The organism is Microbacterium sp. TPU 3598, assembly GCF_002356155.1.
In the GTDB taxonomy this organism is placed as follows: Bacteria; Actinomycetota; Actinomycetes; order Actinomycetales; family Microbacteriaceae; genus Microbacterium; species Microbacterium maritypicum_A.
The window spans coordinates 685141-742811 of the sequence record NZ_AP017975.1; the positions used below are offsets into that span (position 1 = coordinate 685141).

At 68.0% G+C, this 57671-nt stretch carries 50 protein-coding genes and 4 tRNA genes (2 of these 54 only partly in view); 38 read left to right on the forward strand and 16 right to left on the reverse strand.

Translation table 11 applies throughout. The annotated features are described in order from the left end of the window. Positions 1–190: the 5' end (the start) of a glycosyltransferase gene (locus MST3598_RS18630; RefSeq protein ID WP_231924908.1), read on the reverse strand. Its footprint begins 1781 nt before the window's first position; only the first 190 of its 1971 coding nucleotides appear in the window; it begins with the start codon at positions 188–190; its stop codon lies beyond the left edge, outside the window. Positions 191–411: 221 nt separating this feature from the next. Between MST3598_RS18630 and MST3598_RS03090 the strand changes: the two genes are divergently transcribed. The 9 genes from MST3598_RS03090 (at position 412) to MST3598_RS03135 (ending at position 15236) form a co-directional block, all read left to right on the forward strand. Further along, entirely contained in the window at positions 412–1365 is a 954-nt protein-coding gene (locus tag MST3598_RS03090; RefSeq protein ID WP_231494423.1) for a glycosyltransferase family 2 protein, read from the forward strand. Next, positions 1356–2075 carry a CDP-alcohol phosphatidyltransferase family protein gene (locus tag MST3598_RS03095; protein ID WP_021198748.1) on the forward strand — a complete coding sequence of 240 codons (720 nt, stop codon included), beginning with the start codon at positions 1356–1358 and terminating at the stop codon, positions 2073–2075. Before MST3598_RS03090 ends, MST3598_RS03095 begins: the two co-directional genes overlap by 10 nt. After that, a complete protein-coding gene (locus tag MST3598_RS03100; protein ID WP_051670956.1) occupies positions 2072–2689 on the forward strand; it encodes an arsenate reductase/protein-tyrosine-phosphatase family protein in 618 nt (205 codons plus the stop codon). Before MST3598_RS03095 ends, MST3598_RS03100 begins: the two co-directional genes overlap by 4 nt. 181 nt (positions 2690–2870) lie before the next feature. After that, positions 2871–3422 (forward strand): DUF4352 domain-containing protein, encoded by a 552-nt coding sequence (locus MST3598_RS03105; protein WP_021198746.1) that lies wholly within the window; start codon positions 2871–2873, stop codon positions 3420–3422. Positions 3423–3508: 86 nt separating this feature from the next. Continuing rightward, complete coding sequence (locus MST3598_RS03110; RefSeq protein ID WP_051670955.1) at positions 3509–8215, forward strand: PKD domain-containing protein; 4707 nt, start codon at positions 3509–3511, stop codon at positions 8213–8215. A gap of 11 nt (positions 8216–8226) precedes the next feature. Next, positions 8227–9537 carry a hypothetical protein gene (locus MST3598_RS03115; protein WP_051670954.1) on the forward strand — a complete coding sequence of 437 codons (1311 nt, stop codon included), beginning with the start codon at positions 8227–8229 and terminating at the stop codon, positions 9535–9537. Positions 9538–9592: 55 nt separating this feature from the next. Further along, entirely contained in the window at positions 9593–10945 is a 1353-nt protein-coding gene (locus tag MST3598_RS03120; RefSeq protein ID WP_029258764.1) for a polysaccharide biosynthesis tyrosine autokinase, read from the forward strand. A 192-nt stretch (positions 10946–11137) separates the two neighbouring features. Beyond that, on the forward strand, positions 11138–13915 hold the full coding sequence (locus MST3598_RS18350; RefSeq protein WP_157749850.1) for a NosD domain-containing protein: 2778 nt from the start codon (positions 11138–11140) through the stop codon (positions 13913–13915). Positions 13916–13925: 10 nt separating this feature from the next. Beyond that, positions 13926–15236, forward strand: coding sequence for a hypothetical protein (locus tag MST3598_RS03135; protein ID WP_021198741.1), 1311 nt, complete (start codon positions 13926–13928; stop codon positions 15234–15236). Between the two features lie 45 nt (positions 15237–15281). Here the strand turns inward: MST3598_RS03135 and MST3598_RS03140 are convergent, their stop codons facing one another. From MST3598_RS03140 to MST3598_RS03150, 3 genes are read right to left on the reverse strand one after another with little or no spacing between them, the layout of a single operon-like run. After that, positions 15282–16418, reverse strand: a complete 1137-nt coding sequence (locus MST3598_RS03140; protein ID WP_029259644.1) for a glycosyltransferase — start codon at positions 16416–16418, stop codon at positions 15282–15284. Next, positions 16415–17635 (reverse strand): glycosyltransferase, encoded by a 1221-nt coding sequence (locus MST3598_RS03145; protein WP_029259645.1) that lies wholly within the window; start codon positions 17633–17635, stop codon positions 16415–16417. Before MST3598_RS03145 ends, MST3598_RS03140 begins: the two co-directional genes overlap by 4 nt. A gap of 4 nt (positions 17636–17639) precedes the next feature. Then, positions 17640–19166 (reverse strand): sugar transferase, encoded by a 1527-nt coding sequence (locus MST3598_RS03150; protein ID WP_029259646.1) that lies wholly within the window; start codon positions 19164–19166, stop codon positions 17640–17642. A gap of 351 nt (positions 19167–19517) precedes the next feature. On the opposite strand from MST3598_RS03150, the gene MST3598_RS03155 reads away from it, so the two are divergent. From MST3598_RS03155 to MST3598_RS03170, 4 genes are all read left to right on the forward strand, one after another. After that, positions 19518–20675, forward strand: coding sequence for a low temperature requirement protein A (locus MST3598_RS03155; protein WP_036271679.1), 1158 nt, complete (start codon positions 19518–19520; stop codon positions 20673–20675). Positions 20676–20754: 79 nt separating this feature from the next. Next, complete coding sequence (locus MST3598_RS03160) at positions 20755–21714, forward strand: intradiol ring-cleavage dioxygenase (RefSeq protein WP_029259648.1); 960 nt, start codon at positions 20755–20757, stop codon at positions 21712–21714. Between the two features lie 202 nt (positions 21715–21916). Further along, positions 21917–22201: a hypothetical protein gene (locus MST3598_RS03165; RefSeq protein WP_136053555.1), complete on the forward strand. Its 285-nt coding sequence runs from the start codon at positions 21917–21919 to the stop codon at positions 22199–22201. A 158-nt stretch (positions 22202–22359) separates the two neighbouring features. Beyond that, on the forward strand, positions 22360–23478 hold the full coding sequence (locus MST3598_RS03170; RefSeq protein ID WP_331280348.1) for a fatty acid desaturase family protein: 1119 nt from the start codon (positions 22360–22362) through the stop codon (positions 23476–23478). 86 nt (positions 23479–23564) lie between these two features. On the opposite strand, the gene MST3598_RS03175 is transcribed toward MST3598_RS03170, so the two are convergent. The 3 genes from MST3598_RS03175 to MST3598_RS03185 form a co-directional block, all read right to left on the reverse strand. Beyond that, complete coding sequence (locus tag MST3598_RS03175; RefSeq protein ID WP_029259651.1) at positions 23565–24968, reverse strand: DivIVA domain-containing protein; 1404 nt, start codon at positions 24966–24968, stop codon at positions 23565–23567. A 220-nt stretch (positions 24969–25188) separates the two neighbouring features. Continuing rightward, positions 25189–25713 carry a hypothetical protein gene (locus MST3598_RS03180; RefSeq protein WP_231494462.1) on the reverse strand — a complete coding sequence of 175 codons (525 nt, stop codon included), beginning with the start codon at positions 25711–25713 and terminating at the stop codon, positions 25189–25191. A gap of 52 nt (positions 25714–25765) precedes the next feature. Next, on the reverse strand, positions 25766–26071 hold the full coding sequence (locus MST3598_RS03185) for a DUF7882 family protein (RefSeq protein ID WP_021198731.1): 306 nt from the start codon (positions 26069–26071) through the stop codon (positions 25766–25768). Positions 26072–26207: 136 nt separating this feature from the next. Between MST3598_RS03185 and MST3598_RS03190 the strand changes: the two genes are divergently transcribed. The 3 genes from MST3598_RS03190 (at position 26208) to MST3598_RS03200 (ending at position 28794) form a co-directional block, all read left to right on the forward strand. Next, positions 26208–26471: a hypothetical protein gene (locus tag MST3598_RS03190; RefSeq protein WP_208323594.1), complete on the forward strand. Its 264-nt coding sequence runs from the start codon at positions 26208–26210 to the stop codon at positions 26469–26471. Between the two features lie 132 nt (positions 26472–26603). Next, the gene (locus MST3598_RS03195) at positions 26604–27932 is read left to right on the forward strand and encodes an FG-GAP-like repeat-containing protein (RefSeq protein WP_051667941.1); all 1329 of its coding nucleotides are present in this window, start codon (positions 26604–26606) and stop codon (positions 27930–27932) included. 19 nt (positions 27933–27951) lie between these two features. Beyond that, positions 27952–28794, forward strand: a complete 843-nt coding sequence (locus MST3598_RS03200; RefSeq protein ID WP_029259655.1) for a hypothetical protein — start codon at positions 27952–27954, stop codon at positions 28792–28794. Positions 28795–28967: 173 nt separating this feature from the next. On the opposite strand, the gene MST3598_RS03205 is transcribed toward MST3598_RS03200, so the two are convergent. The 3 genes from MST3598_RS03205 to MST3598_RS03215 all read right to left on the reverse strand — a co-directional run bounded on the left by MST3598_RS03205 (position 28968) and on the right by MST3598_RS03215 (position 29285). Next, positions 28968–29040 (reverse strand) — tRNA-Phe (locus MST3598_RS03205). Between the two features lie 69 nt (positions 29041–29109). Then, a tRNA-Asp gene (locus tag MST3598_RS03210) sits at positions 29110–29183 on the reverse strand. A 29-nt stretch (positions 29184–29212) separates the two neighbouring features. Beyond that, positions 29213–29285: transfer RNA gene (locus MST3598_RS03215), tRNA-Glu, on the reverse strand. Positions 29286–29495: 210 nt separating this feature from the next. Between MST3598_RS03215 and MST3598_RS03220 the strand changes: the two genes are divergently transcribed. Further along, on the forward strand, positions 29496–30869 hold the full coding sequence (locus tag MST3598_RS03220) for a M23 family metallopeptidase (RefSeq protein WP_029259656.1): 1374 nt from the start codon (positions 29496–29498) through the stop codon (positions 30867–30869). A gap of 76 nt (positions 30870–30945) precedes the next feature. Here the strand turns inward: MST3598_RS03220 and MST3598_RS03225 are convergent, their stop codons facing one another. Next, positions 30946–31437, reverse strand: a complete 492-nt coding sequence (locus tag MST3598_RS03225) for an inorganic diphosphatase (RefSeq protein WP_021198726.1) — start codon at positions 31435–31437, stop codon at positions 30946–30948. 98 nt (positions 31438–31535) lie between these two features. Continuing rightward, a complete protein-coding gene (locus MST3598_RS03230) occupies positions 31536–32201 on the reverse strand; it encodes a TMEM175 family protein (RefSeq protein WP_021198725.1) in 666 nt (221 codons plus the stop codon). Positions 32202–32291: 90 nt separating this feature from the next. Here MST3598_RS03230 and tilS point away from each other — a divergent pair, with 90 nt between their 5' ends. Then, positions 32292–33284, forward strand: coding sequence for a tRNA lysidine(34) synthetase TilS (gene tilS / locus MST3598_RS03235; protein ID WP_021198724.1), 993 nt, complete (start codon positions 32292–32294; stop codon positions 33282–33284). A 63-nt stretch (positions 33285–33347) separates the two neighbouring features. Here the strand turns inward: tilS and MST3598_RS18750 are convergent, their stop codons facing one another. After that, positions 33348–33947: a DUF937 domain-containing protein gene (locus tag MST3598_RS18750; protein ID WP_029259658.1), complete on the reverse strand. Its 600-nt coding sequence runs from the start codon at positions 33945–33947 to the stop codon at positions 33348–33350. 131 nt (positions 33948–34078) lie between these two features. On the opposite strand from MST3598_RS18750, the gene hpt reads away from it, so the two are divergent. The 10 genes from hpt to MST3598_RS03290 all read left to right on the forward strand — a co-directional run bounded on the left by hpt (position 34079) and on the right by MST3598_RS03290 (position 42811). Then, positions 34079–34630, forward strand: coding sequence for a hypoxanthine phosphoribosyltransferase (gene hpt / locus MST3598_RS03245; RefSeq protein WP_021198722.1), 552 nt, complete (start codon positions 34079–34081; stop codon positions 34628–34630). A gap of 73 nt (positions 34631–34703) precedes the next feature. Further along, positions 34704–36704 (forward strand): ATP-dependent zinc metalloprotease FtsH, encoded by a 2001-nt coding sequence (gene ftsH, locus MST3598_RS03250; protein ID WP_029259659.1) that lies wholly within the window; start codon positions 34704–34706, stop codon positions 36702–36704. Between the two features lies 1 nt (position 36705). Continuing rightward, positions 36706–37314, forward strand: a complete 609-nt coding sequence (folE, locus tag MST3598_RS03255; protein ID WP_029259660.1) for a GTP cyclohydrolase I — start codon at positions 36706–36708, stop codon at positions 37312–37314. Then, the gene (gene folP / locus MST3598_RS03260; RefSeq protein ID WP_029259661.1) at positions 37314–38123 is read left to right on the forward strand and encodes a dihydropteroate synthase; all 810 of its coding nucleotides are present in this window, start codon (positions 37314–37316) and stop codon (positions 38121–38123) included. The genes folE and folP overlap by 1 nt, the downstream gene beginning before the upstream one ends. Before the next feature lie 33 nt (positions 38124–38156). Continuing rightward, a complete protein-coding gene (folB, locus tag MST3598_RS03265; RefSeq protein WP_029259662.1) occupies positions 38157–38552 on the forward strand; it encodes a dihydroneopterin aldolase in 396 nt (131 codons plus the stop codon). Further along, entirely contained in the window at positions 38549–39088 is a 540-nt protein-coding gene (gene folK / locus MST3598_RS03270; RefSeq protein ID WP_029259663.1) for a 2-amino-4-hydroxy-6-hydroxymethyldihydropteridine diphosphokinase, read from the forward strand. The genes folB and folK overlap by 4 nt, the downstream gene beginning before the upstream one ends. Then, positions 39085–39567, forward strand: a complete 483-nt coding sequence (locus tag MST3598_RS03275) for a DUF3180 domain-containing protein (protein ID WP_029259664.1) — start codon at positions 39085–39087, stop codon at positions 39565–39567. The genes folK and MST3598_RS03275 overlap by 4 nt, the downstream gene beginning before the upstream one ends. Then, positions 39518–40099 carry a PH domain-containing protein gene (locus tag MST3598_RS03280; protein WP_029259665.1) on the forward strand — a complete coding sequence of 194 codons (582 nt, stop codon included), beginning with the start codon at positions 39518–39520 and terminating at the stop codon, positions 40097–40099. Before MST3598_RS03275 ends, MST3598_RS03280 begins: the two co-directional genes overlap by 50 nt. Next, positions 40096–42135 carry a PH domain-containing protein gene (locus MST3598_RS03285; RefSeq protein WP_029259666.1) on the forward strand — a complete coding sequence of 680 codons (2040 nt, stop codon included), beginning with the start codon at positions 40096–40098 and terminating at the stop codon, positions 42133–42135. The genes MST3598_RS03280 and MST3598_RS03285 overlap by 4 nt, the downstream gene beginning before the upstream one ends. After that, on the forward strand, positions 42125–42811 hold the full coding sequence (locus tag MST3598_RS03290; RefSeq protein ID WP_029259667.1) for a DUF2520 domain-containing protein: 687 nt from the start codon (positions 42125–42127) through the stop codon (positions 42809–42811). The genes MST3598_RS03285 and MST3598_RS03290 overlap by 11 nt, the downstream gene beginning before the upstream one ends. A 46-nt stretch (positions 42812–42857) precedes the next feature. On the opposite strand, the gene MST3598_RS03295 is transcribed toward MST3598_RS03290, so the two are convergent. Then, complete coding sequence (locus MST3598_RS03295) at positions 42858–44735, reverse strand: DUF2207 domain-containing protein (protein ID WP_029259668.1); 1878 nt, start codon at positions 44733–44735, stop codon at positions 42858–42860. Between the two features lie 80 nt (positions 44736–44815). On the opposite strand from MST3598_RS03295, the gene lysS reads away from it, so the two are divergent. Then, positions 44816–46348, forward strand: a complete 1533-nt coding sequence (lysS, locus tag MST3598_RS03300; protein WP_029259669.1) for a lysine--tRNA ligase — start codon at positions 44816–44818, stop codon at positions 46346–46348. 15 nt (positions 46349–46363) lie between these two features. Here the strand turns inward: lysS and MST3598_RS03305 are convergent, their stop codons facing one another. Then, entirely contained in the window at positions 46364–47482 is a 1119-nt protein-coding gene (locus MST3598_RS03305) for a DUF4192 family protein (RefSeq protein WP_029259670.1), read from the reverse strand. 112 nt (positions 47483–47594) lie between these two features. On the opposite strand from MST3598_RS03305, the gene MST3598_RS18510 reads away from it, so the two are divergent. The 3 genes from MST3598_RS18510 (at position 47595) to MST3598_RS03315 (ending at position 50091) form a co-directional block, all read left to right on the forward strand. Continuing rightward, positions 47595–47768 (forward strand): hypothetical protein, encoded by a 174-nt coding sequence (locus MST3598_RS18510; protein ID WP_021198192.1) that lies wholly within the window; start codon positions 47595–47597, stop codon positions 47766–47768. 86 nt (positions 47769–47854) lie between these two features. Further along, positions 47855–49315: a cardiolipin synthase gene (gene cls / locus MST3598_RS03310; RefSeq protein WP_021198191.1), complete on the forward strand. Its 1461-nt coding sequence runs from the start codon at positions 47855–47857 to the stop codon at positions 49313–49315. A gap of 47 nt (positions 49316–49362) precedes the next feature. Beyond that, positions 49363–50091: a hypothetical protein gene (locus MST3598_RS03315; RefSeq protein WP_096359401.1), complete on the forward strand. Its 729-nt coding sequence runs from the start codon at positions 49363–49365 to the stop codon at positions 50089–50091. 19 nt (positions 50092–50110) lie between these two features. Here the strand turns inward: MST3598_RS03315 and MST3598_RS03320 are convergent, their stop codons facing one another. Next, a complete protein-coding gene (locus tag MST3598_RS03320) occupies positions 50111–51109 on the reverse strand; it encodes a diacylglycerol/lipid kinase family protein (RefSeq protein WP_029259672.1) in 999 nt (332 codons plus the stop codon). A gap of 105 nt (positions 51110–51214) precedes the next feature. Here MST3598_RS03320 and serS point away from each other — a divergent pair, with 105 nt between their 5' ends. The 6 genes from serS to MST3598_RS03350 all read left to right on the forward strand — a co-directional run. Continuing rightward, a complete protein-coding gene (gene serS / locus MST3598_RS03325) occupies positions 51215–52531 on the forward strand; it encodes a serine--tRNA ligase (protein ID WP_021198188.1) in 1317 nt (438 codons plus the stop codon). Beyond that, positions 52528–53349 carry an HAD family hydrolase gene (locus tag MST3598_RS03330; RefSeq protein WP_021198187.1) on the forward strand — a complete coding sequence of 274 codons (822 nt, stop codon included), beginning with the start codon at positions 52528–52530 and terminating at the stop codon, positions 53347–53349. The genes serS and MST3598_RS03330 overlap by 4 nt, the downstream gene beginning before the upstream one ends. 42 nt (positions 53350–53391) lie before the next feature. Further along, positions 53392–53476: transfer RNA gene (locus tag MST3598_RS03335), tRNA-Ser, on the forward strand. 49 nt (positions 53477–53525) lie between these two features. Then, positions 53526–54779, forward strand: coding sequence for an LCP family protein (locus MST3598_RS03340; protein ID WP_029259673.1), 1254 nt, complete (start codon positions 53526–53528; stop codon positions 54777–54779). 63 nt (positions 54780–54842) lie between these two features. Beyond that, positions 54843–55847 carry a LacI family DNA-binding transcriptional regulator gene (locus MST3598_RS03345; RefSeq protein ID WP_029259674.1) on the forward strand — a complete coding sequence of 335 codons (1005 nt, stop codon included), beginning with the start codon at positions 54843–54845 and terminating at the stop codon, positions 55845–55847. Positions 55848–56033: 186 nt separating this feature from the next. After that, positions 56034–57671, forward strand: the 5' portion of a protein-coding gene (locus MST3598_RS03350; protein ID WP_036271684.1) for a glycoside hydrolase family 13 protein. 6 nt of this gene lie beyond the right edge of the window; the window shows 1638 of its 1644 coding nt (coding positions 1–1638); the start codon lies at positions 56034–56036; its stop codon lies off the right edge, out of view.

The window sequence follows — 57671 nt, forward strand, 5'->3', positions numbered from 1 at the left end:
AGCGCACAGGGAGATCCGCGTCCGCGGCGATGCTCCGCGCAGAACCCGCGGGGTCGTTGTCGACGACCAGCACATCCACCGCGACTCCGAGGTCGGCGCATTCGGCGATGCGTGCGGGGAGCGTCCGGAGCAGGGCCGCCAGAAGCTCGGGCCTCCGGTACGTGGGTACGCCGATCGTCACAGTGATCATGTCGTTCGATTCCGGTCCCCTGCTCATCCGCCCCATCCCCATGGCAGTATCGCGCCTCGACTCCGACGCCGGCTCATCGTATCGTGAACCCCCTGATACCGATCTGCGGGGGCTGCTCTCGCGTATAGTCGTTGTCCTGGGAGTCGACGTCGGTCGCGACTCTGGGGAATTCGACCGACGACCCGAGGCGATCCGTGACCCGGATCCGGGGGGAGGATCGCGTGTCAATCGAGCACGGACGGCTTGCCGTCGTCGTCGTCAACTACGCCTCGGCGTGGCTTCTGCAACGCAATCTGGTGACCGTGGAGCGCGAAGCGCAGGCGATCGATCCCGACGTGCTCGTCCTCGTCGTCGACAACTGGTCGAACGCCGACGAACGGCGTGCCGCCGGCGAAGTCGCCGACGCGCACGGCTGGCTGCTGATCGAATCGGAATCGAACTCGGGTTTCGGCGGCGGCGTCAACATCGGTGTCACGCGCGCGCTCGCCGAGGGGGCGACCGACGTGCTCGTCATCAATCCCGATGCGCACATCGACCGCGACTCCCTGCGTCGACTCGCTTCCGTCACCGCAGCCTCACGCACCACGCTCGCTTCGCCGGTCATCACGGATTCCGATGGAAGAACCTGGTTCGCCGGCATCGACCTCCTGCTCGACGACGGCACCATGCGCGCACGTCGCAAGCGCGTCGACGGCGATGCGCAGCCGTTCGAACCTTGGCTGAGCGGGGCCTGCCTGTGGATCACGCGCGAAGTGTGGGAGCTCGCCGGCGGTTTCGACGACGACTACTTCCTGTACTGGGAAGACGTCGACTTCTCTCGCCGCGTGGTGTCCGCCGGCGGCTCGCTGATGCTCGTCGAAGACGCCAATGCGGTGCATGATGAGGGCGGCACGCAGCGCGCCGAACCCGAGACCTCCCGGGCGAAATCCGAGGGGTATTACTACTACAACATCCGCAACCGGATGCTGTACGCGGTGCGTCATCTCGACGATGCCGCGGTGCAGCGCTGGCGCCGGTCCATCCCCCGCACGGCCAGAGAGGTCATCCTCCGAGGTGGGCGACGGCAGCTGATCCAGTCGGCCGCACCGATCCGGGCCTATCTTCGCGGTGTCCGCGAGGCCCGTCGGATCGCGCGGACCCACGCAACGGTCCAGAAGGGCAGGAAATGGTCGTAGACGCATATCACCGTCTCGCGCGTGCGCAGAAGGGGCACGCCCGAGGGGCACCCGCTTACTCGGTGTACGTCAACCGTCGTATCGGGCGGGTGCTCGCCGCCGTGGCCTACCGGATCGGTCTCACCCCCAACCAGGTGTCGATCATCAGCGCGGTGCACTCGTTCGTCGCGATCGGACTGATCGCGTTCGGTCCCGTGAACGTGCCCATGGGGCTGCTGATCGCCCTCCTTCTGGTGCTCGGGTATGCCTGGGATTCCGCGGACGGCCAGGTCGCACGTCTGCGCGGCGGGGGAAGCCCCCAGGGCGAGTGGCTCGATCACTTCATCGACACGATCAAGATCGCCTCGCTCCATCTCGCCGTGCTCATCGGGCTCTACCGCGTCCTCCCCGAGACGCCTCTGCTGCTGTTGATCCCGATCGTGTTCAGCATCGTGGCCACGACCACGTTCTCCGGAATGCTCCTCAACGACCTGCTCAAGGGAAAGCACGCGGTGGCGTCGACCCATGAGCGCGGCGGCGGGACCCTGCTGCGGTCTCTCATCCTGCTGCCGACCGACTTCGGTCTCGTGTGCCTCGTGTTCGTCCTGTGGGGATGGACCCCGGCGTTCCTCGTCGGCTACGGCGCACTCTGCGCGGCCGCCGTCCTGTTCCTGGCACTCGCCGCGGTGAAGTGGTTCCGCGAGATCGGAAAGCTCGGGGAGGCCGCATGACCGACGAGAAGATCCTCGTGGTCTGCGCCGCCAACGTCTGCCGGTCGCCTCTGGCCGAACTCGCGTTGAGGCGGGGGCTCGGGGCGGATTCGCCCCTCTCGGTGAGCAGCGCGGGCATCCGAGCGAACGCGGGCGACCCGATCTGCTCGGTCGTGGCGTCGTTGCACGACGACGAGGAGTGGCAGGCCCAAGCCCGGGCGCACCGGGCGCGACCGGTCACGGTCGAGCAGATCGAGCAGGCGAGCATCGTGCTCACGGCTTCGCGCGACATCCGTGGCGAGCTGGTGCGACTGGCACCGCGGTCGCGTGACTGGATGTTCACGATCAAGGAAGCCGCTCACCTCGGTGAGGGCTTCGCGTCGTCTGCTCCGGATCGCGTGGCGGAATATGTCGCCCACCTCGACCGGGGTCGATCGAGAGCCGTTCCGTTGGCCGCGTCCGGAGGTGTCGGGACCCGCCTGCGGCAGCTCTTCGGAGGCCGCACGACCGTCGACCCGACGAGCATCGCCGATCGCCACGGAAGCCGCGGACACCTGGAGACGATCTCGGAGGTCGAGGCCTCCGTCGCGACCATCCTGGCGCAACTGGGAGGACATCGGCGACAGTCTTCTTGAGCGAACACTTGCGATATTCCGGTCCTCGCACTACGATTAGCCGACGCCGCGTTCTACGCGGTTGAAGGGGACCCGAAGCCGAGGGGGCTTTGGGAACGGGGAATCTGGGTTCTGGGGAGCTGCAGTGTTCAAAGTTTCATCATGCCGTTCTGGGGACGGCTCTTCGCGCTCACTACGAGCGATGGTCGTCGCGCCGTTGGTGGCGCTCGCACTCGTCACGGCCGGCTGCACCGCAGCGCCTGGCGCGTCCGAGACGCCGGCGCCTGAAGGCACCAGCACCACCGACTGGACGCCGCCTTCCGACACGGAGACCGAAGGGCCCACCGAGGCTCCGGCGCTCACCGAGCAGAGCGGGGCGCTCGACGCACCGATCGCGCTCTCCACCGACATGGTGGTCACGATCGACAAGATCTCGACGACGACCATCAAGCCCGAGACGCCCGGCGAGTACGCCGGCTCCGCAGTCGTCGTCACGCTCTCCGTGTCCAACGACTCGAAGCGCGCGCAGAGCGTCGATTCCGCCGTCGTCAGCCTCGTCACGGACGACGGCGACATCGGCGTCTCGACCACCGCCGGTCCGAACGAGCCCCTGCAGGGCGAGCTCGCCGCCGGCGCGAAGGCCACGGGGACCTACGTCTTCATGCTCGACCCGACTCAGGGCCGCTCGGTGAAGATCAGCGTCAACTACGCCGCAGGAGAGCCGGTGGCGACGTTCGCCGGCCAGCTCTCCTGACGCGCACGCATTCTTTCGCATCACTTTCGGTTTTTCATCGCACTAACTCATTTTCGAAGAAGAAAACTGGCGGCTGGGGAGTCACTATGGGGAACACATCGACCACGAGGCGGGCGCTGAGCGCGCTTGCGTCTGTCGTGACGGCGGCATTGCTCGTCGCCGGCATGACGACACTGGGTGCACAGGCGGCGTCGGCAGACGTCCCGTCGACACCACCGCCCCTGCTGCAGCGCGACGACAACGTCGTCACGTCGGATCCGATTCCGACCGTGCAGATCGACAACGGCTACGTCTGGTCTCAGACGACCATCGGTTCGACCGTGTACGCGGTCGGCAAGTTCGACAACGCCCGTGCGCCCCTGGCTGCCCCGGGAACGAGCCTGACGGCGCGTTCGAACGTTCTCGCCTATGACATCAACACCGGCCAGCTGCTGTCGTTCGCCCCGCAGGTGAACGGCGTGATCAAGGCCGTCGCCGCCTCGCCCGACGGAAGCCGCATCTACATCGGCGGCTCCTTCAACTCGGTCAACGGTCAGGCGCGCTGGAACTTCGCGGCCCTCGATGCCGTGACCGGTCAGCTCGTCCCCGGATTCTCGCCGTCCATCGGCGGCAGCGGCGTCTACGCGCTCGCCACCTCGGGATCGAGCGTCTACGTCGGCGGCCTGTTCACGCAGGGCAACGGAACGGCTCGCAAGAACCTCGCCGGCTTCAACGCCGCCAACGGGGCCCTGCTGAGCTGGGCACCGCAGACCGACCTCCAGGTCGACGCGATGGTCATGGACCCCGCGGGTCAGAACGTCATCGCCGCCGGCCGCTTCTCGCAGGTGAACGGCGACCTGACCATGCGCGGCACCGTCGCGCTGGACAAGACGACCGGTGCCGTCGACTCGTCGTGGGCGCTCCCGCAGACGGTCAAGAACGGCTCCAACACGGGCAGCAACTCGGGCAAGGCCGGCATCTTCGGACTCGCCGCCGATGCCACGGCCGTCTACGGCACCGGCTGGGTCTACGCCGACGCCGCCACGGGAAACCTCGAGGGCACGTTCGCGGCGGAGGCCGGAACCGGACAGGTCCGCTGGATCGCCGACTGCCTCGGCGACCACTACGGCGTCTACTCGACCGGCAAGGTCGTCTACACGACCAGCCACACGCACGCGTGCGGCACGATGAACCTGCACCCCGAGCAGAACCCGCGCACGCACCGCTACTCCGAGGCGTACACGGCCGATGCCCGCGGTTCGCTGGGCAACCAGCCCGCAGCCGGCGGCACCTACAAGAACTGGGCGGGCACCCCCGCGCCGTCTCCCTACGCCTGGACGCCCGACTGGGCCGTCGGCGTGACGACGGGCCTGGGTCAGGCCGGACTCTCCATCACCGGCGCCGGCAACATGATCTCGATCGGCGGCGAGTTCCGCTCGGTCAACAACGGTCGATTCGAGGGCCTCGTGCGCTTCTCGACGAACCCTCCGGGCGGAGCCAAGGACGGACCCCGCCTCGCCGCGGCCAACTGGACAGGCACTGCGCAGTCGTTCATTCCGGGTCGCGTCCGCGTCTCGATCCCGGCCAACTGGGACCGCGACGACCTGACGCTCACGTATGAGCTCCGTCGCACGGGCACGGCGACCCCTGTCGCCACGACCACGGCGAACGGAACCTGGTGGAACCGACCGGCCGTCATCCTCGAAGACAAGACCGCCACGCCGGGGTCGCAGCAGGAGTACACGGTCGTCGCGAAGGACGGCAACGGCAACACCGTGAGCAGTCAGGCGATGTCCGTGACCGTCGCATCGGGCACGGTCTCGAGCTACACCAACGCGGTCATCACGGATAACCCGCAGCTGTACTACCCGTTGGGCACCGCGCCGCAGGACTGGGCGGGGGCGAACCCGCCGGTGTTCGGCTCGGGCGTGACGTCGTCGACCTCCGGTGTCGAGAACACCGCCACCGGTGCCTCGACCTTCTCCGGAACGAGCACGGGACGAATCTCGTCGACCGACAAGATCGCCGCCCCGACGGAGTTCTCGACCGAACTGTGGTTCAAGACGAACACGACGACCGGTGGGAAGCTTCTCGGCTACGGGAACGCGGCATCGGGTGACTCCACGAGCTACGACCGTCATCTCTACATGACGAACAACGGTCGGCTGGTCTTCGGCACGTACAACGGCAGCACGCAGACCGTACAGAACTCCACGGCGTTGAACAACAATGCGTGGCACCATGCTGTGGCCACGCAGAGCGCTGCCGGCATGAAGCTGTACATCGACGGCGCTCTCGTCTCATCGGCAGCCGGTGCGACCACTGCCGAGAACTACGTCGGCTACTGGCGCGTCGGCGGGGACAACCTCAACGGCTGGCCGTCCGCGCCGAGCTCGATCAACTTCAAGGGTGCGCTCGACGAGGTCGCGGTCTACCCCTACGCGCTGACCGCCGCACAGGTGCAGACGCACTACGGCATCGGCAAGGGCTTCCAGCCGCCGACCGCCGCCTTCACCGCGACGCCGACCGATCTCGCGGTGGCGTTCGACGCCAGTGCATCCGCACCGACCGGCTCGGCCACGATCACCGGCTACAGCTGGGACTTCGGTGACGACTCGGCGACGGCCACCGGCCAGACGGTCTCGCACACCTACACCGCCGCGGGAACCTACACGGCCAAGCTCACGGTCACGGACAGCAACGGGCTGGCCACCACGACCGAGAACCCGGTCGTGGTCCAGGCGGCGAATGTGCTGCCCACCGCCTCCTTCGAGGTCACGGGCACCGGTCTCTCGGTCTCCGCCGATGCCTCCGCCTCCACCGACTCCGACGGCACGATCGCGTCGTACGACTGGAACTGGGGCGACGGATCGACGTCGAGCGGCCAGGTCGCCAGCCACGTGTACGCCTCGGCGGGCACGCGCACGGTGACCCTGACCGTCACCGACAACCGTGGTGGCACGGCGACCACCACGCGTGAGGCCGTCACGACCCATGCGAACCCGGTCGCGACGTTCACATCGACCGCGTCGGGAATGAACGTCGACGTCTCGGCCGCAGGGTCGAGCGCGTCCGACGGGGCGACGCTCTCCTACTCCTGGAACTGGGGCGACGGAACGCCTGCGGGTACAGGGGCGACCGCCGGCCACACGTACACCCAGCCGGGTGCGCATGACATCACCCTCACGGTCACCGACAGCCTCGGCGGCTCGGCGAGCGTCACGAAGTCCGTGACCGTTCAGGCGCAGGTGTTCGCAGCATCCGACTCGTTCGGCCGCGTCGTCTCGAGTGGCTGGGGCGCGGCTGATGTCGGCGGCACCTGGGCACCCATGAGCGGTTCGGCCGCCGTCACCTCCGTCGCCGACGGCGTCGGCAAGGTGAATCTCACCCCGGGCGAGACCCGCGAGATGCTGTTGCAGGGCACGTCGCTCCTCGACACGTCGGCGCGGATCACCTACTCGCTGGCCTCCGGACCGTCGACGGGTGTCGCGTACGAGGGACTCGGCGCACGTCGCTCCGGTTCGAACGGCTACCGTGCGCTCGCATGGCACCGTGCGGACGGCACCACGTGGCTCGTGATCCACCGCAACGGAACGGCCATCGCCAGCACCGCGGTCGCCGGTCTCACGTGGACCGCGGGAAGCACTTTCAACCTCGCCATGGAGACCACGGGTTCCGGAACCACGACGATCCGCGCGAAGCTGTGGGCGGCCGGCGCTGCAGAGCCCGCTAACTGGCAGCTCTCGACCACGGATGCGACGCCGGCCCTCCAGGCCGCCGGAGCCCCGACGGTGTTCTCCTACCGAGCCGGCAGCGCGACCGGCACCAACCTCGCGAGCTTCGACGACTTCACGCTGAAGAACCTCGGAGCCGCGACACCGCAGCCCGAGCCGCAGCCCGAGCCGCAGCCGACGAACGTCGCGCCGACCGCCGCGTTCACGGCGACGGCCACGGGCCTGACCGTCAACGTCAACGGCGGAGCGTCGACCGACTCGGACGGCACCATCGCCTCCTACGCCTGGAACTTCGGAGACGGAACGACAGGCACCGGAGCGACGAGCTCGCGGGCGTACACGGCGGCGGGCACCTACACGGTGACCCTCACGGTGACGGACGACAAGGGCGCGACCAACACCGCCACCCAGCAGGTCACGGTCACGGCACCTCCTGTCGAGCCGCAGCCTGAGCCCAACCCGGCAGCGCTGGCGAGCGATGAGTTCGACCGCACCGCTGGTCCCGGCTGGGGGAGCGCGGTCACCGGCGGTGCCTGGAGCATCGCCGGAGGCTCGCAGGCGGCGGCGACCGTCGCCGACGGCCAGGGCAAGCTGAGCCTGGTCGCCGGAGACACCCGTCATGCGACGCTCAACACGACGTCGATCGGTGATGCCCTCTTCGAGACGCAGTTCCGCGTCGATCAGGCTCCCGCCGCGGGTGGCGCCTACATCGGAGTCATCGCCCGTCAGACGGCCGCGGGGAAGTACTTCGCCCGCGCGTGGCTCCGTCCCGACGGAACCGTGTGGCTCGTGGTCCACCGTGAAGGGACCGTGGTGCTCACGCAGGCCGTGCCCGGGCTGGTCTGGGCGGCGAACACGTCGTACAGCCTGAAGGTGTCGGTCACCGGGTCGACCTCGACCGCCATCTCGGCGAAGATCTGGGCGACGGGTACCACCGAGCCGGCGAACTGGCAGATCAACGCGACGGATGCGACGCCGCTGGCTGCGGGAGCGGTCGGCCTCAGCGGCAACCGGTCGGGCAGTTCGACGGCGCCTCTGAACGTCTCGTTCGATTCGTTCCGCGTCACCGCGCCCCAGTAAGATCCTGACGCATGGCCACTGCTGTTCCGATCGCGCTCCTCGCCGTCGGAGGAATCGCAGCAGTGGCCATCGTCGTGTTCGTGCTCCGGCTGATGCCGCGCACCGCTTTCGTGGCCTGGGCATGCGTGCTCTTCTTCGTGCCGCTCTGGGTCGGCGTGAACGTCGGCTTCTACTGGGCGGCGATCACGCTGCTCACGGCTTTGATGATCATCGTCAACTGGTCCGTCGTCCCTCTGCGCGCCGCGGATGCCTGGGTCGTGGCGTTCATCATCGTCATCGTCGGACTGTACGGCTTCGGCTCGGTGGACCTTCCGTCTCTCGTCGCCGCGCTGCTCGAGTGGGTCATCCCTTACCTCTGGGGGCGCGTCGTCCTCGCCCGCATCGCGCCGGGGTGGGTCACGTCGACGATCGCCGTGGTCGCGATCATCGCCGCGGTCCTCGGCATCGTCGAGTTCTTCACGTCGTTCAACCCGTTCGTGCTGATCCCGGGATCGGGCGTCATCTACGACACCTGGAGCCCTCTGCAGGAACGCGGCGGGGTCTTGAGGGTGGAAGGCGCGTTCGGGCATTCGATCGCCCTGGGAGCGGCCCTGGCGATGTCGTCGGCGTTCATCGTGGCGACGAAGTGGCGTCTGCTCCCGAAGATCGGCGGCGTCGTACTCATCGCCGTGGCGACGGTCCTGACGTTCAGTCGCGCGGGTCAGCTCACCCTCGTGCTCACTCTGGTGCTGTCCACGTTCCTGATCGTCGGGGTGTCCACCCGGTTCCGGGTCGCGATCGTCACCGCCGGCGTCATCGGCACCGTCATCGCGATCCCGATCATCGACTCCGTCTTCGGGGCGGCGGGCGATGAGGCCGGCGGCAGCGCGGACTATCGGACCGACCTCCTCGTGCTCCTCCAGCAGGTGCAGCTCTTCGGCAATCCGGGAGACTGGCATTCGCTCGTCTCGGGTGACTACTACCTCGGCTACTTCGCGCGCTCCGTCGACAACGCCCTCGTCCTCACGCTGCTCCGCTACGGCTACGTGCCGACCCTGCTGATCATGGCGGCGATCGTCTGCGCGGCGATCATGACCGTGCGACGTTCGACCCGGAGCCCGGCGTCCATCGCCGTCGTGGGGCAGCTGCCGAGCCTCGTGGTGGTCGCACTGATCACGCAGTACAGCATGTTCCTCTGGTTCTGCGTGGGGCTCGCGATCACGTGGGCCCGCGACGCCGACGCGCTCGGTGGAATGCGCGAGGGACCTGTGGAGATACGGCGGGGATCGCTCGAGACTTCGCGCCCGCCCCGTGGCGCCGTGGAGCGCCCTGCACAGTCATGAAGTCGTGGAATCGAACACTCCTCTAGAATCGAAGTCTGAGGGGGAATGGGGAGTCATGGGCGAGAGCCGGGTGAGTCTGCGCGTCATCGCCAGCTCGTTGCGCAAGTTCTGGTGGATGGTCGTGCTCTTCGGGGTCGTCGGGGCCGCGGGCTCCTACGGGTACGCCTCGCTGCAGACCCCGCTCTTCCAGGCGACGACCTCGCTCTACTTCGCTCTCAATCAGGGCACCAGCGCCTCCGACCTCAACCAGGGCTCTGTGTACACGCAGAGCCAGATGCTGTCCTTCGCGCAGCTCGCGACGAGCTCGCGGGTGCTCGATCCCGTCATCGAGGAGCTCGGCCTCGACACGACGCCGCGCGCTCTCGCGCGTGACATCGAGGTCACGATCCCGCAGAGCACCGTGACGCTGCGCATCACGGGGATCACCGATGACGCGAAGGAGGCCGCCGAGCTGGCCGACGCCGTGGCCGAACAACTCATCATCGTGGTCAAGGATGTGGCGCCGAAAGACCCACAGGGCGAATCCACGATCACCGCTCAGGTGATCGATGATGCCGTCGTGCCCGAGTTCCAGTTCACACCGAGCAAGCCTCGCGACGCTCTCCTCGGAGGCTTCCTGGGTGGCGTCCTCGGACTCGCCATCGCGGCGTTGATCGGTGTGCTCGACACCCGCATGCGCACCGAGGAGACGCTGACCGAGGCGGGCGGCGACCCTGTGCTGGGCGTCGTCTCGAAGTCTCCGCTGCTGGCCATGCGCGGTATCGCTGTGGCCCAGGAGCCGCTGGGCCACACCTCCGAGGAGTTCCGTCGCATCCGCTCGGCGCTCGCCTACGCGAACGTCTCCTCACGGGTGAAGGTGCTGCTGGTGACGTCGGGCATGCCGTCCGAGGGCAAGTCGACCGTCTCGGTGAATCTCGCCATGACGCTCGCCGGGCTGCGCAACTCCGTCCTGCTGATCGACGCCGATATGCGGCGGCCGCGGGCTCACGAGCACGCCGGCATCGACGGCTCGATCGGACTCACGAGCGTGCTGCTCGACGAGGTCGAGTTCGAGGTGGCCAAGCACAGCGTGGCAGACAGCACACTCGACATCCTCCCCGCCGGCACCATCCCGCCGAATCCTGCGGAGTTGCTCACCTCCGCTCGCATGGCGCAGCTGCTCGACTTCGCTGCGGCGGAGTACGACTACGTCGTGATCGATTCTCCGCCCATCCTGAGCGTGGCGGACGCGAACCTCTTCGCCACCCAGACCGACGGCGTGATCCTCGTGGTCGACGCGACCAAGACCCGTCGCGCCGCCCTCGCGAAGAGCGTCAAGTCGCTCGAATCGGGTGGCGCGCGCATCCTCGGCACCGTCCTGAACCGTGCTCGTCCGGATCGACACCGCAGCGAGTACTACAGCGACTGACGCGATGTCTCGACGCGGAGACACCGCGCAGGCGACGGAGTATATCGGTGTGACGCTGTGTTCGTTTGTCTTTGCCTCGGTAGCCGGGTATTCTTCATGAGTTGCGAGGGGGACTCGCTCTTTGCTGCCGGGGTCTAAACTGCGGCGGAGATGCGGGGTGATCATGAATCTGCCCCAGAAGACGGTGACATCGTGTCCACTCCGTTCCTCGATCTCGCATCACGCGAGTCCGCGACTCCGCCTCGGCGACGCTCTCGAAAGCTCCTCGCAGGTGCACTGACGGCCACCCTTGCGCTCGCTGCCGCGCTGACAACCGTTCCGTCGTCGGCATTGGCCGACGACGCCGTGACTCTCGCACAGTCCCAGGCATCGGCGGACACCCCGGTCATCGACGATGACATGGATCGCGCCGTCGGCTCCGGATGGGGCTCGTCGCCCGAGGGGCCCTGGCGCGTCGTGGAGGGAACGGCGAGCGTGACAGGCGCGCAGGCCCTGCTCGCGAGCCGTAAGCCCGGAATCACCGCCCGAGCGACCGTCGACGGTGTCGCCGCGACCGACGTGGACAGCCGCTTCTCGCTGACCGTCCCCGAGCTTCCGGTGGGAGGGCCGCTCTACCTCTCCCAGGCTGTCCGCGTGTCCGGTGCCGACTCCTATGGGGTGCGTGTGCGCGTGCATCCCGACGGCTCTGCCTATGTGTCGATCGTGCGTCTCACGGACCTCATGCGCGTGCAGCACCTCAGCGAGCGCAGACTCCCGCTCACGGTGACGGGCGACACCACGCTGACCGTGGCGCTCAGCGTCACCGGCACGAGCCCGGTGGAGTTGGGCGCCAAGGCCTGGGAATCGGGCGCTGCGGAGCCGACTGACTGGCAGGTGACGTACTCCGACGATTCGGCTGACCGGATCCAGGCGGCGGGTGGCTACGCCTTCTCGCTCTACACGTCTTCGGGTGCTCGGACCGCCGTTCCGGTCGGAATCGACGACGTCTCAGTCACCACTCCCACCACGGTGCCGGAACCTTCCACCGAGCCCACGCCTGCGCCGGAGCCGACGCCTGCGCCGGAGCCGACGCCTGCGCCGGAGCCCACGCCTGCGCCGGAGCCCACGCCTGCGCCGGAGCCCACGCCTGCGCCGGAGCCGACGCCATCCCCGTCGCCCGAGCCGACGGCCTCGCCGACTCCGGCTCCTACGCCGAGTCCGACGCCGACGCCGACTCCGACGCCGACGCCGACTCCGACTCCGACACCGGTGCCCGAGCCCGAGCCGGTGCCGCCGGGAACGCCGGAGGGCGTGCGCGGGACTCCCGGTGCCCATGCGCCCGGAACGCTCGCCTACGACGCCCCGGCGACGGCGGTCTATGTCTCTCCCTCGGGAGTCGACGGAGCCTCGGGAACCAAGAACTCGCCCGTCAAGACGGTCGCTGCCGCGCTGCGCGTCGTTCCGAACGGAGGGACGATCGTCCTGCGCGGCGGTTCCTACCACGAGGAGATCGTGGTGCCCGCGCAGAAGCGGGTCACGATCCAACCGGCACCGAACGAGTCGGTCTGGCTCGACGGTGCGAAGCCGGTCACGGGGTGGAAGGCCTCGGGACGCACATGGGTCGTCGAGGGCTGGAACACGGCTCTCGACGCCAGTCCGACCTACACCAAGGGGGCGCCGGACAACACTCAGGCCGAGTGGCGCTTCGTCGATCCGGCCCACCCGATGGCCGCACACCCCGACCAGGTCTGGGTCGCCGGGGTGCAGCTGCGGGAGGTGGCCTCTGCATCGCAGGTCTCGGACGGCACCTTCTTCGTCGATGATGCGGCCAAGCGCCTGGTGATCGGAACGAACCCCACGGGCGCATCCGTCGAGGCGAGCGTGCTCACGCAGGCTCTGTCGATCCGCTCGGCAGGCAGCGAGGTGCGTGGAATCGGCGTGCGCCGCTACGCCACCAGCGTTCCGCAGATGGGCACCGTGATCGCGGCAGCCCCGAACGTCGCGCTCACCGACGTGACCATCCGCGACAACTCGACGACGGGCTTCTACTCGTGGGCCCCCGGGACGACGCTGACCCGCGTGTCGTTGATCGGGAACGGCCTGCTCGGAGGAGGGGCTTCGCAGGCGGATGGGCTCAGAGTGACCCAGATGCTCTCGGTGGGCAACAACATGGAGCACTTCAACGATTCCCCGGTCTCCGGCGCCTTCAAGGTCACGCGGACTCGCGGGGTGACGGTGACGGACAGCGCATTCACCGGCAACGACGGACGAGGACCGTGGTTCGACGAATCGGTGCTCGACATCGCGTTCACAGGCAACGACGTGATCGGCAACACCGGCCACGGCGTCATGGTCGAACTGTCGGAGCGGGCCGTGGTGGCCGACAATGTCATCGCCCGAAACGGCGAGTTCGGGCTGTTCGTGCTCAATTCCGGCAATGTGAAGATCTGGAACAACACCTTCGTCGGCAACGGCAACCGGAACATCAGCATCGGGATGGATGCCCGACGCGCGTCCGACCCGAACACGCCTGGCCACGACCCGCGCACACGGTACGCGCCGCAGGCCTCCTGGATCGTGCGCAACGTCGTGATGTCGAACAACGTCATGGCAGAGAGCGCCGGAAACTGCCTGGTCTGCGTGCAGGACTTCTCCATGCAGTACACCGGGTCCCAGATGGTGTCGAGCGTCAACGGGAACCTCTACCAGCGCACATCGCCGGGGACGCCCCGATGGTTCTCCGCGTGGTCGAAGGGATCGGTCTCCAGGGACCCCGCCGTGAGCGATACGCTCGCCGGGTTCACGGCCACGACGGGTCAGGACCGTCGTTCGCAGTTCATCGAGGGTGCTCCGGTCGTCGATGGCTCCTTCGCGCTGCTTCCGCCGTTCGCCGCCGCCCAGGGCTCAGTTGCCGTCCCGGTGCCGTCTGATATCGCCTCAGTATCACGACTCCCCGGCAGCAGCACGACGCTGGGGGCCCTGCCCCGGTGACGATGTAAGCATGGGCTCTCTTCTCGCCGTCGGCGCGCGTGCGCTGACGATGGTCATCGCGCTGGTCTGTGGCGTCCTCACGACCCGGATGATCATCGGTGGTGCCGGCGTCGACAGCTTCGCCCTGTACACGCTGCTGACGACGATCCCCTCTCTGCTCACGTTCACCGACCTCGGCAGCGGGGCGGTTCTGGTCAACGCGGTCGCGACGAGCGAGAACGTGCGTACGGACGAGAAGCTGCGATATCAGCTCACATCGGTCGGCCGCGTTCTGCTGATGTTCGCGGCGACGGCGATGGCGATCAACACGATCCTCGTGCTCACCGGAGCCTGGGAGCTGGTGTTCGGCGAAGCAGGCGGTCGCCCCGGCGCTTCGCTGGCCGCGTTCTACTGCGTCACCATCTTCTGCCTCGGCATCCCCCTCGGGGTCTGGGCGCGGATCATGCTGGGGCAGCGCCGCAACCACATCGTCATCCTCCTCCAGGGCCTGATCTCACCCCTGACCATGACCGGTGTCTGGCTGATGCTGACGTTCGGCGGTGAGAACCTTCACTCCTTCGTCGCCATCGCCTCTTTCGCGGCCTCCTTCATCGTCTCGCTGCTCGGCATCCTCATCACGGCGCGCACGACGTCCCCCCTGATTCCCGCGGCTGCGCGGATGGTCCTGCGCCCTCGGCGGTATCCGGGAGTCCGGGTGATGGACGTGGGGTGGCCGATGCTGGCGCAGATGGTGACCTATCCCATCGCCGTGGGTTCCCAGCGGTACGTGATCGCCCAGCTCGGCGGTCCCACCGATGTGGCGGAGTACGGAGTGGCGGGACAGGTCTTCTTCGCGCTCAACGGACTGGTGATGGCGGGTGGACTCGCGCTCTGGCCCCATTTCGCGAAGAGTCGCCACGACGGCGATCTCCGGCGCGGACCGTTCCTGCTGTCGGTCCTGTTCGCGTCCGCCATCGCCGTCGCGACCGTGATGGTGTGGCTCGTCGGTCCGTGGCTGTTCGGCTTCATCACGCAGGGTGAGCTCACCGTGCGGCCGAGCACGATCTTCGCGTTCGGTCTGATGATCATGATGACCGCGGCGGTGTACCCCCTGGGCATGTTCATCATGGACAAGCCGGGAATCCGCTTCCAGGTGATCCCCACGCTGAGCATGGCCGCCGTCGGCATCACGCTCTCGTTCGTGCTGACCCCGGTGCTGGGGATCGCGGGACCGTTGATCGGCGTCGCCTTCGCGCTCGTCGTCTGCCAGCTGATCCCGTTCTCGATCTACATCGTCCGGAACAAGAAGCGGCTGACGGTCGGAGATCTCGACCCGGTGTAGTCCGATCCGGGCGGATCGACGCCGGAGACAGTGTGTCGGCGGCCGTCAGCTCAGGACGTGCGCTGTGATGCTCGAGCGATAGACAGCGGGAGCGTGTCGACGGAGTGCCTCTGCGCGGCTGTCCGCGACGCTCGAGACCATCTCGTCCCAGCGGGTGTCGATATCGGTCAGGGCCGTTGCGATGGAGTCGGGATCGCCCGCGGTGACGAGCTGCGCAGTGCCGTAACCGCCTGCTGCTTCCCGAAGACCGCTGCTGTCGCTGGCGATCACGGGGCGCAGGGCGAGGATCCCCTCGACGGCGGTGTTCCCGAAGGGCTCGTCGATCCGCGAGGGGACGAGGAGCACATCGGTCTTCTCCAGGAACGGCCAGATGTCGGTGTGGAACCCGGCGAAGTCGACGGAGACCCCGGCATCGGCTGCCTGTGCCCGCAACTCGGCCTCGAACCACTCGTAGCCTTCGAAGACCGCGCCGAGAAGGGTCACGTCCACAGCGCGTCCGGCGGCGTGCAGTCGGGAAGCCGCCTCGATCACGAGATCGGGCCCCTTGCGAGGGGAGAGACGTCCGATGTAGAGCACACGGAGCGGCCCGTCGGTGTGGGGGCGGGGCGATACCGGATGCGGGGGAGAGGCGACGCCGTTGTAGACGACGTGTGAGCGCCGGGCGAGGGCGGGCAGCGCGGCGTGGATCGTGTCCAGACTGAATCGGCTGTTCACCAGGGTGCGGTGGGAGGCCAGGTGTGGGGAGTAGAGGATGCCGTTGACGAGCCGGTTTCCCGAAGCCTCGGCCTCATGGACGTGGCTCACCGTTCGGATGCCCCGCAGTCGGGCGATCAGCGGCCATTCGGGGATGATGATCGTCGACACGTAGACGACGTCCGGGCGTAGGCGTCCGAGCAGGCGCCACGCGGCACCGAGGCCACGGAAGGTGTCACGGAAGAGTTTGGGCAGCCCTCGGGGCGTCAGGAGGACTTTGCGCAGCACGAGCATCGGGACGATGACGACCTCGACCCCGGCAGCACGCAGTTCCTTCACGAGGAGCCCGGAGCTCGGAAGGGCGACGACGACGCGCGCCCCGGACTCGACCAGGCCGATCGCGCTCTCCAGGAGCATGCGGTCGGAACCGAACAGCTCGGCACCCGGATGCACGAGCAGGACGGTGCGCTGCCCTCCGTTGCCGCTCATGAGCCGTCCGCTCCGGCGTCCGCTCCGGCGTCCGCCGCGGCGGGAGCGGGGGCCCAGTCCGTCTGTCGGCGACGTGCTCGTCGCGCCGATGGGTGGATGGTCGCACGCTCGGCGATCCGATGCGCGAGCGTTTCGTACTCGTCCGCGACGTCGTCCCAGCGGAACCGGGTGCGGGCGATCTCCCGCACCGCCGTGCCCCGTGCCGCGGCGAACGCCGGATCGGCCTCGGCCGCCACGACGTGCGCAGCGACATCGGCGGCGTCGGCGAAGAACCACCCGTTGCCGTCGAGTACTTCGCGGTTGAAGGGAACGTCGAAGCCGATCACGGCGGTCCCGGCCCCCATGGCCCGAAGGAGCGAGGGATTGGTCCCGCCCACGGAATGTCCGTGTACGTAGGTGAGCGCATTCGCGTACAGTGCGTCGAGCAGTTCCTGGTCGTACACGCCACCGACGAGGCGGATCCGTTCGTCGCCATCGGCCACGCGCTGTATCTCCTGGGTGTATCCCGCGCTGTACGGCGCGGAGCCCACGACCACGAGAGGGAGCTTCGCGTCGCTGTCGCGGTAGCCCTCCACGATCTCCAGCACGTGATTCTCCGGCTCGAACCGCGCCACGACGAGGTGATAGCCCTTCGTGCTGAGCCCCATCTCGGCCACGCTGCGTTCGGGAAGCTCGTCGAGGATGGGGGCGCCGTAGCGGATGAGTTCGGTGGGCACATCGAACTGGTGCCGGTAATAGTCGGCGATCCCCGGCGCATCGGCGATCAGAGCGTCTGCCGTGCGTACCCCGAACTGCTCGGCCCAGCGGTAGTAGGCCTTGCCTCGTGGCCCCCATTTGGAGCGTCGCCATTCGAGACCGTCCATGTGCAGCGCGACCGGTGCACGACGCAGCCGGAAGAGGGGCAGGAACGGCGAGTTGGCCGCGTTGAAGACGAACGTCGCGTCGGGACGCCGGCGGAACACGAGGTGCAACGCCGACAGCCCGGTGTGGCTCAGCGTCTCGATCTGCTTCACGGGGACGGCAGGAAGATGCACGACCCTCATGCCGAGGTACTCCTTCTCACGCCGCTCGGAGCCGCGGGTGTACACGACGACATCGTGTCCGCGGTCCGCGAGTCGGCGTCCGACCTCTTCGATGGCGGTTTCGAAACCGCCGTAGGCCGCGGGCACTCCTCGGGTCCCCACCATCGCGATGGTGAGGCGGTTCGAATTGCTCATCCGATCAGTATGCCCCGCTGGGCTGCACCATGACCTTGGCGGTACGCCACATGATCTGCAGGTCGTTCATCACGGACCAGTTCTCGACGTACCGCAGGTCGAGGCGGACGCTCTCATCCCAGGAGAGGTCGCTTCGCCCGGAGACCTGCCACAGACCGGTGATGCCGGGCTTGATGTAGAGGCGCCGGAAGACGGTGCCGTCGTAGTCGGTGACCTCGCTGGGCAGCGGCGGGCGCGGCCCGACCACACTCATGTCGCCGATGAGGACGTTCCAGAACTGCGGCAGCTCATCGAGAGAGAGTTTGCGCAGAACCTTGCCGACGCGGGTGACGCGCGGGTCGTCCTTCATCTTGAAGAGGAGCCCGGCGCCCTGGTTCTGTTCCTTGAGGGCGGCGAGCTGCTTCTCGGCATCCGTCTTCATCGATCGGAACTTGACCATCTTGAAGCGGCGACCGTCACGGCCGACGCGCTCCTGGAAGAAGAAGACCGGACCGGGGGAGTCCAGTTTGATGAGCACGGCGAGCACGGGAGCCAGCAGACCGATCGGGATCAGCGCCAGCGTCGCCACGGCGACGTCCAGTGCACGCTTCAGGAGGTGCTGGCCGCCTTCGTAGGTGGGGATCTGCACCTGGATCAGTGGCAGGCCCTCCACCGGGGCGAAGGAGATGCGGGGACCCGCCACATCGGTGAGTCGGCTGGACAGCACGAGCTCGGCAGCGGTCCCTTCGAGCTGCCAGCTCAGCTGCTTGACGAACTCGGGCTCACCCTCGGGGCGGCTCGCCACGATGATCGTGTCTGCACCGACTTCGGCCGCGACCGACGACACGGAGTTCACGTTCCCCAGAACCGGGAACCTCGTGTCGTCGATCACGATGTCGCGCGCGTTGCCGTCGAGCAGCGTCGCGCCGACCACCTTGTAGCCGGATGCGCCGATCGGGTGCAGCGTCCGGACCACATACTCCACGTCGTCCCTGTTGCCGACGACGAGAGTGCGGGAGGCGAACCTCCCCTGGGAGCGCTGCTTCTGCAGCCAGTGGCGCCACAGCCACCTGGTCACCAGAAGAGTCAGCACACCGACGGGCAGCCCCAGCAGCAGCGTCAGTTGCATCGACTTCCATGCGAGCAGGACCGCCACGATGGCGATGATCCCGAAGGCGAGTCCCGAGGCGTGCACGACGCCCCGATACTCGGTGGCACTAGCGCGGAACAACGCGGCGTCCCGCGTGTGCATCGCGCTGAGCATGAGGTACCACAGCGCGGCGAGCGGAATGCCGTCGCGCATGACCTCGAGCCCGGAGACGCCGGAGGCCAGCTGGACCGCTGCCGTCAGACCGAGCGCGAACAGGATGACAGCTGCATCCGTCGTCCGCAGACGCATCCGATAGCGACGCTCCCACTGACGGCGTCTTTCCAGAGTCGCCGAAGCACGCGGTGTGACCACCGTGCGCGTCACCGACTTGGCAGCTCGCGGAGCCGCGACCGGCACGAAGCCCGTCCGAGCGATGCTCAGAGCATCCTCGACGGAAGTCATGCCGAGGCCTCGTGAGCCGTGAATGTACGCAAAAATCCCCAGTGCGACATGTGTTTCCCCAGTTTCCCCAGACCATGAACCCCACGTTCACGGCATTCGTCTGCGTCCCGACCCCTCGGGTCCTGCTGAAACTCTCCGTGATTCCCACATCACGGAGTGCGTTCTCACCGTCCCACACGGTGAGCGCTGACAGCAGGCACTGCAGACCTGATCCACTGTAGCGGAACATCGTCGCCACGGGAAGGTAATTCTGGTGAATGGACGAACGGAGGGGGCGAGGAGCGCCTGGTCGGGGGCTATCCTGTCGCGGTGACCGCGAACACCGACACTCCACGCTTCCAGCTCCGAACGATGCTGCCGCGCGACCCTTCTCAGCCGCATCGGACCGCGAGCCCGCTCGAGCTCTTCTTCGATCTGGTCTTCGTCGTAGCGGTGAGCATCGCCTCCGCACAGCTGCACCATGCCCTCAGCGAAGGGGATTTCCTGCACGGGGTCACCTCCTACGCGATGCTGTTCTTCGCGATCTGGTGGGCCTGGATGAACTTCACCTGGTTCGCCACGTCGTTCGACACCGATGACTGGCTCTATCGCGTCACGACGTTCGTGCAGATGGGAGGAGTCCTCGTCTTCGCCGCCGGCATCCCCGCGGCGTTCAACGAGAGCGACTTCACCATCCCGGTACTCGGATATGTCGTGATGCGCGTGGCGATGGTGGCGCAATGGCTGCGAGCGTCACGATCGGCCGGTGAACTGCGTTCGGCGACGCGCCGGTACGCGTTCGGCATCGCCGCGGTCCAGGTGCTGTGGATCCTGTTCCTCCTGATCCCGGCGGGACCGCTGCAGTTCGCCGCCTTCGTGGTCTTCGCCCTGATCGAGATCAGTATTCCGGTGTTCGCCGAATACCGGAGGCAGACGCCGTGGCATCCGCACCACATCACCGAGCGCTACGGGCTGTTCACGTTGATCGTGCTCGGTGAGAGCCTTCTCGCATCCGCGAACGCCATCATCGATGCGCTTCACGAGGTCGAGAGTCTCGGCCCGCTGATCGCGATCTCCGTCCTCACGCTCGTGGTCACGGCGTCGTTGTGGTGGATCTACTTCTGGCCCCCGCATCACCGTGCGATCACGAGCTTCGGCCGCTCGCTGCGCTACGGCTATACGCACTATTTCGTCTTCGCCGCCGCGGCGGCCTTCTCGGCCGGGATCGAGGTCGAGATCGACGTGCTGACCGGGAAGAGCCACCTGTCGAACCTCGCGGCCTCGTTCACGGTGACGATCCCGATCGCGATCTTCCTCGTGGGCATCTGGTGGATCGCGATCCGCCAGAACGCCGATCGCGTGGTGAACACGGTCGTTCCTCTCGGTGCCCTGCTGGTGCTGCTCGATCCGGTGCTGCCCATCCCCGTCACCCTCACCGCGCTCGTCCTTGTCGTCGTCGTGGTGGTGCTGGTGCTTCATCCTCCCGTGGAGTCCACGCGCATGGACCCCACGCGCATAGACAGGGCATAGCGCCGGCAGAGGGTTCTGATCGGAAGCTCCGCGACGCTGGGGGACACGCACCAGACGACCGTCGACGAGGAGACAGATCATGAGCATCCCGGAACCCACCCAGACCCCTGACGGTCCCGCCTACGAGGGGCGTCTGCTCGACCGTGTGGACGAGGAGGTGGTCGATCAGGGGGCAGCCTTCGACATCCGTACGCTGCTGAGCCGGCGCGGGGTGCTCGGACTCGCGGGGATCGGGCTCGGCGCCGTCGTCCTCGCGGCCTGCGCGCCGGCGGCATCGGGCGGATCGACGCGCGCCGCCACGCCGAGCGCGACCGCGGGGACTTCCAGCGGCGATGTCGCGGGCGTGGGTGAGATCCCCGACGAGACGGCGGGCCCCTACCCCGGCGACGGCTCGAACGGCCCCGACGTGCTGGAGGACGCGGGGATCGTCCGTCAGGACATCCGGTCGTCGATCGACGGCGGGGCGACGGCAGACGGCGTTCCGCTCACGTTCGAGTTGCAGGTGCTCGATCTCGCGAACGGGGGAGTGCCCTTCGCCGGAGTCGCGGTGTACGCGTGGCACTGCACGGCGCAGGGTGGGTACTCGATGTACTCCTCCGGCCTGGAGGACGTGACGTACCTGCGCGGCGTGCAGGTGGCGGATGCGGACGGCAGGGTCTCGTTCACCTCGGTGTTCCCGGGATGCTACTCGGGGCGCTGGCCCCACATCCACTTCGAGGTGTATCCCGACGTCGGGTCGATCACCGATTCGACCGCGGCCATCGCCACGTCGCAGCTGGCGCTCCCCGAGGCGGCATGCACGGATGTCTACGCCGAGGCCGCTTACGACGGATCCGCGAGGAACCTCGCGCAGATCACGTTGGCGAGCGACAACGTCTTCGGTGACGATTCCGCTGCGCTGCAGCTGGCCGCGGTCACCGGAAGCGTGCGGGATGGGTATGCGGCCACCCTCGTGGTGGGTGTCGACACCGCGACTGCTCCGGCGACGAGCGGAGGTCAGGGTGGTCCCGGCGGTGGGGGACAGCCGCCGTCGAACTGAGCAGCGAACGGCGATGAGAGGCCCGTGACATCGATCTGCTATGTTTATGGTGCAGCGTGTGTGCATCGCCCCTCTCGGCCGCCACGTCGCCACTGATCAGGGCCATTACGGACCGCGCACATCGATGCGTGCGGAATCCGCCCTCGGTCTCACATCTTGCGGAGCGCTCACGCGTGTCCGCCACACAGCAATGAGCATCACCATGAGCACCACCACCTTTCCCCCGTCCGACCCGTTGACCTGGAAGCAGGCCGACACCGATGTGCACGTCGCGACGCGCGACGGCGAGTTCGCCGGCTTCGTCGAGTTCGATGGCACCGCGCACCTCGTGCGTGACAACCACGGCGCCGAGCTCGGCGTCTTCGACACGCTCGACGACGCCTTCCGCGCGCTCGAAGACGCGAACCGGTCCGAGCGGCGCGGATCCGTCTTCCCGACGATCATGCCGCGCGCCTGGCGTCGCCGGACCCGCCGCGCTCGCGCCTGAGCGTGGCGGGAACCCCTGCACGCCCGCCCGTGACTGGGGGCTCGGCGAGAGGTTCCGATGTATTCCCTGACGCGTATAGAGCTAGGGCTACTGTGAGGTAAGCGTTGGGCAGCTGCCTTGGGCTTTCACAGCTCAAGGGCTCCGATCGTCAGGAGAAGATCATCTCCATCACACAGATCGAACCGACCGCGGCAACGCTGGGTCCGATTCGTCAGACGTATTCCGGTAACGCGGACTTCCCTCCCATGGCGAAGGCGTACAAGCAGGTTTCGCAGGTCGTCAAGGAGACCGGGCTGCTTCAGCGCACCCAGTGGTTCTACATCTTCGTGGCCACCGGTATCGCTGTGGCGCTCGGCGGCCTCATCACCGGCTTCATCCTGCTCGGTGACAGCTGGTTCCAGTTGCTCATCGCCGCGGGCCTCGGCATCGTCCTCACGCAGATCGCGTTCCTCGGCCACGAAGCCGCCCATCGTCAGATCCTCTCCACGGGGCCGGCGAACTTCAAGCTCGCCCGCATCGTGATCGCCAGCATCGGCATGAGCTACTCGTGGTGGGATTCGAAGCACACCAAGCACCACGGCAACCCGAACCAGGTCGGCAAGGACCCCGACATCGAGGTCGACACGATCTCGTTCCTCGAAGAAGACGCCGCGAAGGCGAAGGGCCTGATCAGGCTGATCACCCGCAAGCAGGGGTGGCTGTTCTTCCCGCTGCTGACGCTCGAGGGGCTGAACCTCCACTTCCTCGGGCTGAAGTACCTCACGACGACGAAGAACGTCAAGGGACGCTGGACCGAGCTCGGCATCATCGCGCTGCGGTTCGCCCTCATCCTCGTGCCCGTGTTCATGATGCTCCCGCTCGGAATGGCCTTCGCCTTCATGGGCGTGCAGTTCGCGGTGTTCGGCGTCTACATGGGCGCCGCGTTCGCGCCGAACCACAAGGGCATGCCGATCATCGAGCCCGGCGCCCGTCTCGACTTCTTCACCAAGCAGGTGCGCACCTCCCGCAACATCAGCGGCGGATGGTGGACGACCTGGCTCATGGGCGGGCTGAACTACCAGGTGGAGCACCACCTCTTCCCGAGCATGCCGCGACCGCACCTGGCGAAGGCGCGCGAGATCGTGCGCGACTACTGCGCGGCGAATGACGTGCCGTACACGGAGACCAGCCTCGGCCGCTCGTACATGATCGTGATCGAGTACCTGAACCGCGTCGGACTGTCTGCCGGCGCCGATCCCTTCGACTGCCCGGCAGTCGCACAGTTCGGCCGGGCATAGCCCCCGATCTCACCGGGCCCTGATCAGCCCGGGGACGACAGAGGCGCGAGCAGGAATTCCTGCTCGCGCCTCTGTCGTGTGTGCGTCTACTTGGAGGACTTCTTCTTGGTCTCCACCACGTCGATCGTGATCTTCTCGAGAGGGCGATCGTCGTCGAGCTCGTCTTCGAGCACCTCGTCACCGAGGAAGGTCTCCTCCGGCGTCTCGGCTGCGGCGACCTGGTCGGCGACCTCTGCAGGTGCTGCGGTGACGGGTGCATCCGCTCCGGTGAGCTCCGTCGGCAGTGCCTCGTCGGAGAAGATGCCGTCGGGGCGGATCAGCTCGCGCACCTCGGCCATGAAGCTCGACAGCTGCTGCTGCTGCCACCGCAGCTGACGGGTGCGGTCCTCTGCGTCGTGCAGTACCGCCGTGGTGTGGCCGGTGACCGAGTCGACGATCTTCTGCGCCTTCGCGCGAGCGCGCTCGAGGGTCTCGCGCGCACGGACCTGGGCTTCGGCCTCGATCGCCTGCGCCTGCGAGCGGGTCAGACGCTCGTAGTCCTCGGCGCGTGCCGAGATGCGCTGGGCATGCTCGAGCGATGCGGTGACCTGCTCGTTCGCGTCATTGGTGATGCGCTCGGCGTGTGCCACAGCCTGATTGTGCAGGACGAGGAACTCCTGCTGCGCGTCGTCTTGACGGCGGGTGAGGGTCTCCTCGAATTCCAGCACGCGCGCGTTCATGTCGCGGACGTCGCGCTCGGCGTCGGCACGCAGCTGGGTGGTCTCGCGCGTGACGAGGGAGCGCAGCGCGGCCGCGCCCTTCTCGGCTTCCGTGCGGATCGCCGTGGCCTCCTGCGCCGCCTGGTTCACCTTCTCCGCTGCGTGTGCGGCTTCGCGCTCGATGCGCGCTTCGTGTGCCGTGTACTCGGTGTCCATCTTCAGGCGCACCTGGTCGGCGTCGCGCTGCGCCTGGGCGGTGATCCGCTCGGCGTCGGCCTCGGCCTCGGCACGCTGCGCGGCCACCTCCTCACGGGCGGAGGTCATCAGGCGGTCGGCCTGCACCGCCGCGTTCTGGATGAGGACGTTCGCCTGTTCTTCGGCGACCCGCAGGATCGCCTCGAACTGCTGACGGGACGGTGCCTCTTCCCCGTCGGGCTGCGGGGCATCGACGAGCTCCGACGTCAGCGTCGCGACCTGCTGCTCGGCGTCCAACGCCTTGACCTTGGCGGCAGTCAGCTCACTTTCGAGGGCCTCACGGGCCTTGCGCTCCTCTTCACGCACGGCTTCGACGGCGTCCTCTTCACGGGCCTGCGCCTCGGCGACGTCGGCGGCAGCCTGCTTGAGCTGATTGCGAAGGGTCGCCAGCGCGGCGTCGACCTCTGCCTTGTCATAGCCGCGGAAGCCGACGGTGAAGGCGCCCTGCTGGTCGCGCGGGGTGGTCTCGATCAGCTGATCGAAGAAGTCCGGGGAGCGCTCGCCATCGCGGTCGGCGGTTCCGGGGGATTCGCTCATGGTTCTAGCCTTTCTGGCGTGGTCACACCGGGAGCGGCGGCTCCGTCCCGACAGTCGGGACCGTGTGGACCGGAGGAGGTCGTCAGGGCGCACGCCACCACCGTGACCCGGCGGAGCCCGGCGGGCAGGGCGCGCTCCCCAGCCTAGTTGCGTCGGCTGTGAGTTGCGCGCCCGTCTTCTGCTCCCGCGGACGGAGACGGAGATCGCGGTGCCGGGCAGGTCACGTGTCGAGCATCCAGCGCGCGTTCCGGTCGTCGAGAGGCTCGCCGCGTGTGTACCGGACAGGTGGTCCGTCGGCGACCGAGATCCCCTGGGCTCGTGCCGCGGACGCGATGCGCTCCCGCAGATCGACCCAGGGCTGCACCGTCTGCGGAAAACCGAAGTACTCACGGAACGTCTCGATCTGCAGCCGGGTGCCTTCGGCGACGGGGATGAGGCGCACGACGGTGTCGTCCGGCTCGACGAACCGGATGCCGTAGGCGCCGTCATCGCGGATGACGTACTCCCGCTCCTTCTCCACCATCGCCGACGCCACGATCTCGCGAGCTCGACCTTCGGGCGCCTGGATCACCAGCGTGGTGCCGAGCACGCCGAGGGCTGTGTCGAGCCGGTCCGAGGCGAACTGCTTCCCCGCTCTCGCACCGGCTTCGGAGGCACCCCGGCTGAAGCGTTTCCTCAGGAGCGGGCCGCCGACGATCAACGCGAGGATCGGCAGGCCGAGAAGGAGGTAGGGGGCGGGGTCCACGGGCACAGCGTATCCGGATGCGCGTGCGCTCCGGTGCGGTCGGGGAGCGACGTCAGACGGGGGTGACCAGGTGGTCGAGGACCAGCTCGCCCGAGGCGTTGAGGGCCTGCATCATCTCCGCGATCAGCCGGGGGTCGATGGGCGGCTGCTCCGCCGCGTCGTACCCGAACTGGAGTGGGATCGCCGGGTGGATCCAGACGGTGGCGCGCTTGTCGACGCCGTCGGTGACGGGTCGCCACGTCATCATGAAGCTCTCCTGGCGGCGGAGCTTCGTCGAGATGACGATCTTCAGGTGCGCCAGCGTCGCGTCCTCGATGAGGATCGGATCGGAAGTCCCGTCGTAGCGCAGTCTGCCCATGAGAGCACGCTACACCGCGCGCGTACTGCCTCTTCTGAGGTCTGTGCGCAACCCCCTCTGCGAGAGGTGATCCCCTCGATACCGTCGCAGCATGACGACAGCGGAGTGACAACGAGTGGAGGGCAAGGTGCAGACGATGGCGCGGACGCGGATTGCGCTCAACGAATCGGAATTCTTCCTGGCCCAGGGTCAGGACGTCGCCGAGCTGAGAGGGCGCATGGAAGAGGCGATGCGCGCCGGAGGAGGGTTCGTCGAATTCGTCGTGGTGGGCAATCGATCGGTCAGCGTGCTCATCACCGCGGCGACCCAGGTCGTGATCTCGGTCGAGACGGTGGAGTTCGACGCGCGCGACACCGGCGACAGCGCGGTGCCGTACGGCGGCGAGTACGACCTGCTGTGAGCGTGGGGTGAGCACTCCTGGGGCGGATGTGAGGGAGTCCCGGCCGCGCTCGGCGAGGGAACGCCGTGCCCTGCTACGGTGACGACGGTGGGCATCGCGCCCCTGGGGCCGTCGAGCAAGAGGAACTTCGAGATGAAGGGTGTGTCCCGCCTGCGTCTTGGCCGCATCGGGATCGCCACCGTGCTCGTGCTGGTGACCGGGGCGCTTGTGTCCTCACTCGCAGCGGGCGCTCCGGCGACGGCGGCCACCGACGGCCAGATGGTCTACCCTGCTTCGGGAAACATCCAGTCGAAGGTCGGGGATGGCTGTCGCGGAAACTATCGCGCGCATGACGGCATCGATATCTCCGGCGCGGGTGGCACGCCGATCCTCGCCGCATACAGCGGAGTCATCAAGTCGCGAACGGTGAACAGCGGATACGGGAACTACACCGACGTCGAGCACCCGGGCGGTTACGTCACGCGCTACGCGCACATGGCATCGCCCGGTACGTATGCGCCGGGGACCAGGGTGGAGCGCGGACAGCAGATCGGTGTCGTGGGCAACACCGGGAACTCGCCGGCCTACCACCTGCACTTCGAGCTGCGTCTGAACGGAGCGGTGTACACCGCGATCAACGACGGCTTCACCTGCCTCTCGAACATCACACGCGGAGGCCTGCTCCCCTTGCATGTTCCTGGTCTGGGCACGGGCGCGGTGCCTGCGCCGTCGTCCGCAGATTACACGGGTGACAAGAAGGCAGACCTTCTCATCATTGCGGGAAACGGGGATCTCCGGCTTCGCGCAGGCAGCGGAACCGGGGGATTCCAGTCCCCCACCACGGTGGCCAGCGGGTGGGGTGGGATTCGGAGGCACATCACCCACAGCGACTTCAACGGCGACGGCAAGGGGGACATGCTCGCGGCCCGATCCGACGGCACACTCGAGTTCTACGCGGGGCTCGGGAACGGGACTTTCGCCGCACGGGCGGATATCGGTGGTGGCTGGTACGAGTTGCTGCATGTGACTTCCGGGGCCGACTACACCGGTGATGGGAAGCAGGACCTGATAGGCGTCTCGGCGACCGGGTTCCTGACCATCTACCAGGGCAACGGAGCGGGAGGGTTCGGGTCATCGCACCTCACACTGTCATCGGGCGGCTGGGGCGGATTCCACTTCCTCGTCGGCGGCGACTTCGACAACGATGGCCGAGGCGACCTGATGGCGGTCGGCGACGATGGACATCTCTATTTTTATCCCGGATTCTCGTATGGGTTCGGCCAGTGGCGACGCGTCGGCGGGGGGTGGATGGAATTCACCGCCGTTACCGGCGGCGTCGACTACGACGGCGACGGTCGTGCGGATCTTCTGGGAAGGACGTCCGCTGGCGAGCTGTATTTCTATCCCGGTCTCGGCAACGGCACCTTCGGCCAGAACAACAAAGTCGGTGCCGACTGGGCGGAGCACCTCGACCTCGAGTGACGCGGCGTATCGTGGGCGCATGGTCGGCACCACGTTCGAGGAGATCGCGGCCGGGCTGTACTCCGGCCGTCCGGATGCGTTCGTGTCATCGCGCAAGGCTCGAGCCGCAGAGGTCGATGCGGAGCTCGCTCCACGGATCCTCGCCCTGCGGAAGCCGTCGATCGCGGCCTGGGTGGTGAACGTGTTCGCGCAGGAGCGGGCTGGTCAGCTCGGGGAGGCATTGGAGCTGGCGCGAGAGCTTCGCGAGGCACAGGATGATCTCGACGCCTCGGCACTGGCGAAACTCGGCCGAGAGCGTCGCGCGCTGACGAGGAAGCTCGCCCAAGCCGCAGGCGAGTTGGCCGCGGCGAGGGGAGAGCGCGTCACCGCCTCCACGCTCGAGGCGGTCGAGCAGAGCATCTCTGCGGCCTTCTACGACCCGGCAGCGGCCGCGGCCGTCGCCTCCGGACGACTGTCACGTGCTCTGGACCCGTCAGCGACGCCGAGCGACATCCGCGACGCCGTGGCGGGGGACGTGCCCGAACTCATCTCTGCCTCTGCGCCGCCAGCGGACGAACTGCAGGCCCGTCGCGCACGACGGGAGGCCGAGCGCGCGATCGCTTCGGCGGAGAAGGAACAGGCATCCGCCGAACGCGAGCTGACACAGCGAGAGGCGGCGTGGACGGAACTGCGGGCCCGCCGGGACGTGCTCACCGAGCATGTGTCCGAGCTCGAGGCCCAATTGGCTCGAGCTCGCATCGACCTCGTCGAGGTCGAGCGTGAGATTCCGGAGGCGGAGCGGGGTCACACCGACGCGGCAGCGCGGGCGGGAGCCGCTGCAGATGCTCTGGACCGCGCCCGGAAGGCGAAGGACGCGCTCTGAGCAACCGCGTCCTCCGGTCGGGACGCAGCGTCGGGATGTGCCGATCGCTCGGCGGCCGGGCCGGAACACCCCCAGGGAGCGGCGCAGAACCGTGCCTCACCGGGGCAAAGCAAAACCCCCGCCATGTAGAAGCTAGGCGAGGGTTTCTGGGCTGATTGTAATGATCAGCCGTGTGGCTCCGACCGGCATCGATCCGGTGACCTTTCGATTTTCAGTCGAACGCTCTACCAACTGAGCTACAGAGCCGCGCGACCGGCGAACCTGTCGCGTCCTAGACGAAGAGCCCTCTCCGAAGAAAGAGCTCATCGCACGGAGCGACCCTGACGGGACTTGAACCCGCGACCTCCGCCGTGACAGGGCGGCACGCTAACCAACTGCGCTACAGGGCCATACTTGTTTTCAATTATATCGGAAGGTGTGACCCCAACGGGATTCGAACCCGTGCTACCGCCGTGAAAGGGCGGCGTCCTAGGCCGCTAAACGATGGGGCCGAGTCAGTCCCGGGGGACTTCCTTGCCGACGCTCAAGCATAAGGGATGTTTCGGGCAAATCGCGAATCGAGGGCGCGGCGCCGCAACCCGGGCGTGTTCCGGGGGCACGATCGACGTGTCGGGAGTGGACGAAGACGCCGCCATGCCCCCTGGTGCGGATGTGAAGGTTGTTGTTAGTGTGGCAACTGTGAAACCGGCGGAAGGGGCCGTGTGAACGACAAGATCACGCTGGACGCTGCAGTTGCTGCGGCGTCCGAGGACTGCGGCTGCGCGCCCAGCCCGACCGAACGCCGTGCGTTCGGCAAGAACGGCATCAGCCGTCGTGGAGCCCTCGGCATCGGCGCGCTCGGTGTCGTCGCGCTGAGCGCGTTCGGCATCACCAACGGCGTCTCCGCCGCCTATGCCGCCACGTACCCGAGCTGGGACGACGTGCAGCGCGCGAAGAGCAATGAAGCGGCCAAGGCCGCGGAGGTCTCGCGCATCGAGGGACTGATCCAGTCGCTCACGCAGAAGGTGGCCGAGACCCAGGCCGCGGCCAAGGTCGCGTCCCAGGAGTTCTACGACGCGCAGCAGGCTTACTTCGCTGCGGCCACCGAGGCCGACTCCATGCAGGCGAAGGCCGACGAACAGGCGGGGGTCGCCGACAGCTCGGCGCGCAAGGCGGGCCAGGTGGCCGCCCAGCTCTACCGCAACGGCGGCGACGACACGTCGATGGAGCTGTTCTTCGCCGGGTCGGCGAGCAACGCCGATGAGCTGCTCGCGCGCCTGGGCACGATGGACAAGCTCCTCGAGTACAACCAGTCGGTCTACGACAAGGCTGTCGCGGCGCGCAACTCCGCGCAGTCCCTCAGCGATCAGGCCGTCGTCGCGAGGAACGAGCGCGACCGGTTGCAGAAGGTCGCCGAAGAGAAGATGGTCGCGGCTCAGCAGGCGGCGGATGCGGCTCAGGCCGCTCTGGACGAGCAGTCGGCCAACCTCGCCACGATGCAGGCGCAGCTCGCCGCTCTCAAGGACGCGACCACCCAGACGGTCGCCGGCTACCAGGCCGGTGTCGAAGCCGAGGCGAAGGCTCGTCGCGAACGCGAAGCCGCCGAGCGCGCAGCGGCTGCGGCCGCAGCAGCTGCGGGTGGTGGCGGTGGTGGTGGCGGTGGCGGAAGCCAAGGCAGCGGTGGCTGGTGCCGCCCGCACGGCGGAGGAAAGAGTTCGGGATACGGACCCCGTTCCGTGCAGTGCGGCTCTCAGGGCTGCTCCTCGTCGTTCCACTACGGCACCGACTTCGCCAACGGCTGCGGTTCCCCGATCTACGCTGCGAATTCGGGCACGGTCGACTACGCGGGACCCAACGACGGGTATGGCAACTACATCCGCATCCAGCACGGCGGCGGTGTCGGAACCGGTTATGCCCACATCCGTGACGGCGGCATCCTCGTCCGCAGGGGGCAGAGCGTCAGTTCCGGTCAGGTCATCGCCTACGCGGGGAACACGGGCCGCTCGTTCGGTTGCCACCTGCACTTCGAGGTCTACGTCAACGGTGGCCCCGTGAACCCCGTGGCCTTCCTCGGGGCACGCGGAGTCTCCGCCTGACCAGCTCTCACCTCTGCACGAAGAAGACCCCCGGCCGCTGAGCGGAACCGGGGGTCTTCTTCGTGCAGGCGGAGGGTCAGTGACCCTGCTCGCCGAAGCGGACGATGGCCTCGTCGAGGATGCGCTGCGCCTCGGCGGCGTTGCCCCACTCGTCGACCTTGACCCACTTGTTGGGCTCGAGGTCCTTATAGTGCTCGAAGAAGTGCGAGATCTCCTTCTTCGTGTACTCGGCGATGTCGTCGATGTCCTGGATGTGCGCCCAGCGCGGGTCCTTCGAGAGCACGGCGACGAGCTTGTCGTCTCCACCGGCCTCATCGCTCATCTTCAGCACGGCCACGGGACGGACCTCGACGACGACACCGGGGTAGATGGCGTGGTCGAGCAGCACGAGCACGTCGAGCGGGTCGCCGTCCTCGCCGAGGGTGTTGTCGAAGTAGCCGTAGTCGGCCGGGTAGCCGAAGGTCGTGTAGAGCACGCGGTCGAGGTGCACTCGTCCGGTCTCGTGGTCGACCTCATACTTCACGCGGCTGCCGCGCGGAATCTCGATGACGGCGTCGTGTGCGCCCATGCGTGTGCTCCTCAGGAAAAGTTCGGTTGGATGCCGCGGACTAGCCTACCCGCGGCGCTCGCGCGCCCGGGGGCCGGCGTGCTCAGGACCCGGCGTGCTCAGGACCCGGCGTCGACGGTCGGCACGTCGTCGTCATTCGATCGTCTGCGGAACAGACGATTCAGCAGTCGGCTCATCGGGTCGCTCAGGAGCAGCAGGAAGAGACCGGCGTATCCGTTCGGCGAGGCGGCGACCGCGATGACGAGTGCGGCGGCGAACAGGATGATCGCCGCGAGGTCGCCGATCGCCCCCAACCGGATGGTCTCGGTCGACACCTCGCCGAGTTCGGGATGACGCGCCAGATAGAGCCAGCCGGCGAGGGTGGTGACCTGGGTCATGATCAGCGTGCCGATGTACACCACGGCCTGCAGCGCGTCGGTGTCCATCTGGCCGATCATCGCGGTGGGGACCGGCAGCCAGACGATCGTGGCCATCCACGCCACGTTGATCCACAGCAGTGGTCCGGTGATCCGCTCCACGTCCCGGTACTGGCGGTGGTGCCCCATCCAGAACGTGGCGATGAGGAGGAAGCTCAGCCCGAAGCTCAGCAGCTGCCCCGAATGCTCGTCCAGGAACTCGGCCGTGCTCGTGTGGCCGGATGCGGCCTCGGAGACCGACTCCATGAGGGGCAGGATGAGCAGTGTCATGGCGATCGCCACGACGGCGTCGACGAATGCCTTGAACCTCTCGGTCCGGAACGGACGTGTACGCGTGTTGTCGGTCACGGCGTCAGGATAGCCCCGCCACAGCGCCGCACCGTCGTGCGCGCGCGGATCGGAAGAGCGCCGAGCAGGGGAGTGCCCTAGCGTGGACGGGTGCCGTCACTTCCTCCCGCCATCGCCGAGATCCGCCTCGCCGTGCGCACCGCGCTCGCCGAACTCCCCGAAGGATCGACGGTCATCGTCGCCCTCTCCGGAGGCGCGGACTCGCTCGCGCTCGCCGCGGCCACCGCCTTCGAAGCACCCAAGCTCGGTGTCCGTGCGGCGTCGTTGACGGTCGATCACGGCCTGCAGGACGACTCCGCGGAGGTCGCCTCCGGCGCGGCGCGCACGGCCGCCGAGCTGGGTCTCGACCCCCTGCTCGTGCGCGTCGACGTCGCGGGCGAGGGAGGGCCCGAAGCCGCTGCTCGTGATGCCCGCTACGGCGTTCTTCGCGATGCGGCCATCGATGTCGGTGCCGCCGCGGTGCTGCTCGGGCACACCCTCGACGACCAGGCGGAGACAGTGCTCCTCGGACTCGCCCGCGGCTCCGGCGCCGCGAGCCTGCAGGGGATGGCGCCGGTGCGGGAGGACGACGACGGCGTGCGGTGGGTACGCCCCTTGCTAGGGGTGCGCCGGGAGACGACGCGGGCATTCTGCGCGGCATCGGCCCTCGACCCCTGGGATGACCCGCACAACCTCGATGGCCGCTACGCGAGGGTCCGGGTGCGCGAGCGCGTGCTCCCCGTGCTCGAGGCCGAGCTCGGTCCCGGCATCGCCGAGGCCCTCGCCCGCACGGCAGAGCAGCTGCGGGAGGACGCGGAGGCGTTCGACGAGATGATCCACGAGACCATCGAGGACATCGTCGAGCACGCGGAGGCGGGGATCTCGGTCAGCGTGGCGGCGCTCGCCGCGAACCCGGCGGCGCTGCGCAACAGGATCATCCGCCTCGTCGTCGACAGCGAGTTCGGGGTGAGCTTGACGCGGGTGCAGACCATCGAGGTCGCGCGACTGGTGACCGACTGGAGCGGCCAGGGACCGATCGACCTCCCCGAGTGCTCGGTCGTGCGACAGGGCGGCCGCATCGTCTTCACGGCATCCGGTCGCTGAGCGCGTTTCGTCTCGGGCGCCTGTGGCGTCTTCGCGAGACGGAACGCGCTCAGCGCGGAAGCTCTACTTCTTGCCGCCGAAGAGGCCGCCGAGGATCCCTCCGAGGTCGATGCCACCGCCGGATGCGCCGTTGCTGCCACCGCCCAGCAGCCCGCCGATCACGTCACCGATGCCGCCGCCGGCGGAGCCGCCCTTGTCGCCGCCACCGAGGATGCCTCCGATGAGGTCACCGATGCCTCCAGAGCTCTCCGCGCCGGCATCCGCCTTCGCGGCCTTGTCCTTGCTCGCGTTCGCGATGAGGCCCATCACGATGGGAGCGAGGATCGGCAGCAGCTTGCCGAAGTCGATGCCGGGGGTCGCCTTCGACTCGGTGAGCTCCTTCGTGACCTCCTTCTCCTTCGGACCGAGGATGTGCGCGACGATCTTGCCGCCGTCGGCCTGATCGATGTCGTCGACCTTCGCGGCGCCGGCGCTGCCCTCGTGCTTCTTCAGTGCGTTCTGGATCGCGGCGGAGCCCTCGTCAGTCTTGGCGTTCTGCGCGAGCCCGCCGAGCAGCACCGCACCGCCCTGCTCGACAGCGACCTTGGCCTCGTCCCGCGAGACGCCCAGCTTCTCGGCGATGTCGTCGATCGGCACCTGCCTGAGGATGTCGTCAAGAGCCATGGTGAATCCTTCCGTCGGGGCGTCCGCCCACATCACCGCTCACAGTAGTGCGGATGGCGCGGGAGGGGGAGATGCCTTCCCGGCCGACCCACCGGGACCGAGCATCCGATCGCGTCGCCTAAAATCGATCCATGCGCGCCGCGGAAATCCAGGACGACCTCACCAGCATTCTCGTCACAGAGGAGCAGATCCTCGCCAAGCTCGATGAACTCGCGGCACAGGTCGCAGAGGATTATGCGGGCAAGGACCTCGTCCTCGTCGGCGTCCTCAAGGGCGCGGTGATGGTGATGGCCGACTTCGCCAGGGCATTGCCCTTCCACGCACCGATGGACTGGATGGCGGTCTCGAGCTACGGTGCGAGCACCAAGTCCAGCGGTGTCGTGCAGATCCGCAAGGACCTCGACACCGACCTGAACGGCAAGCACGTGCTGATCGTCGAGGACGTCATCGATTCGGGCCTGACCCTCAGCTGGCTGCTGGAGAACTTCGGATCCCGCGGAGCCGAGTCGATCGAAGTGCTCGCCCTCCTGCGCAAGCCCGAGGCCGCGAAGGTCGTCATCGACTGCAAGTACGTCGGGTTCGACATCCCGACCGATTTCGTCGTCGGATACGGCCTCGACTACGACGAGCGCTACCGCAACCTGCGCGACGTCGCGGTGCTCGCTCCGCATGTCTACAGCTGACGACCGCGACGCGCTACGCCGTGGGTGAACGCACAGCGACCCCCTAGGGCGCGCGCGATACGCTGATCCGATCATGGATGTGAAGAAGCTCACCCGGAATCCGCTGATCTACGTCGCGCTGATCGGCGTGCTCCTGTTCGGCGGTTTCCTGCTGATCTCGAATCTGGGCGCGCCCAAGCAGATCACGACGCAGGAGGGGCTCAAGCTGCTCTCCGGCACGACGGTCACCGAGGTCGTGAACACCGACGGCGACCAGCGCGTGGACATGACGCTCTCGAAGCCCTTCAAGGGCTCGGAGGACGTGCAGTTCTACTACGTCGACGCCCGCGCCGACGAGGTGGTCGGCGCGATCAACGAGGCGGCTCCGAAGGACGGCTTCAACGACGCCGTTCCCCGCGCGACCTGGTTCGACGGCTTCCTCTCGCTCCTTCTTCCGCTGGTGCTGCTCGGCCTGCTGTTCTGGTGGCTCCTGTCGTCCATGCAGGGTGGCGGCGGCAAGGTCATGCAGTTCGGCAAGTCCAAGGCCAAGCTCGTCAACAAGGAGACCCCCACCGTCACCTTCGCCGATGTCGCCGGTGCCGACGAGGCCATCGAAGAACTCCATGAGATCAAAGAGTTCCTCCAGGACCCCGCGAAGTTCCAGGCCATCGGCGCCCGCATCCCGAAGGGCGTGCTGCTGTACGGCCCTCCCGGAACCGGCAAGACGCTCCTCGCCCGCGCCGTCGCCGGAGAGGCAGGCGCCCCGTTCTACTCCATCTCCGGTTCCGACTTCGTCGAGATGTTCGTCGGCGTCGGCGCCTCCCGCGTGCGCGACCTCTTCGGCCAGGCCAAGGAGAATGCGCCCGCCATCATCTTCATCGACGAGATCGACGCCGTCGGCCGTCACCGCGGCGCCGGTATGGGCGGCGGCAATGATGAGCGCGAGCAGACCCTCAACCAGATGCTGGTCGAGATGGACGGCTTCGACCCGAACGCGAACGTCATCGTGATCGCGGCGACCAACCGCCCCGACATCCTCGATCCCGCGCTGCTGCGCCCCGGTCGCTTCGACCGTCAGATCGGCGTGGACGCGCCCGACCTCAAGGGCCGACAGAAGATCCTCGAGGTGCACAGCAAGGGCAAGCCTCTCGCGAAGAGCGTCGACCTCGAAGTCGTCGCCCGCAAGACCCCCGGTTTCACCGGCGCGGATCTGGCCAACGTGCTCAACGAGGCCGCGCTGCTCACCGCGCGCTCGAACGCGCAGCTGGTCGACAACCGTGCTCTCGACGAGGCCATCGACCGCGTGATCGCCGGTCCGCAGCGACGCACCCGTGTGATGCGCGACAAGGAGAAGCTGATCACGGCTTACCACGAGGGCGGCCACGCGCTCGCGGCGGCGGCGATGAACTACACCGACCCCGTGACCAAGATCACGATCCTGCCCCGTGGCAAGGCTCTCGGCTACACGATGGTGCTGCCGCTGGACGACAAGTACTCGGTCACCCGAAACGAGCTCCAGGACCAGCTGACCTACGCCATGGGTGGCCGCGTCGCGGAGGAGATCGTGTTCCACGACCCCACCACAGGTGCCTCGAACGACATCGAGAAGGCGACCTCGATCGCGCGCAAGATGGTCATCGAGTACGGCATGACCACGCAGGTCGGACCGGTCAAGCTGGGCACCGAGGGCGGCGACATGTTCGTCGCACGCGACATGGGACGCGGTCGCGAGTATTCGGAGAAGGTCGCGGAGCGGGTCGACGCCGAGGTGCGTGCCCTCATCGAACAGGCGCACAACGAGGCGTACGAGGTCATCAGCGAGAACCGCGACATCCTCGACAAGCTCGCTTTGGCGCTGCTCGAGGAGGAGACCCTCGACCACAACCAGATCGCGGAGATCTTCACCGAGATCAAGAAGCTTCCCGAGCGCCCGCTGTGGCTGTCGAGCGAAGGGCGCCCGGTGTCCGAGCGTCCTCCGATCGAGGTGCCGAAGAAGGACGTCTCGCTTGCGGCATCCGTGGAGGCTCCGGCCGGAACGCCGCGCACGCAGCAGGGTTCGGCGGGAGCCGGGCACCCGCGGCCCGCGACGGCGTGACGTGACCGTCGACAGGCAGCGCGTCGAGCGGCTCACGAGGGAGCTGCTCGAAGCGATCGGCGAGGACCCGGACCGGCCAGGGCTGAAACAGACCCCGATGCGGATGGGCGAGCTGTACTCCGAGTTCTTCTCGGGCGTCGGCGAAGACCCGGCCGAGCCGCTCGCGCGCACCATCAGCGTCTCCCGCGGCCCCGCACCGGATACCCTGCCCTCCGGCGCCGTGTTGCTGCGCGACATCCGCTTCCGCTCCGTCTGCGAGCACCATCTGCTGCCCTTCGCCGGTCATGCGCATATCGCCTACCTCCCCGGGGAGCAGGTCGTGGGGCTCGGAGCGCTCGTGCGCGTCGTCGAGATCCTCGCGGCGCGTCCTCAAGTGCAGGAGCGCCTCGGGGAGCAGATCGCCGACACGATCGCAGAGCACCTCGACACCCGCGGGGTGCTGGTCGTGCTCGATGCGGCACACGGGTGCGTCACGATGCGCGGCGGGCGGCAGACCGAGGCATCGACGCTCACCATCGCGGCGCGCGGAGAGTACACGGACGCCCCCGCCCGAGCGGAGCTCATCACCCTGATCGGCGCGTCGGTGCCTCTCGGGGGTGCGGCGCGCTGATGACCGGGATCTGGGGCATCGTCAACGTGACACCCGATTCGTTCAGCGACGGCGGACGCTATCTCGACGTCGATCGCGCGGTCGCCCACGGGCTGCGACTGCGAGCCGAGGGTGCGGCTGTGCTCGATGTGGGCGGAGAATCGACCAGGCCGGGCGCCGACCGCGTCGGCGACGAGGTCGAACAGCAGCGCGTCATCCCCGTGATCGAACAGCTCGCTGCCGCGGGTGTTCCCGTGAGCATCGACACGCTCAGCGCATCGACGGCGGCTGCGGCCGTGCGGGCGGGCGCCAGGATCGTGAACGACGTCTCCGGAGGGCTCGCCGATCCCGAGATGCGCGCGGCCGTCGCGGAGTCCGGGGCCGATTTCGCGATCGGTCATTGGCGTGGCTTCTCCGCGGACATGTACGCGAACGCCGAGTACCGTCGCGTCGCCCGTGAGGTCGCGGGGGAGCTGCAGGAGCGCATCGGCGAGGCGGCGGCCTCCGGAATCGCCCCATCGCGCCTGATCGTCGACCCGGGTATCGGGTTCGCCAAGGCGGGCGCGCAGAACTGGGAGGTGCTGCGGGGGCTCGACGAGATCGTCGCCCTCGGGCCGCGCGTGCTCATCGGCACATCGCGCAAGCGGTTCCTCGCCGAAGTACTGCGCCAGGAAGCCGAGAGCGACGGTGACGTGTCGGAGTCTCGACGCGACCTCGCTACCGCTGTGACCAGTGCTCTCGCGGTCAGGGCCGGAGCCTGGGCCGTGCGTGTGCATGATGTGGCGAGCACGCGCGACGCCCTCGCGATCGCGCACGCCTGGGAAGGCTGAGGGCGCATCGGGGTGGCCCCGTACGCTAGAAGCATGGAGTCCCTCGACGAGATCGTCCTCACCGGTCTGACCGTCTTCGGCCGTCATGGTGTCTTCGAGCACGAACGCCGCGACGGGCAGGAGTTCACGATCGATCTTCGTCTGCGGTTGTCGCTCGCGCAGGCTGCCGTCTCCGACGAAGTGAGGGACACCGTGCACTACGGAGAGCTCGCCGAGAAGGTGGCTGCGGTCGTGGCCGGGGAACCGGTGAACCTGATCGAGACGCTCGCCGAGAGGATCGCCGCCGTCGGTCTCGAAGACCGTCGGGTGCAGGACGTCGCCGTGACCGTGCACAAGCCGCACGCGCCGATCGCTCTGGACTTCACCGATGTGGCGGTCACCGTGCATCGCCGCCGAACGCCTGACGCGCTGGAGGACACGACCGTATGAGCCGCAACCTCGCGAACCCGCCCGACATGCCCGCGCCTCGTCCCGGACGTCCGGAGACCACCGCGGTCGTCGCCCTCGGCGCGAACCTCGGCGACCGCCACGACACGATCAGGGCGGCCGCCGAGAGGATCGCGCGGCTCCCGCTGGTCAGCGAGGTGCGCCTCTCCCGGTTGTTCGAGACCGTCGCCCTCCGGCTCGACGGGCCCGATCCCGAGGCACCCGGCTACGTCAACGCCGTGGCTCTGGTGACCACGCGCCTCGCTCCCGAGATCCTTCTCGGGATGCTGCACGCCATCGAGGACGAGAACGGCCGAGAGCGACGGGAGCGCTGGGGCGACCGCACGCTCGACCTCGACCTGATCGCGTACGGCGAGATCATCTCCGACGAACCGCGTCTGCAGCTGCCGCATCCGCGCGCTGCCGAACGCCTCTTCGTGCTCGAACCGTGGCTGGATGTCGACCAGGACGCGGTGCTGCTCGGCCGGGGCAGAGTCGCCGACCTCGTGGCGGAACTGCGGGCCCGGAGCGAGGGATGAGACGCACCTCTGCGGGCGTGCTCGTCGTCCTCGCACTGCTCGCCGGCGGAGGCGGGTTCCTGCTCGATCACCTGTTGACGGCATCGGGACGTGTCACGTTCACGCCCTCGCTCCTGCTTCCGGTGCTCCTCCTGCTGATCGCCGCAGCCTCCCTCGGGGTCGCATGGCCGGTGCGGCGCAGCGTGCGGTCGGGCATCCGCATCGATCCCTTCCGCGCACTCAGAGCGGCGACACTCGCGCGGGCCTCGAGTCTGCTCGGCGCCATCATGGCGGGGTTCGGAGCCGGGCTGCTCGTGTTCCTCCTGTCACGTCCCGTCATTCCGCAGGTAGGGTCGACTGTGGCCATGCTGGCCCTGATCGGAAGCGCGATCGTCCTCGTGATCGCCGCGCTCGTCGCCGAGCAGTTCTGCACCCTGCCGAAGGATCCTGATGACTCAGAACCCAGAGACCGCGCCCCTGAACCCGGCGGAGGGCACTGACCTCGACGCCCTCGACAGGGGGACGTACACCCAGCTGCGCACGGTACGCAACGAGGCCCGCCTCGAACTCGACGGCACGTGGCACCAGATCTCGCCGCGCTATGTCGTGTCGCAGATCGTGCAGAACGTGATCTTCATCGCGATCGTCGCGATCGCCGCCGTCGTGCTGAACGTGGTGCTGAATCAGCAGTGGGTGTGGATCCCCGCCGGGATCATCCTGCTCATCACCGTGTTCGCCCTCATCATCCTCCCGCGCCAGGCGAAGGCGATCGGCTACATGCTCCGCGCCGACGACATCGTCTTCCGCAAGGGCATCCTGTGGCAGCGCATGATCGCTGTCCCCTACGGTCGCATGCAGCTGGTCGACATCACGCAGGGGCCGCTCGACCGCGCGTTCGGCATCGCCCAGCTCAAGATGGTCACGGCCGCCGCGACGACCGGCGTGCAGATCCCCGGTCTGACGCAGGGCGCGGCCGAGGCGCTGCGCGACACCCTCATCCAGGTCGCCGAGACCCGTCGGACCGGCCTGTGAGCGAGCAGCAGCCCCCTTTCGCGCCGAGCGCGCCCCTGCCCGTCGAGGAGGGTTCCACGACGCTCGCGAACGGTGAGTGGCACCGCATGCACCCCCTCACCCCGCTCTTCAAGGGCGGGCTCGCGCTGATCATCATCGCGGGTATCGTCATCGCGAACATGCGGGATCGCCTGATCACCTGGGCCGTGGGCATCTTCACGCCCGAAGAAGCGCACTACGGCGACTACGCCGGTGCCGATCCTGTCGACTGGGTGCTCTCGAACAACCTGATCCTGGTCGCGCTCCTCAGCGTGCTCGGGCTCGTGATCGTGCTGGTGCTGATCTTCTGGTTCGTCTGGCGCTTCCAGCAGTTCCGGATCACCGGCGATCACGTCGAGGTCCGCAAGGGAATCATCTTCCGCTCCCACCGCCGCGCACCTCTCGACCGCGTGCAGGGCGTGAACCTGACACGCCCGTTCCCCGCCCGCATCATCGGTCTCGCGAAGCTCGAGGTGGTCGGAGCCGGCAACGACGCGAACGTCGAGCTCGAATACCTCGCGACGCCCCGCGCAGAGTCGGTGCGTGCCGACATCCTGCGTCTGGCATCGGGTGCTCGTGCGGCGCGCGACGCCGCGCTGAACCCGGCGGCAACGTCGGCCGCGCCCGGTCCGACATCCGCCCGGGCGCAGCTGGTCGGTTCGATGAACGCGGGTGTCAACGGCCTCATCTCCGGCGTCGACCTCGCCGATGTCGTCCCCGAGAGCGTCGTGAAGATCCCGACCGGCCGGCTTGTGGGCTCGCAGCTGATCTCCGGGCTGCTGTGGTTCGTCTTCTTCGGAGCGATCTTCGCGATCGCGATCGGCAGCGCGTTGATCGGGATGCTGGCCGATGGCAACTCGGATGGAGGTTTCGTCCTCCTCGGGCTGGGTCTCGGCATGGGCGTCCCCATGGTCATCGCCGTGGTCGGTATCACCTGGGCGCAGATCTCGAAGTCGCTGCGCTACTCGATCGCTCCGACTCCTGACGGCGTGCGCATCACCTACGGTCTTCTCACGACCGTGACCGAGACGCTCCCGCCGGGACGCATCTTCGCGGTGGAGGTGTCGCAGTCGCTGCTGTGGCGCCCGTTCGGGTGGTGGACGATCAAGATCAACCGTATGAGCGGCAAGAGCGCAGCCCAGCAGTCGTCGGGAAGCGGACAGCAGTTCAACGTGGTGCTGCCCGTCGGCAAACGCGCCGATGTCGAACGCGTGCTCGCGCTGGTGCTCCCCGACGTTCCTGGGGAGAGCATCCCGTTCCTCTGGGATCAGGGCGTCGTGGGTCCCGCCGATGGCGACGCGTATCGGACGATGCCACGGCGTGCAGCGTGGCGGCGTCCGTTCTCCTGGAAGCGACACGGCTACCTCGTCGCCGACTTCGGTCTGCTGCTGCGCCGCGGAAACGTCTGGCGCAAGCTCGCCGTGTTCCCGCTGGCACGTCTGCAGGGGGTCTCGCTCAGCCAGGGACCGATCGACCGGCACCAGCGGGTTTCCGGCGCACAGGTGCACACGGTCCCCGGGCCGATCACCGGGTACCTCTCGGGTCTCGAACGTGCCGATGCGCTGGCTCTGGTCGACGAGGTCAGCCGCGCGGCAGCGGAGGCGGCGTCTCGCGACACCACCCACCGCTGGAGTGCGCACGCGACGGAGATTCCCGTCGCAGCGCCTCCGGCCCCGCCGGCGTACACCGGCCCGCCGCCGGTCTTCCCCGTCCCCGGACAGGCAGGGCCGCCCGCCCCGCCCGTATCGCCGCCTGCACCACCGGTCGCTCCGCCGTCGCCCCCGGTGCTTCCGGTGCTTCCGCCGGCATCTCCGGTGGGACCGCCTTCGGGTGTACCGGCTGCTCCGCCGGCGCCCCCGGTGCTTCCGCCGGTCGGACCGCCCGCGGCTCCACCGGCAGCACCCGCGGAGAACGCTCCGGAGGGTCCACAGGTGCCTCCGAACGTCCCGGCTGCTCCGCCGGCAGCTCCTCCCGCACCCCCGCTGCTCCGGCGGACGAGGCGCGACGATGGCGCGTGACGGACGCCTCGGCGTCGGCATCATCGGGGCAGGGCGCGTAGGGCCGGTCGTCGGGGCGGCGCTCGGCGGTGCAGGACATGCCGTGATCGGGATCACCAGCGGATCCGACGACGAACGCGCCTCGGCCGTGCTGCCGGACGTGCCGGTTCTCGATGCCCTGGAGGTCGTGCGTCGCGCCGAGCTCGTGATCATCGCGGTACCCAGCGAGCAGCTGCCGTCGCTCGTCGCGGGCATCGCCGAGGTGGGCGGCTGGCAGATCGGCCAGCTCGTGCTGCACACCGACCCCGGCTACGGCATCGACGTGCTGCGCCCGGCAGCCGAACGCGGGGCGATCCCCCTCGCCGTGCATCCCGCGATCACCTTCACAGGGACGTCGATCGACCTTCGGCAGCTGCATGCCGGGTTCGCCGCGGTGACCGCTCCGGTCGCCGTGCTGCCGATCGCCCAGGCCCTCGCCGTGGAGATGGGGTGCGAGCCCGTCGTGATCGCGGAGGCGGATCGCGCGGCCTACGCCGATGCGATCGCGACAGCCACCGAGTTCTCGCGGTCGATCATCGGACAGTCGACCGCGCGACTACGGGAGATCGGCGTGGAGAACCCCGGCGGCTACCTCTCGGCGTTGGTGCAGTCGACCGTCGAGCGCGCGCTGCGCGAAGCCTCCGACGCGCCCCGCTGATCTGAAGCTTCCGCGGCGGTACCCCGGATGCGGGCGCCAGTGGGACTCACCGTCCGCCGGAGAAGCCGCCGCCTCCGCCGCCTCCGGAGAACCCGCCGCCGAATGACCCTCCGGCACTCGACGAAGAGCCCGCCGAGGGGGCCGAGTACGTCGCGGCGGAGTGCGACGATGCCACGAACGAGGCGAGCTGCGTCCGGAGTGCGAACGATGCCGGGTCGCCGATCCAGGATGCGCCGCGCTCCGCATTCGCGTAGGCCTTCTCGAGCACATCACCCCACTCGCGTTCCATCCCGAACAGGATCGCGTAGGGGAGAAGCCGTTCGTACACGTGGATGACGTCGGCGGTGCCGTCGGCGCGACGTTCGGCTCCGGTGTACGACTGGAGCATGCGCAGGCGATCGGCGTCGGCGACCCGGATGAACTCCTTCACTCCCTGCAGATACTCGTAGGTGCGTGCGCCTTCGACGGTGAGCACCGTGTGCTTCGAGAACGGATAGACGCTGGAGAGCAGCACGAGGAAAGCCCCGATGGAGATCACGACGAGTGCAGGGATCGCGGACAGGCGTCCGCTGGCGGCGCTCCAGATCCCGAACGCCAAGCCGGCGACGGCGAGGCCGATCGCACACCACTGCAGGATCACAGCACTTCGACTGCGTGCCATCTCGGTGAGTCCGCGGCTCTGCGCCTCGGTCGTGCCTCTGTGCTGGAGCGCCGTCATCCGCGCTGCGAAGGCTTCGTCGGCGGCGGGGAGATCGACCACCCCGTCGGCGTCCGCATCGAGGAAGAGCGCTTCGAGGGCGTCGACGTCGAGCTGGTCGGGGCTGTGTGCCTCGCCGAGACGACGAACGCGCGGCTCGTCTTCCTCCGTCCCCTCTTCGATGCGCAGCATGCCGCGGACGGCGAGGTGCACGATCTCGGACGGGATCACGTCTTCTGCCCCGGGAACGACGGCAGCGGCGAGCAGCGGGGGCAGCGAGTCCGGCACGTCGTACTGGGCGACCACGATGCCGGTAGCGGCTCGCCGTCTGCGCGCGAAGGCCGACACCGCCACCCAGCTGCCGGCGGCGAGTCCGAGAGCGCCGACCGCGGCGGCGATCGGTGCGACGTCGGCGACCGGATCCGGTGTGCGGGCGAGCGGCTGCGTGGCCGTGCCCGGTTCGAAACCGATGGCCACCGTCACCCCGTCGCCGGCGGGACGAGACCCCGATCCGACACGGAAGGTCGCGCCGCGGCCGTCGGTGGTCGGACCCTCCAGCTCGCACTCCTCCTTCGAGCCGGGAGGGCCGGTGTAGCAGCGGGTGGCGCCGTCGAGTGCGCTGCTCATCGCAGGATCGAACACGATCTCGGCGCGGAACCGGTCGATGGGCTGCGTGCTGTCGAGGGGGAGCAGGTCCCAGTAGAACTCGTCTGCCGGGGGAGCGGACGAATCCTCGGAACGATCGGTCGCGAGGATCACGTCGCGCATCTCGTACTCGATGACGTAGGTGGTGAGACCCCGCACGAAGTCGTCGTCGTTACCCGTCAGCACGTAGAGGAGCCCGTCCTCCTCGTCCGTCTCGTAGGGCACGTCCGCCCCGTTGCCGTCGGTGACGGACAGGATCGTCGTCTCGATGCTCGCCCCTTCGTATGAAGTCGCGAGTCCGCGGACGATGCCGCGATTCTGGTCGACGTCGGGGAAGTGGGCCACGAGGGTCTCCGTCACGCGCATGCGGGCGCGGCCCTCGTCGTCGAGACCGATCTCGTAGACGGCATCCCACGAGCTGTAGGAGAAATCGTCGACATCGGTGGGGACGTCCGCGGGCCGGGGCGCAGCCAGGTGCGACGCGGGCCCGTCGGACGCGGCCTGCGCGGCGGCAGGGGCGAGGACCGCCACCATCGCGAGGGAGAGGGCAGCGAACGCGCGGAGGATCCGTGTGTGGGCCATTCTTCGAGGCTACCCAGCGTGCGCCAAGCAGCGGGATGCCGCCTCGGTAAACTGGGAGGGACTTCCAAGGAGCCCCCCACATGACTGACGCGTCCGCCGCGCCCGAATCGGCCTCGACCGACCCTTCCCTCGAAGAGGACGTCCACGAGCAGAAGGCCGTGCGCCTCGCCAAGCGCGAGCGCCTGATCGAGAAGCGGGCGGATGCGGGCGGCGGGGCGTTCCCGGTCGCCGTTCCCGTCACGCACACGATTCCCGCGCTGCGCGCCGAGTACGGCGAGCTCGAGGCCGGTGCCGAAACCGGTGTCATCGTCGGAGTCGCGGGTCGTGTGGTGTTCAGTCGCAACACCGGCAAGCTCTGCTTCGCCACTCTGCAGGCGGGTGACGGCTCGCGCATCCAGGCCATGATCTCCCTGGCGAACGTCGGCGAGGAGTCGCTGGCCGACTGGAAGGAGTACGTCGATCTGGGGGACCACGTCTTCGTGCACGGTGAAGTCATCTCCAGTCGCCGCGGCGAGCTGTCGATCATGGCGGACGACTGGACGATCGCGGCGAAGGCGATCCTGCCGCTCCCCAATGCCTACTCCGAACTCAGCGAGGAGGGCCGCGTACGCAGCCGCTACCTCGACCTGATCGTGCGCGAGCAGGCGCGCACGACGGTCCGCGCGCGCGCCGCCGTGAATGCGAGCCTGCGTTCGACCTTCACCAGCCATGACTACCTCGAGGTGGAGACCCCGATGCTGCAGGTGCAGCACGGCGGGGCCTCTGCCCGCCCGTTCATCACGCACTCGAACGCGTTCGACACCGAGCTGTACCTGCGCATCGCACCCGAGCTGTACCTCAAGCGCGCTGTCGTCGGCGGGATCGAGCGCGTCTACGAGATCAACCGGAACTTCCGCAACGAGGGAGCCGACTCTACACACAGCCCCGAGTTCGCGATGCTCGAGGCCTACCAGGCGTACGGCGACTACAACCAGATGGCCGCCCTCACACAGGAGCTCGTGCAGAACGCGGCGATCGCGGTCGCCGGCTCCACGACCGTGACCTGGGCCGACGGTACCGAGTATGAGCTCGGCGGCGAGTGGGACCGCATCTCGATGTACGAGTCGCTGTCGGCCGCATCCGGGCGCACCACCACTCCGCAGGACTCGGTCGAAGACCTGATCGCGTTCGCCGAGGCCAACGACGTCGATCTGCCTCCGCAGGCCACTCACGGCAAGCTCGTCGAGGAGCTGTGGGAGCATTTCGTGAAGGGCGACCTCGTCCGCCCCACGTTCGTGATGGATTTCCCCGTCGATACGTCGCCCCTGGTCCGTGAACACCGCTCGATCGCGGGTGTCGTGGAGAAGTGGGATCTGTACATCCGTGGCTTCGAGCTGGCGACCGGGTACTCCGAACTGGTCGACCCCGTGATCCAACGCGAGCGCTTCGTGGAACAGGCCAAACTCGCCGCACGCGGTGACGTCGAGGCGATGCCGGTCGACGAAGAGTTCCTGCGGGCCCTCGAGCACGGCATGCCGCCGTCCGGAGGAATGGGCATGGGGATCGACCGCCTGCTGATGGCGATCACCGGCCTGGGCATTCGTGAGACCATCCTGTTCCCCCTGGTCAAGTAACACGATCACCGACGGTCACTGCGCCGAGTGGCGACGGAACGCCCACTCCGGGAGCATCGCTCCGCCGATCATGGTCTCCAGGAGCGCGGCCAGTGAATAGTGCGGGTCGATCTCTCGCACCATCTCGAGGTATCGGCCCGCGTGGCTGGCGCGTCCCAGAGCCCATGACAACCACGCCGCCACGGTGAGGGGTGCGGATCGCGAGAGCCTCGGAGCCCGTGCCGCCGCTTCGCGTGCGGCGGTGAGAGCGCGTCGGAGGCGGTCGGTGTCGGGAGTGGGGCCGCGCCCGAGGAACACCTCGCCCACCTCGTCGGGGATCATCACCCCGGATTCGGCGTACGCGGTCTGTGCAGCGAGGGTGCGCACGCCGCCTGCCAGGTCGGTCGCCCACTGAGCGATGGCGACGTCCCGCAAAAGGGGCTGCCCGAGGCACCACAGCAGCGTGGCCGTCGCGAACGGGGGCAGAGCCTCGGGTGCCGCCAGCACCGACTCGTAGAAGGCCGGAACGTCGTCGAGCAGGACGAGCGCGGCGATGAGCCGCGGATCATCCCGACTCGTCAGTCGACCTCGACCCTTCCGATCGAGGAACGCCGCGAGTTCGATCGACGCGGTCCCCACACGTTCCTTCTCGGCGAGGTCGACGTGCGGGAGATCCGCCCCGACGCTCTGGTCTCCGGACACGTCGGTCGACAGCGGTAGATCGGCGGGAGTGCGGATCTGCGCCAACGGCCCCAGCTCGGGCTCCTCGTCGAGGTAGCTCGACCACCCGGAGGGGGTCACGCAGAGAGCGTCGACGATGCGGAGGCCCGCCTCCTCTGCGCACCCCAACAGCTCGTCGACGGCGACCGCGTGGGGGAGGACGAGACCGTCTCGCGTCGGGTGCGACTCCTCATCGGTGTAGACGACGACCGCGACGGCATCCGTCGCTGTGACGCGGGCGACGAGGCCGACGGCGGCGTCGGCATAGACCTCGAGGTCAGCCTTCTCCTGCGGGAGATCGAGACGCATGGCTCCGTCGGTGCGGCTGCCTCGGAAAGGGAGGAGCACGATGCTCCGACGGGGCGTGAAGCCCGCGAGGGACGGGACGATGCCGAGGAAAGCGGCGGAATCGGAGGCTCGGAGAACTGTTGTCATCCCGAGAGTGTCGTCGAGGGCGAAGCCCGCCGAGCGCGAAAGAGGACCCTGTGGACGGAGTTCCTGTGAACGCCGAAATGTGCACGAACAGTGGCTCGCGTACCATGGGGTGATGGACAACTTCTGGCTCGCCGCGGCATGGTCGCTTCTGCCGACCGTCGGAGTGAGCATCGTGTTCTTCCTCGTGGTCCGCGGCATCCTCCGCTTCGACCGGACCGAGCGCAAGGTGCACGCGCAGATCGAGGCTGAGGAGCGCGCCGCGCGAGGCCTCCCGCCGCGCGCCTGAGTCCGACCCATCGGCTACTGTGAAGCCAGCGCACCTGTTCGGGTGCGCCTCGGCTGGGATGGTCACTGCGGTGGCGAGGGGGCACGATGACTGCGGAGACCTGGGGATGGTGGATCGCCGCCTTCCTCGTGGTGCTCGACATCATCATCCGTGTCACGGCCATCATCGTCATCCCCCGCAACAGGCGTCCCACGGCGGCGATGGCATGGCTGCTGGCCGTGTTCTTCATACCGTTCGTCGGTGTCTTCCTGTTCCTCGTGATCGGCAACCCGCGCCTTCCCCGCGCGCGTCGGCGCAAACAGGATCAGATCAACGAGTACATCGCCGAGACCAGCGAGCACCTGCATTTCGGCACGCTCCGCCCGAACGCACCCGCGTGGTTCGGGCCGATCGTGCAGATGAATCAGAAGCTCGGCGCCCTCCCGCTCTCGGGCGACAACGGCGCCCACCTCATCTCGGACTACCAGGAGTCCCTCGATGAGATGGCGCAGGCGATCCGCACGGCGCAGGAGTATGTGCACGTCGAGTTCTACATCCTGCAGTCCGACACGTCGACCGACAACTTCTTCCGGGCGCTGGAAGAGGTCTGCGCCCGCGGTGTCGAGGTCCGCGTGCTCCTGGACCACTGGGCCAACCGCGGCAAGCCCCGCTACAAGCAGACCATCGCGCGCCTCAATGCGATGGGCGCCGACTGGCATCTGATGCTCCCGGTGCAGCCGCTCAAGGGCAAGATGCAGCGCCCCGATCTGCGCAACCACCGCAAGCTCCTCGTCGTCGACGGCAACATCGCGTTCCTCGGATCGCAGAACATCACCGATTCGACCTACAACCTGCCGAAGAACATCAAGCGCGGTCTGCACTGGGTCGACCTGATGGTGCGTCTGGACGGCCCGGTCGTGCTGAGCGTGAACGCGATCTTCGTCGCGGACTGGTACAGCGAGACCGACACCGTCCTCGAGGGCATCGACATCGCTCACGCGAACATCGGCTCCGGTGACCTCGACTGCCAGGTCGTCCCGTCCGGTCCCGGTTTCGAGGTCGAGAACAACCTCCGGCTCTTCCTCAGCCTGCTCTATGCGGCGAAGAAGAAGATCATGATCGTCAGCCCCTACTTCGTCCCGGACGAGGCGCTGCTGCTCGCGGTCACCGCGGCCGTGGACCGCGGCGTGCACGTCGAGCTGTTCGTGTCGGAAGAGGGCGACCAGGCGATGGTGTACCACGCCCAGCGCAGCTACTACGAGGTGCTGCTCAAGGCCGGAGTCCGCATCTGGATGTATCGCAAGCCGTACATCCTGCACACCAAGACGCTGACCATCGACGATGAGGTCGCCGTGATCGGATCGAGCAACATGGACATGCGCTCCTTCGGTCTGAACCTCGAGGTCTCGATGCTGGTGCGAGGCGAGGAGTTCGTCGCCGAGATGCGCGAGGTCGAAGACAAGTACCGCTCGCTCAGCCGAGAGCTGACGCTGGAGGAGTGGATGCAGCAGCCGCTTCGTTCGACGGTGCTCGACAACCTCGCCCGCCTCACCTCCGCGCTGCAGTAGGCGACGCAGGCTATCCGCACGAACTTCGTGAGGGCTACCCTGTGACCATGACCTCCGCACTTCGTCCTCTCGTTTCCGTCATGGGCGTCGTCGCCGCTGCGCTCCTCATCGCAGGGTGCACTGCCGGTCCGGGCGCGCAGACGCCGACCAGCTCTCCAGCCCCGAGCGCCGGCGGCATCGACGATCAGAACGACGTCGAGGGTGCACTGCTCGACGAAGGACGCATGTTCGCCGTCATCACGGTGGGCTCCTCCACCTGCGTGCCGCAGGTCGACCAGGTCACCGCGGAAGGACAGACCGTGACCGTCACCCTCGTCGACGCGGAGGGCGAGGCTTCGAAGCCCTGCACGAAGGATCTCGCGCCGCGCGCGAGCCTGGGCACGCTGCCGGAAGGCGTGGACCCGAAGGCCGACATCACCATGAACGTCACCTACGGTGACATCACCGACGATGTGGACCTCGACGGCGATCCGGCGGCGACGGGTACGCCGGGGACGCCCACCGAGTATCTGCCATCGGCCGGCTGGTTCGACGACGGCGGCCTCGTTCTGCTGACCTGGGGATCCTCGTCCTGCCCGCCGGTCGTCGACACACTGGAGGGCTCGGGGAATGTCGGGACCGCGACGTTCGTGACCGACGCGAACCAGGTGTGCACGATGGACATGGGACCGCGTGCGACCATCCTCTCGTTCGGCGATGACACGGTCGACGACGAGGCGGCCTTCACTCTGACCCTCGTCGGCGGCGGGCTCGACGGCACGGTCGAGGTCCGCTGAGCGTCAGGGGCCGCGGCTCTCAGAGGATGTGCACCGGGTGGCCTGACGGCAGTGCCAGGAGCAGAGCCCCAGGATCAGCCCAGCAGGTGATGCGCACCGCTTCACCGAACTCGTCGCCGTCGAGTTCGATCGGGATGGGATCGGGTGCTGCGGCTTCGGCGGCGGCACCGTGGAAGTAGTGCACTGAGGCGTTCTTGCCGCGGTGCTCGAGTACCCGGCGTCCGGCGCGGAAGCGGCGGAGCACGGAGTTGTCCCACCAGATCTTCCGCCAGACCCCGAACCAGCCGAACATGCCGGTCGGCTGGATGACGGCGACGTCGAGGGCGGCGTCGGTGATCGATGCGTCGGGGATCAGGGAGATGCCGGCGGGGAGAGTGCCGCAGTTCGCGAAGAGCAGGCTGTACGCGCGGTGCGAGTGCAGGCGTCCGTCATCGACCTGGTAGACGGCCCGGAACGGCTTCGCGCGCGGCAGTGAGCGGGCGGCACCGTCGACGTACGCGATCCATCCCACGGACTTCTTCAGGTCGGATCGGGTGTTCGCGATCATGTCGGCGTCGAGCCCCATGCCCGCCAGCACCACGAAGGCGTGTTGGGCCTCCTCGCCGTCTTCTCGTGTGAGGCGGGCCCAGCCGATGTCGATCGGATGCCGGAAGTCGCCGAGCGCGGCGCGGATCATCTCGGTCGGGTCACCGAGGGGGAGGCCGAGATTGCGGGCCAGCAGGTTTCCGGTGCCGCTGGGCAGGATCGCCAACGGCACCCCGCTGTTCGCGATCGCCTCGGACACCGCCCGCACCGTGCCATCGCCGCCGGCGACCAGCACGACGTCCACCCCGCGCTCCAGAGCCTGCGCAGTGGCAAGCTGCCCGGCATCCTCGATCGTCGTGGGATAGAACGCCGGATGCGCCCATCCTGCTTCGCGCGAGAGGTCGCGCACTGTGGCGCGGAGATGCTTGCCGTCGACCTTGATGGGGTTGTAGACGAGCGCCGCCTGTCGCTGGACGGGTGCGCTGGATGTCATGGCGCTACTCTAAACCGGGAAAGACCCGCCCCGTCGATCCGGAGCAGGTGACTCCTGGCGGTCCGCGCATCCGGCGCGCCCGGGCGTTCACCGTAGACTTGGTGGATGATCGACCTCGCACTCCTCCGCGAAAACCCGGAGATCGTCCGCCGTTCGCAGACTGCTCGTGGAAACGACCAGAGCACCGTCGACGTCGCTCTCGAGGCCGATCGATCGCGCAGGTCCGCGCTGTCCGCTTTCGAAGAGCTGCGCGCCGAGCAGAACGCCTTCGGCAAGCAGGTCGCGAAGGCCCCCAAGGAGGAGAAGGCGGCGCTGGTCGCGCAGGCGAAAGACCTCGCGGAGCGTGTCAAGCAGGCTCAGCATGCGGCGAACGAGGCTGCGGACGCAGCGGCAGCCGCACTCGCTCGAATCGAGAACGTGGTGATCGACGGTGTCCCCGCCGGCGGCGAGGCGGACTTCGTCGAGCTGCGTCGTGTCGGCGACGTGCCGGCTTTCGATTTCGAGCCGAAGGACCACCTCGAGCTCGGTGAACTCCTCGGTGCGATCGATATGGAACGCGGCGCCAAGGTATCGGGCGCCCGTTTCTACTTCCTGCGCGGCATCGGCGCGCGCCTCGAGATCGCGTTGATGAACCTGGCGCTCGACAAAGCGCTGCAGAACGGATTCGTGCCGCTGATCACCCCGACGCTCGTTCGTCCGGAGATCATGCAGGGCACCGGGTTCCTCGGCGAGCACGCCGACGAGGTCTACCACCTCGACAAGGATGACGACCTGTACCTGGTGGGCACCAGCGAGGTCGCCCTCGCCGGCTACCACAAAGACGAGATCGTCGACCTGTCCGATGGTGCCCTCCGTTATGCCGGCTGGTCGACCTGCTACCGGCGAGAGGCCGGATCGCATGGCAAGGACACCCGCGGCATCATCCGCGTGCACCAGTTCAACAAGCTCGAGATGTTCGTCTACACGACCGCGGAAGAGGCGGAAGCCGAGCACCTGCGCCTCGTCGCGCTGCAGGAGGAGATGCTGACCTCGCTCGGCCTCGCCTATCGCGTGATCGACGTCGCGGCCGGAGACCTCGGATCGAGCGCGGCACGCAAGTACGACATCGAGGCGTGGGTCCCCACGCAGGGCGCGTTCCGTGAACTCACCTCGACCTCGAACTGCACGACCTATCAGGCGCGACGGCTCGACGTGCGTCACCGCCCGGCCGTCGACGCGGCCGATCCCGCGGGCCAGGGCACGGCCAAGACGCAGCACGTGGCCACCCTGAACGGCACTCTCGCCACCACCCGCTGGATCGTCGCCCTGCTCGAGACGCACCAGCAGGCCGACGGCTCGGTGCGCGTGCCGGAGGTTCTGCGGCCGTATCTCGGCGGCCTCGAAGTGATCGAGCCCCTCGCGGCCGGGCGGGCCGCCCGATGACAGGACCCTGGCTGGTCGGCCTCGACGTCGACGGGACGATCCTGCTGCAGGACGAGACGATGAGCCCCGGCGTTCCGGAAGCCATCGCTCGGGTGCGCGACGGAGGGAACGTCGTCACCATCGCCACAGGGCGCAGTTGGATGGCCACGCGACGCTATGTCGAGGAGCTCGGCCTGACCGCCGACTACGTGGTGTGCTCCAACGGCGCGGTGACGATGCGGCGCTCCGGCGACGACTGGGAGCGCTGGAACGTCGAGACCTTCGATCCGACCCCGGTCCTCGGTCTGCTGCGCGAGCGTCTTCCCGATGCCCGATACATGGTCGAACTCGCCTCGGGCCAGCGACTGTTCACCGAGCAGCTCGACGACTGGACTCTCGACGGCGGCCGGCAGGTCGACTTCGACGAGCTCGGGGAGCTCCCCGTCTCGCGCATCGTCGTCGTCTCTCCCGGTCACGACGAAGAGGACTTCCACCGTCTGGTGGCGGATGCCGGTCTCAACGAGGTGTCCTACGCGATCGGGTGGACCGCGTGGCTCGACATCGCACCGCAGGGTGTCGACAAGGGCACGGCGTTGGAACAGGTGCGCACGGAACTCGGGCTCGACGAGGGCCGCATCTTCGTCGCCGGCGACGGACGCAACGACATCGGGATGTTCGGCTGGGCCCGCTCGCTCGGCGGACGAGCGGTGGCGATGGGGCAGGCCCCCGACGTGGTGAAGGAAGCGGCGGGCGAGGTCACCGCAGATGTCGTCGACGGCGGCCTCGCGCGGGCTCTCGACACGCTTCCAGCCCCCGCCCAGGTCAGCGCAGGAGAATAGAACTCGGCTAGACTCACGCCTGGTCGACAGAAGCATCTGTCGGGAGGGTTGTCCGAGCGGCCGATGGAGCTGGTCTTGAAAACCAGTGGGCAGAGATGTCTCGTGGGTTCGAATCCCACACCCTCCGCATGTGAGCACGGTGCCCCCGCACCGGCGCTTGATCCGAAAGGACCCGAGTGAGCCAGAACACCCGACGCCGTCACACGATCGCGCGCCATGGTCAGCTGGGCACTCCTGGCACCGTCGGCCAGCTGTTGAAGTTCATCGCGATCGGTCTCGCGGTGGTGCTGGTGAGCGGACTCGGGGTCGGTGCCTACGTCTTCTACGATCTCACGAGCACGGTCTCGGCGAACGCGGTCGAGATCGAGGGTCAGGACCCCATCCCGCCGGACATCGGCGAGTACGAGGGCGGCTTCAACATGGTCCTCACAGGCGTCGACACCTGTGAGGAGAAGTACAAGGACCTCTTCGGCGAACGCTGCACCGGAGCGGATTCCGAGGGAACGCTCAACGACGTGAACCTGCTCGTCCACGTCTCGCAGGAACCGCGCCGCATCACGGTCGTCAGTTTCCCTCGTGACCTGATGGTGCCGATCCCCTCGTGCACCGACAAGAACGGCAACGCCACCTCCGCGATGAGCAAGCAGCCGCTCAACACCGCCTACACCGACGGCGGCCTGAACTGCGTCGTGAAGACGATCTCCGAGCTCACCGACCAGGAGATCCAGTTCGCGGCCGGCGTCACCTTCGGCGGCGTGATCGAGATCACCAATGCGATCGGCGGCGTCGACGTCTGCCTCGCCAACCCGATCAAGGACCGCTACACCGGACTGGACATGGCTGCGGGAACCCACACGGTCGAGGGTCTGCAGGCGCTGCAGTTCCTGCGCACGCGTCACGGTGTCGGTGACGGCAGCGACCTGGGCCGCATCGGCAACCAGCAGCAGTACATGTCGAGCCTGGCACGCAAGATGATCAGCGGGGAAGTGCTCGGCAACGTCCCCGTGATGCTGAAGCTCGCGAACACCGCGATCCAGAATCTGGAGCCGAGTGAGTCGCTCACGAACCCGATGACGCTCGTGCAGATCGCCCTCGCGGTCAAGTCGGTGCCGTTCGAGGACATCGTCTTCGTGCAGTACCCGAACGGGACGGACTCGGCCAACCCCAACAAGGTCGTTCCCAACTACACCGCCGCCTCGGCGCTCTGGGACGCACTCGCTGCGAACGCACAGCTGCAGATCACGCACGAGAACAACAAGAACGACGGCGTGGTCGTGCAGGAGCCGACGGCGCCAGTCGAGCAGCCGGCAACGGATCCGGCAGCGACTCCCGACCCGGCAGCGACGCCTGACAACGTCGTGGCGCTGCCCGATTCGATCAAGGGCAACTCCGCGGCGCAGCAGACCTGCTCCAACGGCAACGTCCGCTGAGTCCTTCGCGAGAACGCGCAAACTGCTTGCGCGTTCTTGCAAGGATTTGCGTACACTGACTGCATGTCGAAGCGACTGGCAGAGGTGGCCCGCAAGGTCGGTGTGAGCGAGGCAACGGTCAGCCGCGTGCTGAACGAGAAGCCGGGGGTCTCCGACGCCACCCGGCAGGCGGTCCTCACCGCCCTCGACGTGCTCGGCTACGAGCGGCCGACCAAGCTCCGGGGCGAGCGTGCCCGCCTCGTCGGACTCGTGCTCCCCGAACTGCAGAACCCGATCTTCCCCGCGTTCGCCGAGATCGTCGGAGGCGCACTCACCCAGAACGGCTACACGCCTCTGCTGTGCACCCAGAACGCCGGCGGAGTGACCGAGTCGGACTACGTCGATCTGCTCCTGGCGCAGCAGGTCTCGGGTGTGATCTTCCTCGGGGGAAACTACACGCAGGCGGACGCCGCACACGAGCACTACGAGCGGCTGCGCCAGGTGAACCTGCCGACCGTGCTCGTCAACGCCCGCGTCGCCGAGCTGCACTTCGCGACGGTGTCGACCGACGACGCGGCCGCGGCGGAACAGGCCGTGCTGCACGTGCACCAGCTCGGACATCGGAAGATCGGCCTGCTCCTGGGGCCGGAGGATCACGTCCCCTCCCGCCGCAAGCTCGATTCGGCGCGCCGTCTGCTGGATGCGCTCGGGGCGCCGCTGTCCGACGAGCTCGTGGTGCGCGGCATGTACTCGCTCGAGTCCGGGCAGGCAGGGGCCTCGCGCCTCTTCGCTGCCGGCGCGACCGCGATCGTGTGCGCGAGCGACCCGATGGCACTCGGGGCCGTACGCGCGGCGCGGCGGGCCGGCCTTTCCGTGCCGGGGGACGTGAGCATCGTCGGGTTCGACGACTCGGCTCTGATGAGTTGCACCGAACCTCCGCTGACGACGGTGCGACAGCCGATCGAGTCCATGGGGCGCGCCGTGATCGCCCTGCTGCTCGCGCAGATCGCCGGCACAGCCCAGCCGAGCGACGAACTGTTGTTCGAGCCCGAGCTGGTGCTGCGAGCCTCGACGGGCCCGCTGCGCTGACCTGATCTGCGGACGGCCCCGAGCCGTCCTTGTGCGCGCATGTCAGCCATCGCAATTTTCCAACATTCTGTTTAGTTCTTGCACGGAACGCGCGGAAAAGCTACATTCGACTCATCGCCATCGACGACGAGGAGATTCGTGGACACTGACGTTCTGCGCACGGCGGCACCGGCCCGCACCCTGACGATGCCCGTGGGCGAGGGATGGTGGCGCACAGCCGTCATCTACCAGGTGTACGTGCGCAGCTTCGCGGACGGCAACGGTGACGGCATCGGCGATCTCGCCGGCGTCCGCTCACGGCTGCCCTACCTGAAGAGCCTCGGCGTCGACGCGCTCTGGTTCACCCCCTGGTACCTGAGCCCGCTTGCGGACGGCGGATACGACGTACAGGACTACCGCCGCATCGACCCCCGCTTCGGCACCCTCGAAGAGGCGGAGCAGCTGATCGCGGAGGCGCTCGAACTCGGCATCCGCACGATCGTCGACATCGTGCCCAACCACATCTCCGATCAGCATGAGTGGTTCCGACAGGCGCTGGCGGCCGGCCCCGGCAGCCCGGAGCGCGAGCGCTTCTGGTTCCACTCCGGTCGGGGCGAGCGCGGTGACGGCATCCCGACCAACTGGGTCTCGAGCTTCCAGGGCGAGACCTGGTCGCGCACGCAGAACCCCGACGGCTCCGACGGCGAGTGGTATCTGCACTTGTTCACCCCCGAACAGCCGGACCTGAACTGGAACCACCCGGATGTGCGGCGTGAGCACGAGGACGTCCTGCGATTCTGGTTCGACCGAGGCGTCGCGGGCGTCCGCATCGACTCCGCGGCGCTCCCGGTCAAGGACCCGACTCTTCCCGACCTTCCGCCGGGCTCCGCTCCCACGGTCGGCCACCCGCACATCGACCGCGACGAGCTGCACGACATCTACCGCGACTGGCGGTCCGTCGCGGATGAGTACGACGGCGAAAGGGTGCTCGTCGGCGAGGTGTGGCTCGACGACGCCGAGCGCTTCGCCCGCTATCTGCGCCCCGGCGAGATGCACACGGCTTTCAACTTCGGATTCATGACGCAGCCGTGGAGCGCCAGGGCGATGCGCGACTCCATCACCCGCACGCTCGCCGAACACGCGCCGGTCGGCGCGCCGGCGACCTGGGTGCTCTCGAACCACGACGTCACGCGTCCGGTCACCCGGTACGGACAGGCCGATTCCTCTTTCGCGTTCGAGCGCAAGCGCTTCGGCACCGCGACGGATGCCGTACGCGGCGCGAGCCGCGCTCGCGCCGCGGCGCTGCTCGTCGCGGCGCTGCCGGGCAGTCTCTACATCTACCAGGGCGACGAGCTCGGCCTTCCCGAAGTGGAACTGCCGCTCGACGCGATCGAGGACCCCATGCACTTCCGCTCTGGCGGGGTCGACCCGGGGCGGGACGGATGCCGTGTGCCGCTGCCGTGGTCCGGAGCGGTGACCCCGTACGGCTTCGGCGGCGCCCCGTGGCTTCCGCAGCCCGAGGACTGGGCGGCGCTCACGGTGGACGCGCAGCACAGGGACCCCGACTCGACCCTCAACCTGTACCGCGCGACGATCGCGCTGCGCCGTCGACTCGACGACCTCGCCGGAGACGACCTGGAGTGGCTCGAGCTCGGCGCCGACGTGCTGGCGTTCCGCAGGGGGGACGGCACGCTCAGCATCACGAACCTCGGATCCGTGCCCGTGCCGCTGCCGGCCCACCACGAGGTACTTCTCGCCAGCGCGCCACTCGACGGTGCGCTCCCTCCCGATTCCACAGCCTGGCTCGCCCTCCGAGCCGTCCCCGCGCGCTCGCACCGAGCGCCG

Excerpts from the sequence above, each read along its gene's own strand:
- MST3598_RS03095 (WP_021198748.1), top strand. The coding sequence starts at position 1,356 with ATGGTCGTAGACGCATATCACCGTCTCGCGCGTGCGCAGAAGGGGCAC.
- MST3598_RS03100 (WP_051670956.1), top strand. The coding sequence starts at position 2,072 with ATGACCGACGAGAAGATCCTCGTGGTCTGCGCCGCCAACGTCTGCCGG.
- MST3598_RS03105 (WP_021198746.1), top strand. The coding sequence starts at position 2,871 with ATGGTCGTCGCGCCGTTGGTGGCGCTCGCACTCGTCACGGCCGGCTGC.
- MST3598_RS03110 (WP_051670955.1), top strand. The coding sequence starts at position 3,509 with ATGGGGAACACATCGACCACGAGGCGGGCGCTGAGCGCGCTTGCGTCT.
- MST3598_RS03115 (WP_051670954.1), top strand. The coding sequence starts at position 8,227 with ATGGCCACTGCTGTTCCGATCGCGCTCCTCGCCGTCGGAGGAATCGCA.
- MST3598_RS03120 (WP_029258764.1), top strand. The coding sequence starts at position 9,593 with ATGGGCGAGAGCCGGGTGAGTCTGCGCGTCATCGCCAGCTCGTTGCGC.
- MST3598_RS03135 (WP_021198741.1), top strand. The coding sequence starts at position 13,926 with ATGGGCTCTCTTCTCGCCGTCGGCGCGCGTGCGCTGACGATGGTCATC.
- MST3598_RS03140 (WP_029259644.1), bottom strand. The coding sequence starts at position 16,418 with ATGAGCGGCAACGGAGGGCAGCGCACCGTCCTGCTCGTGCATCCGGGT.
- MST3598_RS03145 (WP_029259645.1), bottom strand. The coding sequence starts at position 17,635 with ATGAGCAATTCGAACCGCCTCACCATCGCGATGGTGGGGACCCGAGGA.
- MST3598_RS03150 (WP_029259646.1), bottom strand. The coding sequence starts at position 19,166 with ATGACTTCCGTCGAGGATGCTCTGAGCATCGCTCGGACGGGCTTCGTG.
- MST3598_RS03155 (WP_036271679.1), top strand. The coding sequence starts at position 19,518 with ATGCTGCCGCGCGACCCTTCTCAGCCGCATCGGACCGCGAGCCCGCTC.
- MST3598_RS03160 (WP_029259648.1), top strand. The coding sequence starts at position 20,755 with ATGAGCATCCCGGAACCCACCCAGACCCCTGACGGTCCCGCCTACGAG.
- MST3598_RS03165 (WP_136053555.1), top strand. The coding sequence starts at position 21,917 with ATGAGCACCACCACCTTTCCCCCGTCCGACCCGTTGACCTGGAAGCAG.
- MST3598_RS03175 (WP_029259651.1), bottom strand. The coding sequence starts at position 24,968 with ATGAGCGAATCCCCCGGAACCGCCGACCGCGATGGCGAGCGCTCCCCG.
- MST3598_RS03185 (WP_021198731.1), bottom strand. The coding sequence starts at position 26,071 with ATGGGCAGACTGCGCTACGACGGGACTTCCGATCCGATCCTCATCGAG.
- MST3598_RS03190 (WP_208323594.1), top strand. The coding sequence starts at position 26,208 with ATGGCGCGGACGCGGATTGCGCTCAACGAATCGGAATTCTTCCTGGCC.
- MST3598_RS03195 (WP_051667941.1), top strand. The coding sequence starts at position 26,604 with ATGAAGGGTGTGTCCCGCCTGCGTCTTGGCCGCATCGGGATCGCCACC.
- MST3598_RS03200 (WP_029259655.1), top strand. The coding sequence starts at position 27,952 with ATGGTCGGCACCACGTTCGAGGAGATCGCGGCCGGGCTGTACTCCGGC.
- MST3598_RS03225 (WP_021198726.1), bottom strand. The coding sequence starts at position 31,437 with ATGGGCGCACACGACGCCGTCATCGAGATTCCGCGCGGCAGCCGCGTG.
- MST3598_RS18750 (WP_029259658.1), bottom strand. The coding sequence starts at position 33,947 with ATGGCTCTTGACGACATCCTCAGGCAGGTGCCGATCGACGACATCGCC.
- hpt (WP_021198722.1), top strand. The coding sequence starts at position 34,079 with ATGCGCGCCGCGGAAATCCAGGACGACCTCACCAGCATTCTCGTCACA.
- ftsH (WP_029259659.1), top strand. The coding sequence starts at position 34,704 with ATGGATGTGAAGAAGCTCACCCGGAATCCGCTGATCTACGTCGCGCTG.
- folP (WP_029259661.1), top strand. The coding sequence starts at position 37,314 with ATGACCGGGATCTGGGGCATCGTCAACGTGACACCCGATTCGTTCAGC.
- folB (WP_029259662.1), top strand. The coding sequence starts at position 38,157 with ATGGAGTCCCTCGACGAGATCGTCCTCACCGGTCTGACCGTCTTCGGC.
- folK (WP_029259663.1), top strand. The coding sequence starts at position 38,549 with ATGAGCCGCAACCTCGCGAACCCGCCCGACATGCCCGCGCCTCGTCCC.
- MST3598_RS03275 (WP_029259664.1), top strand. The coding sequence starts at position 39,085 with ATGAGACGCACCTCTGCGGGCGTGCTCGTCGTCCTCGCACTGCTCGCC.
- MST3598_RS03280 (WP_029259665.1), top strand. The coding sequence starts at position 39,518 with ATGACTCAGAACCCAGAGACCGCGCCCCTGAACCCGGCGGAGGGCACT.
- MST3598_RS03290 (WP_029259667.1), top strand. The coding sequence starts at position 42,125 with ATGGCGCGTGACGGACGCCTCGGCGTCGGCATCATCGGGGCAGGGCGC.
- MST3598_RS03295 (WP_029259668.1), bottom strand. The coding sequence starts at position 44,735 with ATGGCCCACACACGGATCCTCCGCGCGTTCGCTGCCCTCTCCCTCGCG.
- lysS (WP_029259669.1), top strand. The coding sequence starts at position 44,816 with ATGACTGACGCGTCCGCCGCGCCCGAATCGGCCTCGACCGACCCTTCC.
- MST3598_RS03305 (WP_029259670.1), bottom strand. The coding sequence starts at position 47,482 with ATGACAACAGTTCTCCGAGCCTCCGATTCCGCCGCTTTCCTCGGCATC.
- MST3598_RS18510 (WP_021198192.1), top strand. The coding sequence starts at position 47,595 with ATGGACAACTTCTGGCTCGCCGCGGCATGGTCGCTTCTGCCGACCGTC.
- cls (WP_021198191.1), top strand. The coding sequence starts at position 47,855 with ATGACTGCGGAGACCTGGGGATGGTGGATCGCCGCCTTCCTCGTGGTG.
- MST3598_RS03315 (WP_096359401.1), top strand. The coding sequence starts at position 49,363 with ATGACCTCCGCACTTCGTCCTCTCGTTTCCGTCATGGGCGTCGTCGCC.
- MST3598_RS03320 (WP_029259672.1), bottom strand. The coding sequence starts at position 51,109 with ATGACATCCAGCGCACCCGTCCAGCGACAGGCGGCGCTCGTCTACAAC.
- serS (WP_021198188.1), top strand. The coding sequence starts at position 51,215 with ATGATCGACCTCGCACTCCTCCGCGAAAACCCGGAGATCGTCCGCCGT.
- MST3598_RS03330 (WP_021198187.1), top strand. The coding sequence starts at position 52,528 with ATGACAGGACCCTGGCTGGTCGGCCTCGACGTCGACGGGACGATCCTG.
- MST3598_RS03345 (WP_029259674.1), top strand. The coding sequence starts at position 54,843 with ATGTCGAAGCGACTGGCAGAGGTGGCCCGCAAGGTCGGTGTGAGCGAG.